We start from the raw sequence: 57,450 nt of genomic DNA, 5'->3' as shown, positions 1-57,450 counted from the left end.
CCACCCAGCGGCTGGGTTCGAGCGCGCCCCTCTGCGAGAGCGTGCCCATCACGATGGAGGCCGCGTCGGCGCCCGAGACGAAGAAGATGCCGACGAGGATCATCACGAGCAGGCTGGTGGCGGTGGCGATGGGGTACTCCTGGAGCACGCCGAAGAGCTGGCCCTCGGGGGTCGAGTCGTCGCCCAGCCGGTTCTGCTCCTGCAGCCGCATCGCGGAGCCGCCGAAGATCGCGAACCAGATCAGGCTGACCGTGCTGGGCACCAGGATGACGCCGCCGATGAACTGACGGATGGTCCGGCCCCGGCTGATGCGGGCGATGAACATGCCGACGAAGGGCGTCCAGGAGATCCACCACGCCCAGTAGAAGACGGTCCAGCTGCCCAGCCAGTCCGCGACGCCCTTGCCGCCGCTGATCTCGGTGCGGCCGGCCATCTGGGGCAGGTCGCCGAGGTAGGCGAAGACGGAGGTCGGCAGCAGGTCGAGGATCAGGATGGTCGGGCCCGCGACGAACACGAAGACGGCGAGCACCAGGGCCAGCACCATGTTGGTGTTGGACAGCCACTGGATGCCCTTCTCGACGCCGGAGATCGCGGAGGCCACGAACGCCACCGTCAGGACCGCGATGATGCCGACGAGCAGCCCGGTGCTGACCTTGTCCATCCAGTCGAGCTTCTCCATGCCGGAGCCGATCTGCAGCGCGCCGAGGCCGAGGGAGGCCGCGGAGCCGAAGATCGTGGCGATGATGGCCAGGATGTCGATGACCCGGCCGCCGGCGCCGTTGGCGTGCTTCTCGCCGATGAGCGGGGTGAACACGGCACTTATGGTCTGCCTGCGGCGCCTGCGGAAGGTGCTGTAGGCGATGCCGAGGCCGACCACGGCGTAGATCGCCCACGGGTGGAGCGTCCAGTGGAAGAGGGTGGTGGCCATGGCCGTCGCCATGCGGTCGCCGGAGTCGGCCGGGCTGGTGCCGGGCGGGGGCGTGGTGTAGTGCGCCAGCGGCTCGCTCACGCCGTAGAACATCAGTCCGATGCCCATGCCCGCGCTGAACATCATGGCGACCCAGGACACGGTGCGGAACTCGGGTTCCTCGCCCTCCGCCCCCAGGTGGATGCGGCCGTAGCGGCTGGCCGCGAGCCAGAGGGCGAAGACCACGAAGCCGGAGGCGGCCAGGGTGAAGGCCCAACCGCCGTTGTGCAGAAGGCCGCCGAGCATGCTGCTGGAGACGTCCTCCAGCGAGTCGGTGGCGGCGGCGCCCCAGATGACGAACGCCAGGGTCAGGGCGGCCGTGACGCCGAAGACGACGCGGTCGGTCCGGGGCTTGTGCTCGTGCCCCGGCAGGCCTGCTTCCGAACCCGGAAGCGTGCCTCTTTCGTGTTCTTCCTTGTCGCTTGGTCGGTCCTGCGTCACAGGCGGCACCTTTCAAGTCGATGAGGCCGAAAATACCCCTCCGCTACGCCATTACCACGTAGGACGCGGAACTCACTCCGTCAGCAGCGGGTATCGGGTTCACCCGCTGCCACGTGGTATGTCGCGCGCTCGTCCAGGAGCAGCGGCACCAGGGCGCGCTGCGACTGGCGCAACGGCACGTAGACGCCCTTCTCCCCGGCCGGGAGCACCTGTACACCGTGCAGGGCGAGTTCGTCCCGGACGTCGATGTACTGGGCAGGTGTCAGCCGGTAGCCGCAGGGCGGGTCCTGGACGACCTCGGAGGCCTCGGCCGGGTCGTTGTCCGCGCCGCCCAGGTACACGGGTCCGGTGTCGGCCAGTCCGGCGCGGCGGGCGGCGCCGGTGGCCGCCTCGACGTGTCCGCGCCGCCGGTCCGCGAAGCGGAACATGCCGTCCAGGGCGGCGAGCTGGGAGTCCACCCGGCGCCGGTGGTTCAGCGCCGGGTCCTCGCGCTCGGCGTCCGTGAGGGCGTCGACACGGCTCTCGATGAGGAGGCCGACCGCGTGTTTGACGCCGGACATGTTGCGCAGGATGCGTTCCTGGCCGTCGCCCGCGGTCTGTCTGACCGGGTCGCCGGTGGCGGGGTCGGTCCAGATGCCGTAGGTGCCGGTGGAGTACCCGGCGCGTTCGGCGGCGGGGCGGACGTACGCGCCGGACAGGGTTCGGGCCTCGTCGTGGACCGCCGGGCGGGTGTTGAGGTTGCGGGGCCAGAGGTCGAAGAGGTCCTTGTCGTAGTACGGGGGCGTGGCGCCGTACTCGTGCAGGTCGTAGATGACGTCGGGGCGGCGGTCGCGGATCACGGCGGCCATGGCGCGGGCCTCGGCCGTTCTCAGGGCGAGGTGGTCGCGGTTGACGTCGACGCCGTCGCTGTTGCCGCGGGTGTCGGCGGCCCGGCCGTCGGGGTTGGCGGTGGGCACGACGAGCACGGCGGTGCGGTCCAGGAAGCGCCGGGTCGCCCGGTCGGTGGCGTGGGCGAGGTCCCGGACGGTGGACAGGCAGGCCTCGCGGCCGGAGGGTTCGTCGCCGTGCTGGCTGCACACGAGGAGCACCTTGTTCGGCGCGGAGGGCCGGCCGAGGGTGACGAGTCGGAGGGGGCGGTGCTGCTTCGTGGTGCCGATGCGGTCGACGGTGACGCGGTCGCTCGCCCGGTCGGCGGCGGCGAGGAGCGCCTGTTCCTCGGGCTGGGTGGTCCAGCGGGCGCCGTGCGTCTTCTCGAAGCCGGTACGAGGCGGGTGGGTCGAGGAGTCGGTGGCGTGGGCGGGCGCGGTGAGCAGGGAGGGGGCGAGGAGGGACGCGGCGAGCGTCGCGGTGGTCGCGGTGAGGATGCGCAGGCGGTTCATCGGGCTCCCTTCGGGACGCGGTGCGTGGGATGCGGCGTGCTCACCACGCCGTCGGCCGGCGTGGATGCCGGGGCGGCGCTTCCCGTACCGGCGGCGGCTCGGGCGGGCGCGGCGGTGCAGCCGGTGAACGGTACGTGGGGCGAGGTGCGGGAGGGGGCCGGCGTGGGCGCCGGCGTGTCGGTGGGAGGGCCGCCGGGGCCCTGGTCGACGCGCCCGGCGGACAGGGGGGCCGGGGCCGCCGTCGCGAGCGGTCTCCGGATCGTGAGGCGCATGCGTTTCGGCATGCGCGGGACGGTACATCGGTCGTCTCCAGCGCATAAGGGGGCCGCGGGCGGCTCATGACGGCCGGATGGCGATCGTGTGACGGGAGTGGCCGTGGACACGACAGTGCGTACCGGGGCTGAATAGGCTCCGAACAGACTTCGTGCCCCTAGGACTTGGAGCTTTCGTGCACCGCAGATTCATCGTGCCGGGCGCACTGGGCGCCGCCTCCCTCATGCTGGCGATCCCGGCGTCGGCGGCGGCCCACTCCCCCGGCGCTCCGGGCATCGGCGACCCCTACTACCCGGCCTACGGCAACGGCGGATACGACGTCTCGCACTACGACCTGCGCCTGAAGTACCAGCCGGCCACGGACCGGCTGGAGGGAACGGCGACGATCCTGGCCCGCACCACCGAGGACCTGTCGCGGTTCAACCTCGACTTCCTGCTGGACGTCGGCGAGGTGCGGGTGAACGGCGCGAAGGCGGCGTTCACGACGTCGGGCGAGCAGGAGCTGGAGATCACCCCGAAGAAGCCGCTGGACAAGGACACGCCCCTGACCGTCGTCGTCCGCTACAGCGGCGTGCCGTCCTCGAAGGAGGCGTTCGGCTTCACCAGCTGGCACCGCACCCCGGACGGCGGGGTGGGCGCGAACGAGCCCGAGGCCGCGGCCTGGTGGTTCCCCAGTAACGACCACCCGCTCGACAAGGCGACCTACGACGTGTCGGTGCAGGTCCCGGACGGCACCCAGGCGATCTCCAACGGCACCCTTCAGTCGACGAGTTCACGGCTCGGCTGGACGCGTTGGAACTGGCGCTCGGACAAGCCGCAGGCCACGTACCTCACCACGCTGGCGATCGGGAAGTTCGACCTCACCACCGGCACCACCGAGAGCGGCATCCCCGTCGTCAACGCCTACAGCGAGGACCTGGGCGCGAACGACGGCGCGGCGCGGGCCAGCGTCGAGCGCACCGGGGAGGTCGCCGACTGGCTGAGCGACTACTTCGGGCCGTATCCGTTCAACGCGCTCGGCGGCTATGTGCCGAACACCACCACCGGGTACGCGCTGGAGACGCAGACCCGGCCGTTCTACAGCCCGCGGCAGTTCGCCAACGGGTCGAACGTGTCCGTCGTCGTCCACGAGCTGGCCCACCAGTGGTACGGCGACCTGGTCTCGGTGCGCGGCTGGAAGGACATCTGGATCAACGAGGGCTTCGCGCGGTACGCCCAGTGGCTGTGGTCCGAGCACGAGGGCGAGGGCACGGCGCAGGAACTGGCCGACTACACGTACGCCTCGCACCCGGCCGACGACGCGTTCTGGACGGTGAAGCCCGGTGACCCCGGTCCGGAGAACCAGTTCGACGGCGCCGTCTACGACCGGGGCGCGCTGGCCGTGCAGGTGCTGCGCAACGAGATCGGGGACGACGCCTTCTTCACCGTGCTGAAGGGCTGGCCCGCGAAGTACGCCCACGGCAACGCGTCCGTCGCCGACTTCCGGCGGTACGCCGAGGAGGTGTCGGGCAAGCCGCTGGCCGCGCTGTTCGACACCTGGCTGTTCCAGCCGTCGAAGCCGGACGCCCCGGCGGCGAGCGCCCGGTCCCTCGCGAAGGCCCCCGCGGCGCCCGTGCAGCCCCGCTCCTGGCGGAAGATCGCCGCGACGAACGACGTGCACGAGCACTGAGCCGGCGGCCGGTCCTCAAGCGGCGTCCCCGTGGTCGTAGACCGTCACGGGGATGCCGCGCCGGGTGAGACGGTCGGATATGAGCGGCTCCACGCGCGACCACGTGCCGCCGGCCAGGCCGCAGCCTATGCGGGGCATGTGCACGGACGCCTCCAGCTCGGCCGCCCGGTCGGCGACGCGGCCGAGCGCGGTGCCGACGGCTTCGTAGCGCACGGGGACGCCCTTGCTGCCGGTCCTCATGCCGCGCTGGCCGATCATGTTCGCCACCCACACGTACGGCTCGACCTGGACGAACTGGACCGCGCCCAGGGCGAAGTCGTTGGAGGCGCGGCCGCGGTGCCAGGCACGGTAGGCCGCCTCGGGCTCGGTCCACCGGCGGGAGACGGCCAGGACGAAGCCCTTGCCCCAGCCCCCGAGGTCGTTGCACACGTGGGCGATCACCTTGACGCCCTTGACCGACGGCGCGGTGGCGTCACCCCGGACATAGCTGATCTCCGACATGTCGCCACCGTAGGGGGTGCCACTGACAGTGGTCCCGGGTCGCTACTCCTTCGGCGCCGACAGCTCCCGCTCGGCCTGTCGCGCCACCCGGCGCCGGACGCCGAACCAGCCGGCCACCAGCATCACCGCGATCACGGGCACCAGCAGCACGGTCTTGCGGCCGACCTCCTCGTCGTTCCACATCAGGCCGATGACCGCCAGCAGGAAGGCGATCGTGACGATCTCCGTGACGGGGCTGCCGGGCAGCCGGAAGCTCGGCCGTTCGACCAGGCCGGCACGCGCCCGGCGGACGAACACCAGGTGGCAGATCATGATGATCACCCACGTGCTGATGATGCCCAGCGAGGCGACGTTCAGCACGATCTCGAAGGCCTTGCTCGGCACCAGGTAGTTCAGCCCGACGCCGAGGACGCAGACCGCGCAGGTCAGCAGGATGCCGCCGTAGGGGACCTGGCTGCGGCTCATCACGCCGGTGAATTTGGGCGCGGAGCCCGCCATCGACATGGAGCGCAGGATGCGGCCGGTGGAGTACAGGCCGGAGTTCAGCGACGACATCGCGGCCGTGAGCACGACGAGGTTCATCACGTCGCCGGCGGCCGGCACACCGATCCCCGACAGCACCGTGACGAAGGGGCTCTCGTCGCCCGAGTAGAGCGAGCTGGGCAGCAGCAGGGCCAGGAGCACGACCGAGCCGACGTAGAACAGCGCCACCCGCCACATGATCGAGTTCACCGCGCGGGGAACGATCTTGTGCGGCTCGGCGGTCTCGCCGGCGGCGACGCCGACCAGTTCCAGCGCCGCGTAGGAGAAGATCACGCCCTGCATGACCAGGACGACGGGCATCACACCGTGCGGGACGAGGCCGCCGTGGTCGGTGATCATGCCCACGCCCGGGGTCTGCCCGCCCACCTCGTGCTGGGTGGCGAGCAGGAAGATGCCGATCAGCATGAAGCCGACGAGGGTGGCGACCTTGACGATCGCGAACCAGAACTCCATCTCGCCGAAGATCTTCACGGAGATGAGGTTCACGGCCAGGACCACGGCCAGGGCGATCAGCGCGAGCACCCACTGGGGGATGCTCGTGAACATGCTCCAGTAGTGCGTGTACAGCGCGATCGCGGTGATGTCGGCGATACCGGTCGTCGACCAGTTCAGGAAGTACATCCAGCCGGCGACGTAGGCGCCCTTCTCACCGAGGAACTCGCGCGCGTACGACACGAATGATCCGGAGGAGGGCCGGTACAGCACCAGCTCGCCCAGTGCCTTGACGACGAAGAAGGCGAAGACGCCGGCGACGAGGTAGGCGATGGCGAGCGCCGGTCCGGCGTCGCGCAGACGCCCGCCGGCGCCGAGGAAGAGGCCGGTGCCGATCGCGCCGCCGATGGCGATCATGTTGACGTGGCGGGCTTTGAGGTCCTTGCTGTAACCGGCGTCGCCCGCGTCCGCGGGGAGGGTTCCGGTCGCCCGGGGGTGGGCGGCCTGGGCCGTGTCGACGGCGTCCTTGCTCACGGGTGGTTCCACTCTCTGGTGCGCTCGGGCGGTGTGCGCCCGAGTCGTCCGTACCTGTGTCTCGGGCCCGCACCACCCTTTGACGCGGCACAGACCAAGACCGCACCTTCCCACGACGCCGCGTGGGCATGCGGTGGGTCATGTCACACAGCGTGACTTCTCACAAGATCCGCCGATGGTCCGCACGGGGTGCGCAAGAGGCGCGCGGGAGGTTTCACCGTGCTGGTTTCACAGTGCTGGTGAGACAGCGATACTGCTGCACATGACGACGACCGACACCGAGGAGCCGACCCTCACGATCGACGAGCTGGCGGCGCGCACGGGCGTCACGGTGCGCACGGTCCGCTTCTACGGCACCAGAGGGCTGCTGCCGCCGCCGGTGCTCGGTCCGCGCCGGGTGGGGCACTACGGCCGGGAGCACCTGGCCCGGCTGGCGCTGATCGAGGAGTTGCAGCACCAGGGCATGACGCTGGCCGCCATCGAGCGGTATCTCAAGCGGCTGCCGGACGATCTGAGCCCCCACGACCTGGCGCTGCACCGTGCGGTGGTGGCCTCCTGGGCGCCGGAGACGGTGGAACGCGTCACGCGCGAGGAGCTGAACCGTCGGGCGGGCCGTCCGCTGACCGACGAGGAGGTGGAGCGTCTGACGGCGATGGACGTCCTCGTCCGGGGGGCGGACGAGGACGTCCAGGGCGGCGACGCCTACCGGGTGGACGCCGGACTGCTCCGGCTCGGCGTCGAACTGCTCGACGTGCCCTTCTCGCCCGAGACGGTCCTCGCCGCCCGTACGGCCCTGCTGGAGCACTCCCGCGCCGCCGCGCGCGACCTCTCGCGGCTGCTGCGGGACGCGGTCGCCGAACGGGACGCGCGGGACGTGCGGTCACTGTCCGCCCACATGCACCCGCTGGTGGTGCAGGCGCTGCTGACCACGTTCCAGCGGTCCCTGCGCGAGGAGCTGCGGGAGTGGCTCGACAAGGAGGCCGGTGAATGATCCGGCGGCTCAGCGGCCGTCCGTGAAGACCTCCCCGTTGTCCGCCTTCTCCACCAGCAGGGCGGGCGGGGTGAAGCGCTCGCCGTAGCGGTCGGCCAGTTCGCGGGCCCGGGCCACGAAGCCGGGCAGGCCGCCCTCGTAGCCGTTGACGTACTGCAGGACGCCGCCGGTCCAGCCCGGGAAGCCGATGCCGAAGATCGAACCGATGTTGGCGTCGGCGACGGACGTCAGCACGCCCTCCTCCAGGAGCCGGACGGTGTCCAGCGCCTCCGCGAAGAGCATCCGCTCCTGCATGTCGGCGAACGGGATCTCGTACCCGGGCTTGGTGAAGTGCTCGCGCAGCCCCGGCCACAGCCCGGCGCGCCTGCCGTCCTCGCCGTACTCGTAGAACCCGGCGCCTCCGGCGCGTCCCGGGCGGCCGAACTCGTCGACCATGCGGTCGATGAGCGCTTCAGCGGGATGCGCGGTCCAGGTGCCGCCCGCCTCCTCCACGGCCCGCTTCGTCTCCTCGCGGATCTTCCGCGGCAGGGTCAGCGTCAGCTCGTCCATCAGGGACAGCACCTTGGCCGGGTAGCCGGCCTGGGCCGCCGCCTGCTCCACCGAGGCGGGCTCGATGCCCTCGCCGACCATCGCGACACCCTCGTTGATGAAGTGGCCGATGACCCGGGAGGTGAAGAAGCCCCGCGAGTCGTTGACCACGATCGGCGTCTTGCTGATCTGCCGGACCAGGTCGAACGCGCGGGCCAGCGCCTCGTCCCCGGTCCGCTCCCCCCTGATGATCTCCACCAGCGGCATCTTGTCCACGGGAGAGAAGAAGTGCAGCCCGATGAAGTCGGCCTGGCGCTCGACGCCCTCGGCCAGCGCCGTGATGGGCAGCGTTGAGGTGTTGGAGCACAGCAGGGCGTCGGGGGCGACGACGTGCTCGATCTCCTGGAACACCTTGTGCTTGAGCGAGGTGTCCTCGAACACCGCCTCGATCACCGCGTCGCAGCCGGCGAGGTCGGCCGCCTCGGCCGTGGGCGTGATCCGGGCGAGGAGCGCGTCGGCCTTCTCCCGGCTGGTACGGCCCTTCCCGACGGCCTTCGCGCACAGCTTCTCGGAGTACGACTTGCCCTTGACCGCCGACTCCAGCGAGACGTCCTTGAGCACGACCTCGATGCCCGCGCGGGCACACGAGTAGGCGATGCCCGCGCCCATCATCCCCGCGCCCAGCACGGCGACCTTGGTGACCTTGCCCGGCTCGACGCCCTTCGGGCGGTTGGCGCCCGAGTTGACCGCCTGGAGATCGAAGAAGAACGCCTGGATCATGTTCTTCGAGGTCTGCCCGGCGGCCAGTTCGACGAAGTAGCGGGCCTCGATGACCTGGGCGGTCTCGAAGTCGACCTGGGAGCCCTCGACGGCTGCGGCCATGATGTTGCGCGGTGCCGGGTAGGGGGCGCCGTTCGTCTGCTTGCGCAGGTTGGCGGGGAAGGCGGGGAGGTTGGCCGCGAACTTCGGGTGGGCGGGGGTGCCGCCGGGGATGCGGTAGCCGGGCCGGTCCCAGGGCTGGGCGGACTCCGGGTGGGCGTCGATGAAGGCGCGGGCCTTGGCGAGCATGTCCTCGCGGCTGTCGGCGACCTCGTCGACCAGGCCGTTCTCCTGGGCGCGGCGCGGGTTGTACTGGGCGCCCTGGAGGAGGACCTTCAGGAGGGCGTCGGTGATGCCGAGCATCCGGACGGTGCGGACGACGCCGCCGCCCCCGGGGAGCAGGCCGAGGGTGACCTCGGGGCAGCCGATCTTGGAGCCGGGCGCGTCGAGGGCGACGCGGTGGTGGCAGGCCAGGGCGATCTCGTAACCGCCGCCCAGGGCCGCGCCGTTCATGGCGGCGACGACGGGCTTGCCGAGGGTCTCGATGCGGCGCAGGTTCCGCTTGATGGCCATGCCGCCGTCGAAGAGGTCCTGGGCGGTCTCCGGCGTGACGCGGATGAGGTCGCGCAGGTCGCCGCCCGCGAAGAACGTCTTCTTGGCGGAGGTGACGATGACGCCGCGGACGGAGTCCTTCTCGGCCTCCAGGCGGTCGGTGACCGCCGCCAGGGAGTCGCGGAACGCCTGGTTCATGGTGTTCGCGGACTGGTCCGGGTCGTCGAGGACGAGGGTGACGACACCGGTGTCGTCCTGTTCCCAGCGGATGGTGGTGGGCTCGGTGCTCATGAGGGTGTGCTCCAGGTGATCCGTCGTGGCCGTCGTGTCGGTCGTGGCCGTCGTATCCGTCGGGAGGGCGTCAGATGCGCTCGACGACGGTGGCGATGCCCATGCCGCCGCCCACGCACAGGGTCGCCAGCCCGTACCGCAGGTCGCGGCGCTCCAGTTCGTCGACGAGGGTGCCGAGGATCATGGCGCCGGTGGCGCCGAGGGGGTGGCCGAGCGCGATGGCGCCGCCGTTGACGTTGACCTTGTCCAGCGACAGGCCCATGTCCTTCACGAAGCGCAGGACGACGGCCGCGAACGCCTCGTTGATCTCGACGAGGTCGATGTCGTCGATGGTCAGCCCGGCCTTGGCGAGGGCCTTGCGGGTGGCCGGTGCGGGGCCGGTGAGCATGATGGTGGGCTCGGAGCCGGAGACGGCCGCGGAGACGATCCGGGCGCGCGGGACCATGCCGTTCCGCTCACCGGCCTCCCGGGAGCCGACCGCGACCAGGGACGCGCCGTCGACGATGCCGGAGGAGTTGCCCGCGTGGTGGACGTGGTCGATCTTCTCCACCCAGTGGTACTTCTGCAGCGCGACCGCGTCGAAGCCGCCCAGCTCGCCGATGTCGGCGAAGGAGGGCTTGAGCCCGCCGAGGGAGTCGGCGGTGGTACCGGGGCGCGGGTGCTCGTCGTGGTCGAGGACGGTGAGCCCCGCGCGGTCCCTCACCGGGACGACGGACCGCTCGAAGCGGCCCTCCTTCCAGGCGGTGGCCGCGCGTTCCTGGGAGAGCGCCGCGTACTCGTCGACGTCGCGGCGCGAGAACCCCTCGATGGTGGCGATCAGGTCGGCGCCGATGCCCTGCGGGACGAAGTTGGTGGCGAGGTTGGTCATCGGGTCGTTGAACCAGGCGCCGCCGTCCGAGGCCATCGGGACGCGCGACATGGACTCGACGCCGCCCGCGAGGACCAGGTCCTCCCAGCCGGAGCGGACCTTGGCGGCTGCCATGTTGACGGCCTCCAGGCCCGACGCGCAGAAGCGGTTCTCCTGCACTCCCGCCACCGTGTCGGGCAGTCCGGCGGCGACGGCGGCGATGCGCGCGATGTCGGATCCCTGGTCACCGACCGGGCCGACCACACCGAGGACGATGTCGTCGACGGCCGCCGGGTCCAGGCCGGGGAAGCGGGCCCGGATCTCGTGGATGAGGCCGACGACCAGATCGATCGGCTTGGTGCCGTGCAGGGCGCCGCTCGCCTTGCCGCGTCCGCGCGGGGTGCGGATCGCGTCGTACACGTACGCTTCGGTGCTCACTGGCAGGCCTTTCACTGAGGGTGGTGCACTGCGGGGTTCGGGAGGGGCGCCGGGGGCGGGCCCGGCTCGCGGGGCAGGCCCCAGTCGCGTGCCACGGACTCGGCGTCGGCGCCGGGCTGTGCGGGCCCGGTGCGTACGGCGGTGGGGGTCGCGGAGAAGCGGGGCGCGGGGGCGGGTTGGGTGATGCCGTCGTGGTCGGTGAAGGTGGAGCGGGCGGCGAGGTGCGGGTGGTGCGGGGCCTCCCGCAACGACAGGACGGGTGCCGTACAGGCGTCGGAGTCGGCGAAGACGGCCGCCCACTCGTCGCGGGTGCGGGACCTGAACCGGGCGGCGACGGCCTCGCGCAGCTCGGGCCAGCGGGCCGGGTCGTCGCGGGCCGGTGCCTGATCGGGGAGGCCGAGGAGCCGCGTGAACTCGGCGTAGAACCGGGGTTCCAGGGCGCCGACCGCCATGTAGCGGCCGTCGGCGGTCTCGTAGGTGCCGTAGAAGGGGCAGCCGCCGTCGAGGAGGTTGGCGCCGCGCCGGTCCTGCCAGGCGCCTGCGGAGAGCATGCCGTGGATCATCGCGGAGAGGTGGGCGGTGCCGTCGACGATGGCGGCGTCCACGACCTGCCCGGTGCCGGTCGCGCGCGCGTGGTGCAGGGCGGCGAGGACGCCGACGACCAGGTAGAGGGAGCCGCCCGCGTAGTCGCCGAGGAGGTTGGCGGGGACGGCCGGCGGGGCGTCGGGGGCGCCGATCATGCCGAGGGTGCCGGTGAGCGCGATGTACCCGATGTCGTGCCCGGCGCGCTGGGCGAGCGGGCCTTCCTGGCCCCAGCCGGTCATGCGGCCGTAGACGAGGCGCGGGTTGCGGGCGTGGCAGTCCCCGGGGCCGACGCCCAGCCGTTCGGCGACGCCGGGGCGGTAGCCCTCGATCAGGACGTCGGCGCGTTCGGCGAGGTCGAGGACGCGGGCCGGGCCGTCCGGCGCCTTGAGGTCGACGAGCACCGAGCGCTTGTTGCGGTGGGTGACGTCGTGGGCTGGGTCGATGCCGAGGCCCGGTCCGCCGGGGCGGTCGACGCGGACGACGTCGGCTCCGAGGTCGGCCAGGAGCATGGCGGCGAAGGGGCCGGGTCCGATGCCGGCCAGTTCGACCACGCGCACGCCGGTGAGCGGCCCCACGCCCGGCGTCGGCGCCGGTGTCTCGGCATTCGGCATCGGGCCCCCAGCTCTGTGACACAACCGATGTAACACCAGTGATGCTAAGAACGTGTTCCACTGGACACAAGACCCGGGCGAGCAAGCGCTTAGCCAATTATGGTGCAGGCACCCTCCGGGGCTTCCCGAGCCTCACGCTAGCCTCAGCCACCGGCGACGGCGCGCGCTGCGGACCCGGGGACCGCCGGCGGATGACGAAGGGATGTCATGAGCGGGCTGAAGACGGCCGACCGGCCGTACGACATCGTGCTGTTCGGGGCGACGGGGTTCGTCGGCGAACTGACGGCGCGGTACCTCGCCGCGCACGCGCCGGACGGGCTGCGCTGGGCGATCGCGGGCCGCGGCGAGGAGAAGCTGCGCCGCCTGCGCGACCGGCTGCCCGCCGCGCGGGACGTCGGCGTGCTGGTCGCGGACGTGTCCGACCCGGCCTCGCTGCGCGCACTCGCCGAGCACGCGCGCGTGGTGGCCACGACGGTCGGTCCCTACGTCCGGTACGGCGACGCGCTGGTCGCCGCCTGCGCGGAGGCGGGCACGGACTGTCTCGACCTCACCGGTGAGCCCGAGTTCGTGGACCTGACGTACGTCCGTCACGACGCCCGCGCGCGGGAGACCGGCGCCCGGCTGGTGCACGCCTGCGGCTTCGACTCCGTCCCGCACGACCTCGGCGTGTACTTCACCGTGCGGCAACTGCCGGAAGGTGTCCCGCTGACCGTGGACGGCTTCGTGAGCGTCGGCGCCGCCTTCTCGGGCGGTACGTTCGCCTCCGCCCTGGGCCAGTTCGCGCGTGGCAGGCAACTGCGTGCGGCCGCGCTGGAACGCCGGCGGCACGAGCCGCGCCTGGTGGGCCGCCGCGCGGCGGCGCCGACGGGCGCTCCGCGCTTCGCCGGGGAGGTGGGCGCCTGGGCGCTGCCGCTGCCGACCATCGACGCGCAGGTCGTGCGGCGTTCGGCGAAGGCCCTGGACCGCTACGGCCCCGACTTCCGCTACCGCCACTACGCGGCCGTGCGGCGACTGCCCGTCGCGGTGGGCGGGGCGGCCGCTGTGGGCGCGCTGGTGGCGGCGGCTCAGGTGCCGGCCGTTCGGCGCTGGCTGTCCGGCCGGCTGGAGCCGGGTTCGGGGCCGAGTGCCGAGCGCCGGGCGAGGAGCTGGTTCTCGGTGCGGTTCGTCGGCGAGGGCGGCGGCCGCACGGTGTTCACCGAGGTCGCGGGCGGCGACCCCGGGTACGAGGAGACCGCCAAGATGTTCGCCGAGGCGGCGCTCTGCCTCGCCCTCGACAGGTTGCCGCCGACGGCCGGGCAGGTCACGACGGCCGTGGCGATGGGTGACGCGCTGACCGGGCGGCTGCGGAGGGCGGGCATCGGCTTCCGCGTGGCCGCGAGCCGCTGACGGGCGTCCGGAGCGGGGTAGGGGGACCCGCCCGGGCGAGCCCCTGCCGGCCCGCCCGGGTGGGTCCCCCTACCCCGTCCAGCCGACGATCGTGTAGATCATGCCGCCGATCCAGGCCAGTCCCGCGCCCACGGCCAGCACCAGCCCTCCCGCCACGGCTCGCCCGACCGGGCGGCCGGAGTGGGCGGGGATTCCGGGTGCGTGGTGTGTCGTCATGCGGTCCAGCATGGCGGCGGCACGGAGGACGGCACATCCGTACGGGTACTCAGATCGTCCGGCACTCGGCTCGTCCGACACTCAGATCGTCCGACACTCGGCTCGTCCGCTTGACCGTGACGCGATCCGACCCGACCGCTCCCCGACGCACTCCCGCGGTGCCGCCGGAGTCAGGACGGGTGGTGGGCGGCCGCCCGCAGGGCCTCGCGGCACAGGGCGTCGGCCCTGCGGGTGGTCTCCGGGAGCCGGTAGGCGGGGGTCAGGGCCAGCGTGTGCGCGCAGGCGTTGTCCAGGCTCACGCGGTGGCCGACGGAGACGAAGACCGGTTTGACGGCGTCGCGGGTGCGCACCGCGCGCCCGACCTCCTCGGCGCCGGCGAGCAGCGGGGACGTACTGCCGCGCGGGAGGTCCGGGGCGTCGTGCGTGAAGGTGAAGGGGTTCTTGGCCACGCCGATCGTGGGCAGTCCGGTGAGGACGCCCAGATGGCTCGCGAGGCCGAAGCGGCGCGGGTGGGCCAGGCCGTACCCGTCGCACACGACCAGCCCGGGCGGACAGGGCAGCGCGTCCAGGGCGGCGAGGACGGTCGGGATCTCCCGGAAGGCGAGCAGACCCGCCACGTAGGGGAAGGAGATCCGCCCGACGGCCGTGGCCTCGGCGACGACGGCGAGGGTGGCGGCGTCCAGCACGACGGCCGCCGCCGCGACGACGTCGCGTTCGTCGTCGTAGGCGACGTCCACGCCGGTCACCCGGCCGGTGCCGGGCGTCGGACCCGGCTCGTCGAGGACGACGCGCGCCCGCAGTCCGTCCTGGACGGCGCGGGCCCGCGCCTCGGTCGTGGGCCAGTCGGCGGGGATCGGCACGGTCACGGTCGTCATGGTGGCCGCAAGCCTACGGGAGCCCCGGAGTAGGCTCGCGCTCATGTTCGTACTGGAACTCTCCTACACCGCCCCGCTCGAAGCCGTCGACGCCGTCCTCGAGGAGCACATGGTCTGGCTCGACGGACTGTACGAGCAGGGCGTCTTCCTGGCCTCCGGGCGCAAGGAGCCCCGCGACGGCGGGGTGATCCTCGCCGTCGCGGCGGACCGGGCGCGGATCGAGGAGATCACCGCGGGCGACCCGTTCGTCCGGGCCGGCGTGTGCGCGTACCGCGTCACCGAGTTCATCGCCACGAAGACGGCACCGGCGCTGGAGGGGTACCGGGAGACGCTCGGCTAGCGGGACGTTCCTCCTACTTGCCCAGCGCGCGCCGCAGCTCGCCCTTGTTCATGCCCGAACGGCCGTGGACGTCGCGGCGCTTGGCCTCCTGGTACAGCTGGTCGTAGGTGGGCCCCTGGGGGCCCTGCCGCTTCCCGGACCGCTGGCCGCCGCGCCTGCTCGGCGACTTGTCCTGCGTCGACGTACGGCTGGCGGTCTTCGACTCGCCGGACTGCGCGCGCTCCTTGTTCACCGTCCGCGCCGCGATCTCCTTGGCGCGGCCGGTGCTCTCGCCACGGTCCTTGGCGCTGTCCTTGATGTGCTCGTACTGCCGCTCCCGTTTGGAGTTCGAGCCGCTGGGCATGTCCGCTCACTTCCTCTCACGTTCAGCGAACGGTTACCCACGTTACGGACAAACACCCCGCCCCGCCCGGCGTCAGCGCTCCAGACGGGCGACGCGGCCCTGCTCGCCCGCGGCCCAACAGCCCCGGTCCGGGGTGCAGTCCACGGTGTCGTAGGACCCGGTGTCGACCGTCCGCCAGGTGTGGCCGCCGTCCGTGGTGAGGTCGGTGCCGGTGGGGCCGACGGCGAGGGCGGCGGTGCGGCTGTGCGGGAGCCAGGCGACGCCGGAGCGGTAGGCGGGCGGCGGGTGGCCCGCGGGGCGCCAGGTACGGCCGGCGTCGGTGGTCCGGGCGGCGGCCCGCGGGAGCCCTGCTCGGGGCGGAAGTCGCCGCCGACGGCGAGTCCGTGGGCGCGGTCGCGGAAGGCGAGGGCGAAGACGCCGCGGGCGGGGTCGCCGGCCGGGACGGGGGCGTCGGTGGCCGTCCAGGTGAGCCCGCGGTCGGCGGAGTGCAGCACACGCGCGCGTGCCGCCCCGCCGGTGGCGAGCCACACGTCCCTCGGCCCGGCGGAGACCAGGCACTGCCCACTGGCCGCGAACCCGGCCTCCCCGTCCTGCGCGGCGGGCATCCCCCGGTCCGGGAGCACCTTCCAGGAGCGGCCGCCGTCGCTGGTCGACAGGATGCGGAACCTGCCGTCCACGGGATCGCTCATGGCGAGGCCGTGGCGGCGGTCGAAGAAGGTGAGGCAGTCGTAGAAGGCCCGCGCGTCGGTGTTGCGGAAGGACTCGGTCCAGGTCGCCCCGCCGTCGTCGGTGCGGTAGACCCGGGAGTCCTCGCCCTCGCCGATGGACAGGGCCACGGCCCGGCGGGCGTCGAAGGCCTCGATGTCCCGGAACTCCAGTTGGTCCGTGCCCGGCGGGGAGACGTCGCGCCAGGTGCCGCCGCCGTCGGTGGTGCGCAGGACGGTGCCCCGGGTGCCGGCCACCCAGGCGGTGTGCCGGTCGACGGCGGCGAGCCCCCGGAACCGGACGTCGAGGACGCCGGTGTCCTTCACGTCCCAGTGCGGCCGCTGGTGTGCCTGGGCGGGCACGGCCGTCAGCGCGGCCAGCGCCGCCGCGCAGGCCGCGCCCGCGAGCACCACCCGCCCCGCGCGCCTGCCGCCGGTCCGAACGGACCCCGTCGTACGTCGCATGCTCCCCAAGCGCCTCATGGCGGGCGAAGCTAGCCCACCGCCCGGGCGCCGTCCAGAGGACCGGGCACGACACACGCGCGTGGCCCTGGAGGACCGGGCACGGCACGCGCGCGTGGCACGCGAGGGGCGCAAGTCCCCCGCGGGGCAGGCGAGGAGAGGCGCGTCACTCCGGTGCATGAACGCGGTGACAGAGGTCACTCGATGGTCGTGTGCACGGATTGGTTGATTCCGTCGTCTCTTCCAGTGCCCGGCCCGCACCACCCCCGAAGCCCGTCCAGCCGTCACGAGGGAGCAAGGCGTTGTCAACCGTCATCGAGCAGCCCGTCGAGGCGCGTCTCGTCGCCGCCGCGCCGCGTATGCCGAGCATTCCCGCGACCCTGCACTACGACCGCGACGACCCGTTCGCGGTCCGCATGACCTTCCCCGCCCCCGCCACCCTGGAGGGCGTGGAGGTCTGCTGGACCTTCTCCCGCGAGCTGCTCATCGCCGGGATGCGGGAGCCGGACGGTCACGGCGACGTCCGCGTGCGCCCGTACGGGTACGACCGCACCGTCCTGGAGTTCCACGCACCCGAGGGCACGGCCGTGGTCCATGTGCGCTCGGGGGAGCTGCGCCGCTTCCTGCAGGCCACCGGCGAGCTGGTGCCGGTGGGCCTGGAGCACCTCCAGCTGGACCTGGACCACGACCTGGCGGAACTGATGCGCGGGAGCCACTGACCCCTCCCCCGCCCCGCACGGGGACGCCGCTCAGCCGCGTGCCGGGGCCATCGCCTGCGCGGTCTCGGCGCTCACCGCGTCCCGGACCTCGCCGACGATCTTCCGCAGCCCGGGTGCCGCGGCCCCGCTGCGCCCGGTCAGTTCCGCGATCCGGTCCCGGCCGCCCGCCCCGTCCCCCGCCGGGACGCCCAGTCCGGCGGCGGCCACCAGCGCGGCCAGGGCCGCGTCCCGTTCGGAGACCTCCGCGGCCGGCAAGGGCCCCTCCAGGACGTACCGCGTCTCCTCGCGGAGCGCCCGGGGCACGGCGGCCCGCGCGAGGGCGTACTCCACGGACGGGAACACGCCGAGGACGCGTTTCTTCTCGGCCCGCAGACACCCCTCGGCCACCAACTGCTCCCGGACGGCGTCGAAGGTGACCCGGGCATGCAGCCGCACCCAGGTCCGCCACCGGTGCGGCAGCGACTCGCGCACCAGTTCCAGCAGCCCGTCGAGGACGGGGTCCCCGGCGCCGGAGTCCAGGTCGACGGGCGTGGCGATGCCGTCGTCGTCCGTGAGCAGGCCGCGCTGGGCCAGTTCGGTGAGCGCGCCGGCGCGCACCAGGTGGTGGACCCGGGCGGTGTCGGCGGCGCCGGGCCGCGCGGGGTCCCAGGCCAGCAGGCAGAGCCGGGCCGGCAGGGAGAGCGGGTCGTGGGGCACGGGGGGCCTCCTGGGGCGTGGGACCGGGACCGCGTAAATGCGTTGACAGCCCATCCGGTCGCTCGTACGGTTCGTAGCGCTTCTGTTGCCGCCGATTGGAGAAGGACGTTGCTCGTCTGAGGTCCTGAGACACCGCGTCACACGTATCTCATCTCACGTGTGCACGCCGCGTGCGACCTCGGCGTTCGAGCCGTCCTTGCGGAGCGGGGCTTTCGTGCCCGGCATTCCCCGGGACCCCTCTCGGGACTTCTCCTCCCTCGTCCGACGGCGGCCGCCCGCTTCCGGTGTCTCGATACGCGTTTGCCCCTGACCGCTTCGAGCAACCGCGGAGACCCCGTATGTCTACTTCCCTCACCTGTACCTCCCTCTCCTTCGCCTGGCCCGACGGCACCACCGTCTTCGAGGGCCTCGACGCCGCCTTCGGACCCGGCAGGACCGGACTCGTCGGCGTCAACGGGGCGGGCAAGTCCACCCTGTTGCAGCTGATCGCCGGGCGGCTCACCCCGGCCGACGGCTCCGTCCGGGTGACCGGCGAGGTGGGCCACCTGCCGCAGAACGTCACGCTCGACACCGCCCTGCGCGTCGACGAGGCTCTCGGCATCGCCGGGCGGCGGGCCGCGCTGCACGCCATCGAGGCGGGTGACGCCAGCGAGGAGCACTTCGAGAACGTCGGCGACGACTGGGACGTCGAGGAACGCGCGCTGGCCGCACTCGGCGAACTGGGGCTGGGCCACGTCGGGCTCGACCGCACCGTCGGCGAGATCTCGGGCGGCGAGTCGGTGCTGCTGCGGCTGGCCGCGCTGCTGCTGCGCCGACCGGACGTCCTGCTCCTGGACGAGCCCACCAACAACCTCGACGTGTACGCCCGCAGACGCCTGTACGCGGCCGTCGAGTCCTGGCCGGGCGTGCTGGTCGTGGTCAGCCACGACCGCGAACTGCTGGAACGGGTCGACCAGATCGCCGACCTGCGGTCCGGCACGATCACCTGGTACGGCGGGAACCTCTCGGCGTACGAGCAGGCGCTGGCCGTGGAGCAGGAGGCGGCCGAGCGGATGGTGCGGGTCGCCGAGTCGGACCTGCGGCGGCAGAAGCGCGAACTGGCCGACGCCCAGGTCGTCCTGGCCCGGCGCAGGCGGTACGGCCAGAAGATGTACGACACCAAGCGCGAGCCCCGGGCGGTGATGAAGCTGCGCGCCCGCACGGCCCAGCAGTCGGCCGGCAAGTACCGCATCATGCACGAGGAGAAGCTGACCGAGGCGAGGGAACGGCTGGACGACGCGGTGGAGGCCGTACGGGACGACGACGAGATCCGCGTCGACCTGCCGTACACGGCCGTGCCGCCGGGCCGGACCGTACTCACCCTGCGGGACCTGGAGTTGGCCCACGGCGCCCGGGTGGCGGGCGGCCTCGACGTGCACGGTCCCGAGCGGATCGCGCTGATCGGACGCAACGGCGCGGGCAAGACCACGCTGCTGCGCACCGTCGCCGGGGAGCTGGAACCGGTGGCGGGCGAGGCGACGGCGCACGTGCCGTCGCGGTTCCTGCCGCAGCGGCTGGACGTCCTCGACGACGAGCTGACCGTCGCCGAGAACACGGCCCGGTTCGCGCCGGGCGCCACCGACAACCGGATCCGGGCGCGGTTGGCGCGCTTCCTGTTCCGGGGCGCCCGGGCCGACCAGCGGGCGGCCACGCTGTCCGGCGGCGAGCGCTTCCGGGCGGCGCTGGCGGCACTGATGCTGGCCGAGCCCGCGCCGCAACTGCTGATGCTGGACGAGCCGACCAACAACCTGGACATGGCGAGCGTGCGGCAGCTCACCAGCGCGCTGGAGGCGTACGAGGGGGCGCTGATCGTGGCCGGACACGACATGCCGTTCCTGAAGTCGCTCGGCATCACCCGCTGGCTGCTGTTCGAGGAGGGAGAACTGAGGGAAATCACGCCGGACGCTGTCGGGTATCCCGCCTAGCGTCCCCGGTATGAGCGAGTTCATCAGCATCACCGGGGCCAGGGAGAACAACCTCCAGAACGTCACGCTCCGCATCCCGAAGGGCCGGCTGACCGTGTTCACCGGCGTCTCGGGGTCGGGGAAGTCGTCGGTCGTGTTCGACACGATCGCGGTGGAGTCGCGGCGCCAGCTGAACGAGACGTTCACCTGGTTCGTGCGCAACCGGCTGCCCAAGTACGAGCGGCCGCACGCGGACGCCATGGAGGACCTCTCCCCCGCGATCGTCGTCGACCAGCGGCCGGTCGGCGGCCACTCCCGCTCCACGGTCGGCACAATGACCGACATCCACTCGGTGCTGCGGGTGCTGTTCTCCCGGCACGGCACTCCCAGCGCCGGAGGGGCGACGGCGTACTCGTTCAACGACCCGTCGGGCATGTGCCCCGGCTGCGACGGCCTGGGCCGCCGGGTGCAGCCCGACTGGGACCGGATCCTCGACCCGGCCAGGTCGCTGTCCGGCGGTGCGGTGCGCTTCCCGCCGTTCGCGGCCGGGACCTGGCAGGGGCAGGCGTACACCAACACGGAGGAGCTGGACACCGACAAGCCGGTCGGTGACCTCACGGACGCCGAGCGGGCGTTCCTGATGCGTGGGCGGCCCGGCAGCAAGGTCACCGTCAACGGCTCCGGCGGGACGTGGAGCACCGAGTACGAGGGACTCGCCGACCGGTTCGAACGGCTGTACCTCAAGCGGGACCTGTCCGGCATGAGCGAGAAGACCCGGGATCTCGTGCGCGGCTTCCTGGTCGAGGCCCGCTGCCCCGACTGCGGCGGGGCCCGGCTGAACGCGGCGGCGCTCGCGACCCGGATCGACGGGCACTCCATCGCCGACTGCTCCCGGATGCAGATCACCGACCTGATCACCGTACTGAAGGAGATCGACGACCCGGTGGCCCTGCCCGTCGCCGGCGCCGCGGTGACCGCGCTGGAGCGGGTGGAGGCGATCGGTCTCGGCTACCTCGCCCTGGACCGGGAGACCGCCACCCTGTCCGGCGGCGAGGGGCAGCGGCTGAAGACCGTGCGGCACCTCGGATCCAGCCTGACCGGGATGACGTACATCTTCGACGAACCCAGCGTCGGACTGCACCCGCGTGACGTCGGACGCCTCGGCGACCTGCTGCTGCGGCTGCGCGACAAGGGCAACACCGTGCTGGTGGTCGAGCACGACCCGGACGTCATCGCGCTGGCGGACCACGTCGTCGACATGGGTCCGCGGGCCGGTGCCGGCGGCGGCCGGGTGGTGTTCGAGGGGACGCCGGACGGGCTGGCCGCGTCGGGCACCCTCACCGGGCGGTGCCTGGGGCGGCGCACGGCGGTCAAGGAGACCGTGCGGGCGGCCACCGGGGAGCTGTGGGTGAAGGGCGCCGACCGCCACAACCTGCGGGAGGTGACGGTGGCGTTCGCGACCGGGGTGCTCACCGCGGTCACCGGGGTCGCCGGGTCGGGCAAGAGCACGCTGGTCGCGGAGCTGACCGCCGCCCACCCGGACGCGGTGGTCGTCGACCAGTCGGCCATCGGCGTCTCGGCGCGCTCCACCCCGGCGACGTACCTCGGGATCATGGACACGGTGCGGAAGGTCTTCGCGCGGGAGACGGGTGCCGAGCCGGGGTTCTTCAGCTTCAACTCGGCCGGGGCGTGCGGCACCTGCGAGGGGCGCGGGGTCATCCACACCGACCTCGCGTTCATGGACCCGGTGACGACCCCCTGCCACGCCTGCGAGGGGCGGCGCTTCCGGGAGGAGGTGCTGCGGCTGACGGTCGACGGCAGATCCGTCGCCGACGTACTGGCGATGACGGCCGGCCAGGCGCTGGACTTCTTCGCCGACGCGGGCGTACGGCGCAGGCTGCGCGCCCTGCGCGACGTCGGCCTCACCTACCTCACTCTCGGGCAACCGCTGTCCACGCTCTCCGGCGGGGAACGGCAGCGCATCAAACTCGCCACCCGCCTGCACCGCACCGGCGCCGTCTACGTCCTGGACGAGCCGACCACCGGGCTGCACATGTCGGACGTCGAGGGGCTGCTCGCCCTGCTGGACCGGCTGGTGGACGGCGGCAACACGGTCGTGGTCGTCGAGCACAACCTGGACGTGGTGGCGCACGCCGACCGGGTGATCGACCTCGGTCCGGACGGAGGGCGGGACGGCGGCCGGGTGATCTTCGAGGGGACCCCGCGGGAACTGCTCGCGGCCCGCGGCTCCAGCACGGCGGAGCATCTCAGGAGGGCTACGACGGGCTGAGGGGGGTGAGGGGGGTTCCGTCCGCGCAGGTCCGCGCCGCATGATGGCGAACCGGCGCCCGCCCCGGGCGCCGGAGAGCCGACGACGCCCCGCGCCCGTACGAAAGGCCCCGCGTGCGAAGCAGGAAAGCCCTCGCCCGTCCGGGACGGCGGACCCACGAGCCAGTGCTCGTGGACATCGGCGAGTCCGAGAAACTCGAAGGCCGTGTGACGTGCCTCTCGGTCCGGCGGCGCCGGCTGTACGCCTGACACCTCGCGCAGGTCACCCGTTCGGCCCTGGACCTGCGCGTCTCGAGGCGTCGCCGCTCCCGCCGAACGGCTGCTGATCAGCGACCTTTACAGTGTGTTTAACCTACGGTCTCGTAACCTACGGTTTCGTAGCCTACGATCCCGTAAGTTTCCGGCACCGCTCGCCGGCCGCTTCGCACTGTCGCACGTCCCCCTGGAGTTCTCCGTGACGATCGTCTCCCCGCACCTCGGCACATCCGCAGAATGGACCGACGCCCGGCTGCTGTACGCGCTGGAAGAAGTGGTCGAGCAGGAACTCGACCGGCACCTGAAGGTCGCGAAGGACTGGATGCCGCACGAGTACGTGCCGTGGACCGACGGCCGGAACTTCCCGGGGGTCTTCGAGGACGGCGAGGCCTGGGAGAAGGGCCAGTCCAAGGTCACCGACATCGGCCGGATCGCCCTCGTGGTGAACCTCCTGACGGAGGACAACCTCCCCAGCTACCACCACGAGATCGCCAGCCTCTTCGGCCGCGACGGCGCCTGGGGCACCTGGGTGCACCGCTGGACCGCCGAGGAGGGCCGGCACGGCATCGTGATGCGCGACTACCTGCTCGCCTCTCGCGCCGTCGACCCGGACCAGCTGGAGCAGTTCCGCATGGCCCACATGAGTGAGGGCTTCGAGTCGGACAACCGGCACTCGATGCTGCACTCGGTGGCGTACGTGGCCTTCCAGGAGCTGGCCACCCGCATCTCCCACCGCAACACGGGCCACCAGTCGGGCGACCCGGTCTGCGACCGCATGCTGGCCCGCATCGCGACCGACGAGAACCTGCACATGGTGTTCTACCGGAACCTGCTCAAGGCGGCCTTCGAACTGGCCCCCGACCTGACGATGCAGGCGGTGCGCGACGTGGTCGTGAACTTCCGGATGCCGGGCCACGGCATGCCCGGCTTCGAGCGGGCCGCCGCGCAGATGGCGATCGGCGAGGTCTACAACCTGCGCATCCACCACGACGACGTGATCCAGCCCGTGCTGCGCTTCCTGAAGATCATGGAGATCGACGGTCTCGGCCCGGAGGGGCAGGCGGCACAGGAGGAACTCGGGCTGTACATGGGCGGTCTGGACGCCGAGGCCGCCAAGTTCGACGAGAAGCTGGCCGCACGCAAGGCCCGGATGGCGGCCCGGGCGGCGGGCTGACCGCCGCCGGGGCGGGAGCGGCCCGGCGCATCACCGGCAGGCGGCGCCGCGCTCAGGGCGCGGCGCGGCGCAGGGCCAGTCGTTCCTTCTCCGAGAGGCCGCCCCAGACGCCGAAGCGCTCGTCGTTGCTCAGCGCGAACTCGAGGCAGGTCGAGCGGATCGGGCACAGGGCACAGATCCGCTTGGCGTCCCGTACGGAGCTGCCGGGCTCGGGGAAGAAGAAGTCGCCCCCGGTCTGCGCGCACAACGCCTGCTCCTGCCAGCTCAGGTCGGGCGTCGCGGTCATCTCGATGTGCATGTACAGGAGGGTGCCGGGGGGCGAAAAACGTCCGATCAACGCGGGATCAATGCGGGATCAACGCCGCGCGCCCCGCGTCCCCGGCCCCTCAGATGGTGCTGCCCCGTGCACGGCGGCGCACGGCGGCGCGCGGAAGCGGTTGTCGGTGGTCGGTGCAAGACTCGTCAGTGAAGGCAACGGGAACCTTCCGAGGAGGGCGATCATGCTCACCACCCGTTTCGTCACCGGCGCTCCGAACTGGCTCGATGTCGGCACCTCCGACCTCGACGGCGCCACGTCCTTCTACGGCGCCCTCTTCGGCTGGCGGTTCCGGTCGGCGGGGCCGGAGGCCGGCGGCTACGGCTTCTTCGAGCTGGACGGCCGGATCGTGGCCGGCGGCATGCGTACGACCGCGGAGCAGGGCCCCCCGTCCTGGACCGTGTACTTCCAGGTGCCGGACGCGCGGTCCGCCGCCGAGGCGTCCGAGCGGGCCCACGGCGGTGTCCTCGTGCAGCCGATGGACGTCATGGACCAGGGCACCATGGCGATCCTCACCGACCGGGCCGGGGTGCCGTTCGGCATCTGGCAGCCGGGGCGCCGGGCCGGTCTGGACGCGGCCGGCGAGACCGGCGCGCTGTGCTGGGTCGAACTGCACACGGCGGACGTCGCGGCCGCCGCCGCGTACTACCGGGCGGTGCTCGGTCTGGAGACCTCCGCCGTCCCCTTCCCCGGCGGCTCGTACACCTGCGTCAATCCGGCCGGCGAGGGCGAGGAGGCCATGTTCGGCGGTGTCGTCCCGCTCGCCGACGACCCGGCGGACAAGGACGCCGGGTGGCTGCCGTACCTCGCGGTCGAGGACGCGGACGCCGTGGTCGCCCGGACCGCCGAGCTGGGCGGCACGGTGCGGGTGCCCGCGACGGACATCGAGGGCGTCGGCCGTATCGCCCGGCTCGCCGACCCCTACGGTGCCGAGTTCGCCGTGCTCAGGCCGAGGCCGCGTCAGGCATAGACGGGAGGGACCGGCCCACCGTCCGGGCCCGCCGTCCGGGCCTGGCTGCCGGGGCGCGGCGCCCCTTCCCGCGTCCGCGCTCGCGGCGTGACGCGGCGGACCCGGGTGGGCGGTGGTGCGGCGGACCCCGGTGGGCAGGGCCGACGCGTGTGTTCGGGGCGAGGTGCCGGGGCCCGGGACGCCCGGACCCGCGCGGCGACGCGTCCGGTGTCGGTGCTCGTGCCCCGCGCGCCGTCCGGGCTCACGCGGTGGCGCGGTGGACCAGGGTCGTCGGCAGGACCAGTGCGGACGGGCCGGTCTCCGGGGCCCCGGGGTCGTCCCCGTCGTCCCGTCGGGCGCCGCCGGCCGGACCGTCCTCCAGGCCGCGCAGCAGCAGACGGGCCATCAGCCGGCCCATTCCCTCGATGTCCTGGCGGACGGTGGTCAGCGGCGGGTCGGTCTGTTCGGCGACGGGCAGCATGTCGTCGAAGCCCACCACGGCCACGTCGTCCGGCACGCGCCGCCCGCGCTCGCGCAGCACCCGCAGGGCGCCCGCCGCGGTGAGGTCGTTGGCCGCGAACACGGCGTCCAGGTCGGGGCGGCGGTCGAGCAGCTCCCGCATCGCCCGCTCCCCGCCCCCCGCGGTGAAGTCCCCGTGCGCGACCAGCCCCGGGTCGGTGTCGGCCCGGACGTCGAGGAAGCCCGCGAGCCGGTCGGCGGCGGAGGTCTGGTCGAGCGGGCCGGTGATGTGCGCGACCCGGGTGCGGCCGAGCCCGGCCAGGTGACGGACCGCCGCTCGGGCCCCGCCGCGGTTGTCGCTGTCCACGTAGACCACGTCGTCCACACCGTCGTCCCAGTCGGGGCGCCCGCCGAAGACGGTCGGCACGCCGGCGCGGCGCACGAGTCCGGGCAGCGGGTCGTGCAGGTGCAGGGAGAAGACGAGGGCGCCGTCGACATGGCCGCCGGCCAGGTAGCGGCCCACGCGGGCGTGGTCCTCGCGGCCCTCGGTGAGCAGCAGGACCAGTTGGTTGTCGTGGGCCGTCAGTTCCTTGCCGATGCCGCGCAGTTGCTGGGCGAAGTAGGGGTCGGAGAAGACCCGCGTCTCCGGTTCGGCGGCGACGACGGCGACGGCCCGGTGCCGTCTGGTCACCAGGGATCGGGCGGCCTGGTTGGGCACGTAGCCCAGCTCCTCCACGGCACGCCGGACCCGCTCGGCCAGTGCCTCCCGCACTCCGTGCGCCCCGTTGACCACGCGGGACACGGTGGCCCGCGAGACCCCGGCGCGCTCGGCCACGGCCTCCAGCGTGGGACGCGGCGCGGTCTGGGTCACGGCACTCCTCCTGGGCGGCTGCGGCTCAGGATAGCGGCATGCCGTCGGGCGGGAGGGGGCGTTCCCGGCGTGGTGAACGCGCTGGTGCGGGCCCGGTGCGGGCCCGGTCGGCCGACGCCGGATCAGTGTTCGTGTTCGTGGGCGGGTGTCTCGCCGGCCGCCTCTCCCGCGCCCTCGGCCGTCGCACCGTGCTCGTGCGGTTCGTACCCGGGGATCGTGCCGTCCGGCTTCTTCACGAGGAAGAGGCCCACCATCCCCATGTCGGAGTGGCTCTGCACGTGGCAGTGGTACATCCACGCCCCGGCGCCCACCCCCTCCCCGGCGATGATCTGGAAGCCGAAGGAGTCGGCCGGGCCGGTGATCTTGTTGTCGATGACCCGGGACGGGTCGTCGGGCCCGGTGAGGATGCCGGTGCGGTTGTCCGCCCAGCGGTGACCGTGCATGTGGAAGGTGTGGTAGTACTCGCCGTGCGTGATCATGACGATCTCGACGCGGTCGCCCACGGTGGCCTCGAAGTCGGGGCCGGTGTGCGGCGCGCGGTTGTTGATGGTCATGTCGTTGAAGACGATCGTGTGCGTGGCGTCCGGGAGCACGTCGCCCTTGCGGCGCACGATCACCGGCCCGTACAGGCCCTTGCGGATGCCGCCGGTGCCGTGTTCGGTGCCGACGACGTGGTCGTGGTAGTGCCAGTAGCCGGCGCTGCCCGGCCGCCAGGTGCCGTCCTCGCGGCGGCCCGGTTTGTGGGTGCGCCAGGTGTAGGTGCGGGTGCCGCCGGGTTCGACGTCGCTCTTGTTCATGGCGGTGCCGTCGCTGGAGATCTCGTAGTCCAGGCCGTGGACGTGCAGGCTGGCCCGAACGTCCATGGTGTTGGTGAACTCGATGTGCAGCGTGTCGCCCTCGTTGACCTCGATCAGCGGGCCGGGGACCGACGCCTTGCCCTTCTCGAAGCCGTAGCCCATCTGCCCGTCGGGCAGCTTCTCGGCGTACATCTTGAGGTGTCTCACCTCGCCCCCGGCCGGTGCGGTCCTCGCGGTGACCTCCTTGGCCGCCGCTGCCGAGCCCGCGGCCTCCGGTGCGATGGACAACGATGTCGCGACGGCCGCGCCACCCAGCAGTACCCGCCGGTTGAAGCCTCGCCTGTCCATGCCGAACTCCCCACGCTGAAACGGATGTTGCCCAGACGCAGTACCGATTGGCTGTGATGAACCTGTGGGACCGTACCGGTTGCCGCCGTGTTTATCCACACTCAGGACAAAGTTCGTCGGATCCCGGTCATACCTATTGGCGAACCGCGCAAAGAGGTCTAGCTTCCTTGGCGCTGCTGCCGTGACCGAGGAGGTGCCCATGCCCTTGAGAGGGTTGAGCGCGAGAAGAAGAGGCTGGGCGGCGTGCGCCACCGCCGCTTTCGTCGCCGCGGGACTGCTGGCTGGCCCTGCCGCCAGCGCACGTCCGGCGCCGGATCCATCCCTGACAACGATGTCGATCAAGTCGCCGCCGGGCGGCTCCAACGTACGTGTGCTGATCTTCTACGGGTCCGCCGCGGCCGGGGACGAGTCCCCGGTCGTGAACGCCGGTATCGCGGCGATCGAGCGGATCGGGCTGTCCGGCCCGGCCAAGGAGCAGTTCAAGGTCGAGGCCACGGACAACGCCAACGTCTTCACCAACGAGAAGAAGCTCGGCCGCTTCAACGCGGTCGTGTTCCTGACCGGTGGCGGTGACGTGCTGACGCCCGCCCAGGAGGCGGGTCTGGAGGCGTACATGGAGGCCGGCGGCGGGTTCGTCGGCGTCCACGACGCGGCCCGCGCCGAGCCGTACTCGGACTGGTTCACCGGTCTGGTCGGCGCGCGCCCGGCCGCGGGCAGTCCGACCGGGGTCCAGCGGGCCACGGTCGAGGTCGGTGACCGGCGTCATCCGGCCACCAAGGACCTGCCGCTGGAGTGGAAGCGCCCCGACGAGTGGCTGAACTGGCAGAAGAACCCGTCCGGTGAGGTCCACACCGTGGCCCGGGTGCGCGAGTCGACGTACGCGCCCGGGGCGAGCGCCAACGGGGCGGACCACCCGGTCAGCTGGTGCCGGGACTACGACGGCGGCCGGTCGTTCTACACCGGCATGGGCGGCACGGTGTCGTCGTACGACGAGACCGACTTCCGCACCCATCTGCGCGGCGCCCTGATGTGGACGACCCGCCTCTCGCAGGCCGACTGCAAGGCGACCATCAACGCCAACTACAAGGCCGAGCGGCTCACCGACCCCAACCAGCCCGGCCAGAACGACCAGATCGGCGAACCGCACGGCCTGGTCACCGCCCCCGACGGCCGCGTCTTCTACATCGGCCGCGGCGGCACGGACTCCTCCCACCCCGTGGTGACCGACTGGAACGACCCGAACGTCGGCAAGGGCACCGGGCAGATCCACGTCTGGGACCCGAAGACCGACAAGGTCACCCTCGCCGGTGAGCTGACCGTCTTCGGCAACAAGGGCGGCGGCGACGAGCTGACCAAGGTCGAGGAGGGCCTGCTCGGCATCGAACTGGACCCGAGGTTCGAGGAGAACGGGTGGGTGTACCTGCACTACACCCCGCACTCCCGGATCAACCGGGACACCCACATGGCCGAGCGGCGGGTCTCCCGCTTCACGCTCGACCGGGCCACGAACAAACTGGACCTGGGCAGCGAGAAGACGCTGCTGAAGTGGCCGGTGCAGATCCACAGCTGCTGCCACGCGGGCGGCGGGATGGCCTGGGACTCCAAGGGGAACCTGTACATCGCCACCGGTGACAACAACTCCAGTGGGTTCAGCGACGGTTACTCCGGCAACAACCCGGAGCCCAACTTCAAGGGCGTGTCCTTCGCCGACGCGCGCCGCACCGCCGGCAACACCAACAACCTCAACGGCAAGATCCTGCGCATCCACCCGGAGTCGGACGGGACGTACACGCTCCCGCAGGGCAACCTCTTCACCGGCGAGGAGACCGCCGAGGGCGGCGGCAAGACGCGCGGCGAGATCTACGTGATGGGCGTGCGCAACCCGGCGCGCATCTCCGTCGACAAGAAGACCGACACCCTGTACGCGGGCTGGGTCGGCCCGGACGCCGGTGCCCCGTCGACGACATGGGGTCCGGCCAAGTACGACACGTTCGCCACCATCACCAAGGCGAGCAACCGCGGTTGGCCGTATTGCATGGGCAACAAGCAGCCGTACCGGGACCGGAACCTGCCGGACCCGTCGAAGCCGCTGGGCTGGTACGACTGCGACCACCCGAAGAACGAGTCGCCGAACAACGACGGCCTGGTGAACCTGCCGCCGGTGACCGGCAACAACATCTGGTACTCGCCGCAGGGTGGCGGCCCCGACTTCCCGCGTGACGAGAACGGCGTCCCGTCGTACGACCAGGACGAGGCGGTCTACCGGCTGCCCTGGCTCAAGGGCGGCGGCCAGGCCGCGATGAACGGCCCGGTCTACCGCTACGACGCCGACAGCGCCAGTGACACCAAGTGGCCGGCGTACTGGGACGGCAAGTGGTTCGTCGGTGACTTCTACGACGCCGACCAGCCGCGCAACGCGGTGCTGATGGACCCGAAGACGCAGGGCGACGGCGGTCTGCCGGTGCACTCGGAGTCCCTGAAGAAGATCGTGCCGGTCGGCAACGACGGCATCAAGAACCTGATGGGCTGGAAGTTCGGCCCGGACGGCGCGCTGTACGTCCTGGACTACGGGCGCGGCTTCTTCACCTCGGACTCCAAGTCGGCCCTGTGGCGGGTCACCTACGAGGGCGGCGGCCCGACGCCGGCCGCCGGACAGCTGGCGAGGGGGACCGAGTGATACGCCAACGAAGAATGTGGGCCGCGCTGCTGGCCGGTCTGCTGATGGTGCTCGGACTGCAGGCGACGTCCGCCTCCGGGCAGCCGGCGGCGGCACCCGCCGCGGCCGCCGCCGACCAGGTGCTGACCTGGACGGCGGGCGACGACATCACCAAGTACGTGTCGGCGCCCGAGACGGCGGTGGCCGGTCCGGCCACGATCGTCTTCGAGAACAGCGAGGCCACCGGCAACACGACCGGCATGCCGCACACGCTGACGTTCATGACCAGCGATCCCGAGTACAACCAGGACGTGCAGCTGAACATCCTGGCCAACCCGTTCGACGCCGAGGGCGGCAAGCACACCGCCGAGGTCACCCTCACCCCCGGCACGTACATGTACCACTGCACGATCCCGGGCCACGGCCAGATGACGGGCGTGCTCGTGGTCACCGAGGGCGGCGGCGAGGACACCACGGCGCCCGCGACCTCGGCCGAGGTGGGCGGCACGCAGAACGCCGACGGCGCGTACGTCGGCTCCGCGACCGTGACGCTCGCGGCCACCGACGAGGGCGGCTCGGGCGTCGAGCGGATCGAGTACGCGATCGGTGCCGACGGCGCCTGGCAGCCGTACACCACGCCGGTCGTCGTCGACCAGGTCGGTGAACACACGGTCCGCTACCGGGCGTTCGACAAGGCGGGCAACGCCGCCGAGGAGAAGAACGTCACGTTCGCCGTGGCCGCGCCGGACACCGACGACACGACGGCGCCGGAGACCTCGGCGACCCTCAGCGGTGAGAAGAACGCGGACGGCGCCTACATCGACATGGCGACGGTGACCGTCACCGCCTCCGACACCGGTTCCGGCGTCAACACCATCGAGTACGCGGTCGGCGACGGCGCCTGGACGGCGTACACGGCGCCGGTCATGGTGCACCAGGTCGGGGAGCACACCGTGCGCTACCGGGCCACCGACAAGGCGGGCAACGTCGCGGCGGAGAAGAGCGTCGCCTTCACCGTGGCCGCGGCTCCCCCGCAGGACACCACCCCGCCGGTGACCGGCGCGACCGTGGACGGCACCAAGAACTCCGACGGCGCCTACGTCGGCAGCGCGAAGGTGACCGTGAACGCCGCGGACGAGGGCGGTTCCGGCGTCGCCGGTGTGGAGTACTCGCTGGACGCCGGGCCCTACCTGGCGTACACCGACCCGGTGGTCGTGGACCGGGTGGGCCGGCACACGGTGGCGTACCGGGCGAGCGACAAGGCGGGCAACACCTCCGAGTCGCTGACCGTGAGCTTCACGGTGGTGGCCGGCGGGGTCCCGGCGCCGCCCTGCCCGGAGTACGACGAGCGGCTGACGGTGATCGTCGGCACGGTCGACTCCGGGGTGCCGAACCGGGTCACCAACAACCGGTGCCGGATCAACGAGATGATCGAGGACGAGAAGGAGTGGACGTCCCAGGCGCTGTTCCTCAAGCACGTCGGGAACGTCATGGACGCGCTGCGGGCCGAGGGCGTCGTCGACAGGCGTGAGGTCAAGGCGATCAACAAGGCCGCCAAGCAGTCGAAGATCGGGCTGCCCGGCCAGACCGAGGGCTACCGCACGATCCTCGACGGCAGCCAGGAGTCCTTCGCCCAGTGGGAGCAGGTGGGCGGCGGTTCGTTCGGGCTGAACCCGGACGGGTCGATCACGTCCAGCACCAGCACGCCCGGCATGGGCATGCTGTGGTTCCCCGAGCGCAAGTACGGCGACTTCTCGCTGAAGCTCCAGTGGCGTGACGACGCGGCGGGCACCGCGAACACCAACGGCGGCGTCTTCGTGCGCTTCCCGCAGGTGCACGACCACCCGGAGGAGTCGCGACCGGAGTGGGTCGCCATCAAGTACGGGCACGAGGTACAGGTGTTCGACAGCCCGACCGGCGACATGTACAAGACGGGTTCCCTCTACGGCTTCGACCGGGTCGGCCTGGCCGGCGCGGGCGTGACGGAGAAGGGGACCTGGAACGACTACGAGATCCGCGTGGTGGACCAGCACTACTCGATCTACCGCAACGGCGTGCTGATCAACGAGTTCGACAACTTCGGCGGCCAGACCTTCTACCCCGAGCGCTCGGACGACCCGGGCACGGACGGGCGGCGGTTCGCCTCCGGCTACATCGGACTGCAGGTGCACAGCACGTCGGACGTGGTCTCGTACCGCGACGTCCGGATCAAGGACCTGTAGGTCCCCGACCGTTGGGGCTCAGTCCGGGCCGGGAGCCTTCTTCCTGGCCCGGCTGGGCTGGACCCGGCTCGGCTCGCCCGGCATCTTCGGATACTCCGGCGGGTACGGGAGATCACCGAGCCCGTGATCGTGCTCGTCCTTCGTCGCCAGCTCCAGCAGCGCGTCGAGGGAGTGTCTCGTGTCGTCCATGCCCGCGTGCACGTCGCCGAGTTCGGCGAAGCGCGCGGGCATGGACGTGATGTCGAAGTCCCGCGGGTGCGCGACGCCCACCTCGTCCCAGGTCAGCGGGGCGGAGACGGGGGCGTTCGGGCGGGGGCGCACGGAGTAGGCGGAGGCGATGGTGCGGTCGCGGGCGGTCTGGTTGTAGTCGATGAAGATGCGCTCGCCGCGCTCCTCCTTCCACCACTTGATGGTGACCCGCTCGGGCATCCGCCGTTCCATCTCCCGGCCCACGGCGATGGCGGCACGCCGCACCTGGGTGAAGGTCCAGCGCGGCTCGATCGGCACGAAGACGTGGATGCCGCGCCCGCCGGAGGTCTTGGGCCAGCCGCGCAGGCCGCCGAACTCGTCGAGTACGGCGCGCAGTTCGTGGGCGGCGCGGGCGGCGTCGTCGTAGTCGGTGCCGGGCTGCGGGTCGAGGTCGATACGCAGTTCGTCGGGGTGGTCGACGTCGTCGCGGCGCACCGGCCAGGGGTGGAAGGTGAGGGTGCCGTACTGGGCGGCCCACACCACGGCGGCCTCCTCGGTGGGGCACATCTCGTCGGCGCTGCGTCCGCTGGGGAAGGTGATGTGCGCGGTCGGGATCCAGTCGGGCATCCCCTTGGGCGCGCGCTTCTGGTAGAACCACTCGCCGGTGATGCCGTCGGGGTAGCGCTGGAGCGTGGTGGGCCTCTCGCGCAGGGCGCGCAGGATGCCGGGGGCGACGGCCTGGTAGTACCGGGCCACGTCGAGCTTGGTGTACCCGCACTCCGGGAAGAACACCTTCCCCGGGCTGGACAGCCGCACGGCCCGCCCGCCCACCTCCAGCTCCACCGCTTCCGCCATGCGAGCCACGGTAGGCGCAGCGCGGAAGCTTCGCATATCAGGCGTCCGGGGGCGGGGGCGTTCAGAATCGGACCATGGATCTCCCCGTCATGCCGCCCGTGAAGCCGATGCTCGCCAAGTCCGTGGCGAGGATTCCGCCGGGGATGCACTACGAGGCGAAGTGGGACGGCTTCCGGGCGATCGTGTACCGCGACGGGGACGAGGTGGAGCTGGGGAGCCGGACGGGCAAGCCGCTGACCAGGTATTTTCCGGAGTTGGTGGCGGCGGTGCGGGAGCGGTTGCCGGGGCGGTGCGTGGTGGACGGGGAGATCGTGATCGCCCGGGAGGGGCATCTGGACTTCGACGCGCTGACCGAGCGGATCCATCCGGCGGACTCCCGGGTGCGGATGCTGGCGGAGCGCACGCCGGCCTCGCTGGTGGCCTTCGATCTGCTGGCGCTGGACGACGCGTCGTTGCTCGACGTGGGGCTGGCCGACCGGCGGGCGCTGCTGGTGCGGGCGCTGGACGGGGTGACGCCGCCGGTGCACGTGGCGCCCGCGACGGACGACATCGAGGTGGCCCGCCGGTGGTTCGAGCAGTACGAGGGGGCGGGGCTGGACGGGGTCGTCGCCAAGCCGCTCGACCTGCGCTACCGGCAGGACGAGCGGGCCATGTTCAAGATCAAGCACGAGCGTACGGCGGACATGGTCGTCGCCGGATACCGCTTCCACAAGAGCGGACCGGTGGTCGGCTCGCTGCTGCTCGGGCTGTACGACGAGCGGGGTGTGCTCCAGCACGTGGGGGTGTGCGCGGCCTTCACCATGAAGCGGCGGGCCGAGCTGGTGGAGGAACTGGACCCGCTGCGCATGGACGACGCCGGGGACCATCCGTGGGCCAGGTGGGCCGAGGAGGCCGCCCACGAGTCGGCGCGGCTGCCCGGCGCCCCCAGCCGCTGGTCGGGCAAGAAGGACCTCTCCTGGGTGCCGCTGCGGCCGGAGCGGGTCGTCGAGGTGGCGTACGACCACATGGAGAACGGGGCTCGCTTGCGGCACACGGCCCGCTTCCGCCGCTGGCGCCCGGACCGGACCCCGGAGAGCTGCACCTTCGCGCAGTTGGAGGAGCCGGTCCGGTACGACCTCGCGGAGATCCTCGGCGGGCCCTGACCCGCGCGGTGGACGCTACGGCTTCATCAGCACCTTGACCGCGCCGTCCTGCTTCTTCTGGAACATCTCGTACCAGTGCGGCGCCTGGGCCAGCGGCACCCGGTGGGTGGCGAAGTCGTCGACGCCGAGCGGGTCGTCGTCGGTCAGGTACGGGACGATCTGGTCGCTCCAGCGGCGTACGTTGGCCTGGCCCATGCGCAGCTGGATCTGCTTGTCGAACATGGTGAGCATCGGCATCGGGTCGGCCATGCCGCCGTACACGCCGGAGAGCGAGATGGTGCCGCCGCGGCGGACCAGGTCGATCGCCGTGTAGAGCGCGGCGAGCCGGTCGACGCTGAACCGCTCCGCCAGGGGGCTGCCGATGGCCCGGGGCATCACCGCGGCGGTCTGCTGCACCAGCTTGGCCACGACGCCGCCGTGCGCCTCGGTGCCGACGGCGTCGATCACGGCGTCGGGGCCGCGACCGCCCGTCCGGTCCTGGATCGCCGAGACGAGTTCCTTCTCGTTGTCGAAGGATCGCAGGTCGAAGGTCTCCACACCCCGTTCGCGGGCCCGCTCCAGCCGCTCCGGCACCAGGTCCACGCCGAACACCTTGTCGACCCCCTTGAGGCGGGCGATCCGGCACGCCATGTCGCCGATCGGGCCGAGGCCCAGCACCGCGAGGCTGCCGCCCTGCGGGACGGCGGCGTACTCGACCGCCTGCCAGGCGGTGGGCAGGACGTCGGAGAGGTAGACGAAGCGGTCGTCGGCCGGGCCCTCGGGCACCTTGATGGGTCCGTACTGCGCCTGCGGCACCCGCAGGTACTCGGCCTGGCCGCCGGGCACCGCACCGTACAGGCGGGTGTAGCCGAACAGCGGGGCGCCCATGCCCTCGCCGGTGACCTGGGTGGTCTCGCACTGGGTCGGCAGACCTGTACCGCACATGTAGCAGTGGCCGCACGCGATCTGGAACGGCACCACCACCCGGTCGCCGGGCTTCAGGCCGGTCACCTCCGGACCGACCTCCTCGACGATGCCCATCGGCTCGTGGCCGAGGATGTCGCCCGGTGTCATGAACGGTGTGAGCACCTCGTAGAGGTGCAGGTCGGAGCCGCACAGCCCGGAGGACGTGACGCGGATGACGGCGTCCGTCGGCTCCTGGATCCTCGGGTCGGGCACCTCCTCCACCCGCACGTCCCGCTTGCCCTGCCACGTCACTGCCTTCATCGCCCCGCGCTCCCTCCGTCGCCGTGCGCGTCGGTTCTGCGTGGCGGCCGGGTACCCCGCGGCTCCCGCGGCCGAACCCGGCGGTCTTCTCGGCCGAACAGCGGATTATCAGCCCCGTTCCGTGTGCCGTATCGGATTCCTCCAGGTATGGCACTAAATCCTCTGAGAAACGCACAATCATGACACGGGACGGATGGACGGATGATCACGATGCGACGAGGGACGCGCACAGGACGGTGTGCCGCACTGCTGACGGCGGCGGTGGCGGTCTCGCTGGCCGCGGCGGGCTGTACCGCGGGGCCCGCCGCGAAGGAGGACAGACGGGCGCCGGAACCGGAGCGGTCGCACAGCGCGGCCCCGGCCGCCGGACCGGTGCTCGCCGTGAAGGTCGACAACGTGCCCGCGGCCCGCCCGCAGACGGGCCTGGAGGACGCGGACGTCGTCTACGCCGAGCCGGTGGAGGCCGGGCTGAGCCGGCTGATGGCGATCTACGCCGGCAAGCTGCCCGAGTCGGTGGGTCCGGTGCGCAGCGCCCGCGAGTCGGACCTGGAGCTGCTCGGCCAGTTCGACCGGCCGGTGCTGGCGTTCTCCGGCGCGCAGAGCAAGCTGCTGCCGCTCATCGACAAGGCCCCCCTGCGCGCGGAGCCGCCGGGCGAGGACTCCGACGCCTACGTCCGCGCCCAGGACCGGCAGGCCCCGCACAACCTCTACCTGCGGCCCGGCAAGCTGCTCGGGAAGCCCTCCGGGAGCGCGGCCCTCACCACCGGGTTCACCTACGGCAAGGCGCCCGCGGGCGGCCGGGCGCAGTCGTCGCACACGGTGCGCTACCCCTCGGCGCGCTTCACCTTCACCTGGTCCGGGACCCGGGACCGGTGGCTGGTCTCCATGGACGGCGCACCGGCCCGCACGGCGGACGGCGGGCGGCTGGCCCCGGCCACGGTCGTCGTACAGCACGTGACCGTGCGCGAGTCGGCGTTCCGCGACTTCCGCGGCAGCAACTCGCCCTACGTCGAGTCGGTGGGATCGGGGCGGGCGGAGGTGCTGCGCGACGGACGCGTGTACGACGCGACCTGGAAGCGGGGAGCGGCCGACGACGGCACGGCCTTCACCACCGAGGGCGGCCGGCCGCTGAACTTCGCCGAGGGCCAGGTGTGGGTGGTCTTCACCGGCGGGTCCTGACCCATAGGGCCCCGGCCCCCGGCCCTCGCTCCGGCCCCGGTCAGCCGGAGGCCGCCGTGGGTTCGGCCGGGTTGCGGAGCCCTTCCGCCGCGTCCGCGACCCGGCGGATCAGGTCGAAGAACACCGTCTGCTCGTCGGGGGCGAGCGGGGCGAGGAGCACCTGGTTCATGCGGGCGATGCGCACGCCCAGCCGGCGGTGGACGCGCAGCCCCTCGTCGGTCGGCCGCAGCAGGGAGCGGCGGCCGTCCTGCGGGTCGCGGACCTTGTCGAGGAGTCCGCGGCGGCCCATGCGGCTCACCACCTCCGCGATGGTGGACCGGTCGAGGCCCACCCGCTCCCCCACGGTGCGCTGGTCCAGGCCCGGCTCGGCGACCAGGGCGTTGAGGACGGCGTACTGCGGCGAGGTGGTCTCCTCGGAGACCATCGTGTTCCACAGCAGGTAGTGCGCCTGTTGCAGCCGCCGCGCCAGATGGCCGGGGTGGGTGGTCAGATCGACCGCTGCCATGCGCACACTCCCGTGGTCACTTTCATCGGTGCACTGACGATACAGGGTGCGGACGACAGTCACCCCCGTCAGCGCATCATCCGTTCTACCTCGCATTTCGTGGGTCTTGACGCCCCAGCCGTCCGGTGGCAGCGTGTGGGAAACCTCGCTGGAATACTCAGTGCCCTGACTATCTGTTCCGGGGCGCGCGCGGAAGAGATGGGGCGTCTCGCATGGACAAGGTGGTGGCCACGGCCGCGGAGGCGGTGGCCGACGTGCCCGACGGCGCCTCGCTCGCGGTGGGCGGTTTCGGACTGAGCGGCGTGCCGAACGCGCTGATCCAGGCGCTGCACGAGCGCGGGACCGGCGGACTGTCGGTGGTCTCCAACAACTGCGGCGCGATGGAGTCCGGGCTGGCCGTCCTGCTGGCCGCCGGGCGCATCGCCCGCGTGACCGGGTCCTACATCGGCGCCAACAAGGAGTTCGCGCGCCAGTACCTCGGCGGGGAGCTGGAGGTGGAGATGATCCCGCAGGGCACCCTGGCCGAGCGGCTGCGGGCCGGCGGCGCCGGCATCCCCGCCTTCTACACCCCCGCCGGGGTCGGCACCCAGGTTGCCGACGGCGGGCTGCCCTGGCGGTACGACGGGTCGGGCGGCGTCGCGCTGGCCTCGCCGCCGAAGGAGGTCCGCGAGTTCGACGGGACGGAGTACGTCCTGGAGCGCGGCATCCGCACCGACTTCGCGCTGGTCCGCGCGGCCAGGGGCGACCGGCACGGCAACCTGGTCTTCGCGAAGTCGTCCCGGAACTTCAACCCGCTGGCCGCGATGGCCGGACGGGTGACCCTCGCCGAGGTGGAGGAGCTGGTCGAGCCGGGCGGGATCGACCCGGACGCGGTGCACCTGCCCGGGATCTTCGTCCAGCGGGTGGTGGCCCTGACGGCCGAGCAGGTCGCCGACAAGAAGATCGAGCGGCGTACGATTTCCGCGCCTCCGGCACGAGGAACGGTGAGTTCCTGATGGCGTGGACGCGTGAACAGATGGCCGCGCGTGCCGCGCTGGAGCTGGCGGACGGCCAGTACGTCAACCTCGGCATCGGCCTGCCGACCCTGATCCCGAACCACCTCCCCGAGGGCGTCGAGGTCACCCTGGAGTCGGAGAACGGCATCCTGGGCACCGGCCGCTACCCCACCGAGGCCGAGGTGGACCCCGACCTGATCAACGCGGGCAAGGAGACGGTCACGGTCCGCCCGGGCGCCGCCTTCTTCGACTCGGCGCTGTCCTTCGGCATGATCCGCGGCGGGCACATCGACGTGGCGGTGCTGGGAGCGATGCAGGTCTCCGCCACGGGTGACCTGGCCAACTGGGCCGTTCCCGGCAAGATGATCACCGGGATCGGCGGTGCGATGGACCTCGTCCACGGCGCGCGCACGGTCATCGTGGTCATGACCCACACCGCCAAGGACGGCTCCCCCAAGATCCTTGAGCAGTGCGCGCTGCCTCTCACCGGCAAAGCATGTGTGAACCGTGTCATCACCGACCTCGGTGTCCTCGACGTCACCGCCGACGGCCTGGTCCTGGTGGAGACCGCCCCGGGTGTGGGCGTCGACGAAGTCGTCGCCAGGACCGACGCCAAGCTCGTCGTCGCGGAGAGTGCGGAGGGACCGAAGTGAGGGGCGTCTACATCGTCGACGCGGTGCGCACCCCGTTCGGCAGGTACAACGGGGGCCTGGCGGGCGTACGCCCGGACGACCTGGCGGCGCACGCGATCCGTGAACTCCTCGGCCGCACGCCCGGCCTGGCCCCGTCCCGGATCGACGACGTGTACGTCGGCAACGCCAACGGCGCAGGTGAGGAGAACCGCAACGTCGCCCGCATGGCCGCGCTCCTGGCCGGCCTGCCCACCACCGTCCCCGGCGTCACGGTGAACCGGCTGTGCGCGTCCGGCCTCGAAGCGGTGATCCAGGCGGCCCGTGCCATCGCCGTCGGCGACGCGTCGGTCGTACTCGCGGGCGGGGTGGAGTCGATGACCCGGGCGCCGTACGTGCTGCCCAAGTCGGACCGGCCCTTCCCCGCAGGGCACACCGAGATGTACTCCACCACCCTGGGCTGGCGCATGGTCAACCCGGCGATGGACCCGCGGTGGACGATCCCGCTCGGCGAGTCGGCGGAGCTGATCGCGGACAAGCACGGGATCACCCGCGAGCAGCAGGACGAGTACGCCCTCGCCTCGCACCACAAGGCCGCCCGCGCCCGGGCCGACGGCCTGTTCGACGCCGAACTGGCCGCCGTCCCGGTGCCGCGCCGCAAGGGCGACCCGGTGGACTTCGCCACCGACGAGTGCGTACGCCCGGACGCGTCCCTGGAGGCGATGGCGAAGCTCAGGCCGTCCTTCCGGACGACCGCCGGCACGGTGACCGCCGGGAACGCCTCCCCGCTCAACGACGGCGCCGCCGCGCTGCTGCTGGTGGACGAGGAGGGCCTGCGGGCCACCGGACGCGAGCCGCTCGCCCGGGTCTCGGCCACCGGCGTCTCGGCGACCGACCCGCAGTACTTCGGTCTCGCCCCCGTCGAGGCCGTGAACCGCGCGCTCGGCAAGGCCGGGCGCGGCTTCGCCGACCTGGACGTGCTCGAACTCAACGAGGCCTTCGCCGCCCAGGTACTGGGCTGCGTCGCCGAGTGGCCCGAGTTCGACCCGGCGATCCTCAACCCGCAGGGCGGCGCGATCGCGCTCGGTCACCCCCTCGGCGCCTCGGGCGCCCGCCTCGCCGGCACCGTCGCCCACCAGCTGGCCCGCAGGGGCGGCGGCACCGGCATCGCCACCCTCTGCATCGGCGTCGGCCAGGGTCTCGCCCTGGTCCTCGACCGCTAGTCACCCAGGGAATCCCCATGACGCTCACCCAGCACGACATCGACGCGGAGATCGCGGCCGAGCACGCCGCCTACGAGAAGCGGGTCGCCGACGGCGGCCCCGTCGAGCACCACCCGCGCCGCGACTACGCCCCGTACCGCTCCTCGGTGCTGCGCCACCCGAAGCAGCCGCCGATCGCCATCGACGTCACCAAGGACCCGGAGCTGGTGGAGCTGTCCTCCCCCGCCTTCGGGGAGCGGGACGTCACCGACATGGACAACGACCTCACCCGGCAGCACACCGGGGAGCCGGTCGGCGAGCGCATCACCGTCTCCGGGCGTCTGCTCGACCGGAACGGCGGGCCGGTGCGCGGGCAGCTCGTGGAGATCTGGCAGGCCAACTCGGCCGGCCGGTACGCGCACCAGCGCGAGCAGCACGACGCGCCGCTGGACCCGAACTTCACCGGCGTGGGCCGCGCCCTCTCCGACGACGACGGCTTCTACCGCTTCACGACGGTGCAGCCCGGCCCGTACCCGTGGCGCAACCACGTCAACGCGTGGCGTCCGGCGCACATCCACTTCTCCGTGTTCGGCTCGGCGTTCACCCAGCGCCTGGTCACGCAGATGTACTTCCCGAACGACCCGCTGTTCCCCTACGACCCGATCCTCCAGTCGGTGACGGACGACGCGGCGCGGCAGCGGCTGGTCGCGACGTACGACCACAGCCTGTCGGTGCCGGAGTTCTCGCTCGGCTACCACTGGGACATCGTGCTCGACGGCCCGCACGCCACCTGGATCGAAGAAGGACGCTGACCCGCCATGACGAAGACCGACACCAGCGGCCCGGAGCAGGTGCCGCCCACCCCGTCGCACACGGTCGGCCCCTTCTACGGGTACGCGCTGCCCTTCCGCGGCGGCGAGGACATCGCGCCCGCCGGGCACCCGGACACGGTCACCGTGCACGGGTACGTGTACGACGGCGAGGGCAACCCGCTGCCGGACGCCCTCCTGGAGCTGTGGGGGCCGGACACCGAGGGCAACGTGCCCACGGCCGACGGCTCGATGCGGCGCGACCCGGCCTCGGGGGGCTTCCTCGGGCGCAACGGCGTGGAGTTCACCGGTTTCGGGCGCCTCCAGACCGACGCGAACGGCCACTGGTACGCGCGGACGCTGCGGCCGGGGTCGCGCGGGCGGAGCGCCCCGTACGTCAGCGTGTGCGTGTTCGCGCGCGGACTGCTCGTGCACCTGTTCACCCGGATCTACCTGCCGGGCGACGAGGCGACGCTGGCCGCCGACCCGCTGCTGGCCCGGGTGCCGGACGGGCGCCGCGACACGCTGGTCGCGGCGGACGAGGGCCACGGGACGTACCGTTTCGACATCCGCCTTCAGGGCGAGGGCGAGACGGTCTTCCTGGAGTTCCAGTGACATCACCAGCCGACCCCGCCGGCACCGGCACCGCTGCCGCCGCCGATGCGGATGCGGATGCGGATGCGGATGCGGACGTGAGTCTGCTCGCCCCCGGGTGGGCGGGCTCGCCGGTCGCGTCGGCGACCGGCGACCGGGCGTATCTGCGGGCCCTGCTCGACGCGGAGGCGGCGTTGACCCGCGCCCAGGCCGCGCTGGGGCTCGCCCCGGCCGAGGCGGCGGACGCGGTGGGCGCGGCCGTCGCCGACCCGGCCGTCTTCGACACGCGCTCCCTCGCGGAGCGTGCCCGGGGCGGCGGGAACCCGGTCATCCCCCTGGTGGCCGACCTGACGAAGGCGGTGGGTGAGCCGTACGGGCCGTATGTGCACCGGGGCGCGACCAGCCAGGACATCATGGACACGGCGTCGATGCTGGTCGCCGCCCGCGCCCTGGACCTGCTGCTGCCCGACCTCGCGCGTACCCAGCGGGCGCTGGCCCGGCTCGCCGCCGAGCACCGGGACACGCCGATGCCGGGCCGGACCCTCACCCAGCACGCCGTGCCGACGACGTTCGGACTGAAGGCGGCCGGCTGGCGCCTGCTGGTGCTGGACGCGCGCGACCGGATCGACGCGGTGCGTGCCGCGCTTCCCGCCCAGCTCGGCGGCGCGGCGGGCACGCTGGCGGCCTTCGGCGCGTACGGCGCCACCGACCCGGTCGAGCTCCCGGCGGCGTACGCCCGTGAACTGGGCCTGGCGGCACCGCTGCTGCCCTGGCACACCCTGCGCACCCCCGTCGCCGACCTGGCCGGCGCGCTCGCCTTCGCCGCTGGGGCGCTCGGGAAGATCGCCGCGGATGTGCTGACGCTCTCCCGCACCGAGATCGGCGAGGTCGCCGAGGGCGGTGGCGGCGGTTCGTCGGCGATGCCGCACAAGGCCAACCCGGTGCGGTCCACGCTGATCGCGGCGGCAGCCCGGCGTGCTCCGCTGCTCGCGGCCACGCTGTACGGCTCGCTGATCGCCGAGGACGAGCGGCCGGCCGGGGCCTGGCACGCCGAGTGGGAGCCGCTGCGGGACCTGCTGCGCCTGACCGGCGGCGCCGCCCGTGACGCCGCCGAGCTGACCGAGGGGCTGCGGGTACGTCCGGACGTGATGCGCGCGCACCTCGGTCTCACGCACGGGCTGATCGTGTCGGAGCGGCTCTCGGCCGAACTGGCCCCGGTGCTCGGGCGGGCCCGCGCCAAGGAGCTGCTCACCGAACTGGCGGCCCGTACGTACGCCGAGGAACGAAGCCTTGGCGAACTGCTAGCCGATGTGCCCGAGTTGCGGGGCACAGATCTGGCCTCCCTTACCGACCCGGCCCGCTGCACGGGTGCCGCTGCCGCCCTCACCGACCGTGCTCTGGAGCGACGTTGACGACTCTCCTCAACCATCTGTCCGAAGGCCCCGCCTCCGCTCCCCCGCTGCTGCTCGGGCCCTCGCTGGGCACCTCGTACGCGCTGTGGGACGCGGTGGCGCCCGAGTTGTCCATCGGGCACCGCGTGATCCGCTGGGACCTGCCGGGGCACGGTGGTTCGGCGGCGGACCTGATCGGCCCCGGCGCCACCGTCGGGGACCTGGCCGAACTGGTACTCGCGCTCGCCGACTCGCTCGGGGTGGAGCGGTTCGCCTACGCCGGTGTCTCGCTGGGCGGTGCGGTGGGCCTGCATCTGGCCGTGCACCGTCCGGAGCGGGTGTCGTCGCTGGCGGCCGTCTGCTCGTCGGCGCACTTCGGCGGTGCGAAACCGTGGGAGGAGCGGGCCGCCCGGGTGCGCGAGGAGGGCCTGGCCCGGCTCGCGGAGAGCGCGGACGCGCGGTGGTTCACCCCCGGGTTCACCGTGCCGCGGCTGGTGCGGGACCACCGGGAGGCCGATCCCGGCGCGTACGCCGCCTGTTGCGACGCGCTGGCCGCCTTCGACCTCCGGGACCGGCTCGGGGAGGTTTCCGCGCCGACGCTGCTGATCGCCGGTCGCGAGGACCCGGCCACACCTCCCGCGCATCTGCGGGAGATCGCCGACGCGGTGCCGGACGCGACGCTGACGGAGATCCCGGGTGCCTCGCACCTGGCGCCGGCCGAGCGGCCGGAGGCGGTGCTGACGGCGCTGCGGGCGCACTTCGACGGCGGCGCCAGGCGGGGCATGGCGGTGCGGCGCGAGGTGCTCGGCGACGCGCACGTGGACCGGGCGCAGGGGCGGCAGTCGCCGTTCACCTCCCGCTTCCAGGACTTCATCTCGCGCTACGCGTGGGGCGAGATCTGGACCGACGAGACCCTCTCGCGCCGCGAGCGCAGCATGGTCACGCTGACGGCGCTGGTCGCGCACGGCCACTACGAGGAACTGGCCATGCACGTGCGGGCGGCGCGGCGCAACGGGCTGACGGCGGACGAGATCGGCGCGGTGCTGCTCCAGACGGCGGTGTACTGCGGTGTCCCGGCCGCCAACTCGGCGTTCGCGACGGCGCAGCGGGTGCTGGCCGAGGAGGCGGACGGCGCCGCGGGGTGACCTCGGGGGCGTGTTCCCCCGGGGTGCCTCAGCCCGTGCGGCCCACCGCCAGGGCCTCGCGGGCCCGGGCCACCAGTCCGTCGGCGCCGCAGGAGTCGGCCAGTGCCAGGCCCCGGTTCAGCTCGGCGGCGGAGCGGGCCGCGATGCCGTACTCCACACGCGCGGCGGCGTGCTCGTACTGGCAGGGCGAGGCCTCCAGGTAGGTGACGGCCTGCGCGGCGAGCCGGACCGCGCGCTGGCCGGTCTCCAGTGCGGCGGCGCAGCGCAGGGCTTCTCCTATCGCCGTGTCGGTGCCGAAGCGCTCGGCCTGGCGGCGGGCGTCGGAGGCCAGCCGGGCGGCGCGGCCGGGGTCCTCGGCGGCCAGCGCCCGGGCCAGTTCGGTGGCCCAGGGCACCACCACCGGGTTGTGCCGGCCCCGCGCGGCCGCCGCCTTCTCGGCCGCCTCCAGTTCGTTGACGCCCTCCTTGGTGCGGCCGGTGGCGAGCAGCAGCCGCCCACGCACCGAGCGGGGGTCGGGCAGCACGATCGTCGACGGGTAGGGCGGTGCGAAACCGTACTGGTCGGCGAGGGTCCGGGCCTCCTCGACGTGGCCGCGGGCGAGCAGGGTGTCGATCAGGTTGCAGATCGCCGACCAGTACAGGGGCAGGCCGCGGCCGACGCGTTCGGCGATGCGCAGTGACTCGCGCAGGGACTGCTCGGCCTCCCTGAGGCGTCCCCTTCTGCGGTGGCCGAGGCCGACGTAGGCGTGCGCGAGGGAGAGGTGGCCGCCGCTCCAGCCGGCGGTCTCGTAGGCGCGCAGAGCCTCGGTGAACAGGGCCTCGGCGCGGTCCAGCCGGTCGGCGTAGGCGTAGGAACTGGCCAGCATCATCGGCAGTTCCAGGCCCCACTCGGTGTCGGTCCAGCCGAGTCCGGGTGCGAGGCGGCCGTTGACGAGGGCGCGGTCGCACAGTTCGACGACCTCCTCGGCGCTCTCGCCGTGGGTCATGGCGTCGAAGCCGCGCAGGATGAGCAGCGCGCGCTCGGCGTTGTCGCGGCCGGTGCAGGTGGCGGCGAGTTCGGCGAGGCGCGCGGAGCGGCGGGGCGAGGAGGTCTCTCCGGCGTGGATGCCCTCCCACATGTACTGGGCGGCCTGGAGTCGCAGCCGCGCGGACGGGTCGGGGGTGCGGGCGGCCTCCGCCTCGACGGTGCGGACGGCCTCCTCCAGCTGGTCGTTGTGGAGCAGGGCCTGGGAGAGCCGGAAGACGGCGTCGACGCGCTGCTCGCCGCCCAGGCCGGGCATGGCGAGCGCGGTGCGCAGGTGGCCGATGGTCGTGGCGGGCGCGGTGAGGAGGGTGGCGCAGCCCAGCTCGAACAGCACGCGGGCGTGGGCGTCGGGCAACGGCGGTTCCTGGAGCGCGCGTTCGAGGCAGCGGCGGGCGGCGTCGGGGGCGCCGACGGCGAGCAGCTCGCGGGCGGCCTCGCGCAGTTGCTCCACGACTTCCTGGTCGTCGTCGGGATACACCTCGAGCAGGTGGCGGGAGGCGGCCGCGGCGCCGAGTCCGGAGTCGGTGACCAGCTGGGCCGCTATGCCGTGCATGGCCGTGCGCAGCGCGTCGGGGATGGAGTTGTAGACGGCGGTGGCGATCAGCGGGTGGACGAACTCCAGGTCGTCGCCCGCGCCCTGGCGGCCGGCGGCGGGGTCGGGCACGGACAGGATCCGGGCGTTGCACAGCAGTTCGGCGCAGCGGGCGGCGTCGGCGCGGTCGAGGGTGGCGAGCGCGGCCACCATGTCGACGGTGATGCCGCCGCCGAGGATGGCGGCGGCCCAGGCGAAGCGGGTGGAGTCGACGCCGAGTTGCTCCAGGCGGGCGACGAGTCCGCCGCCGCGGGCGGAGCGGTTCAGGTCGCGCAGTTCGGCGGCCTCCGCCTCGATCGGTTGCATTTCGCTGTCCTGGACCTTGGCGAGGAGTTCGACGGTCTCGTAGGGGTTGCCGCCGGTGACGGCCCACACCTCGCGGCAGAAGGCGGCGTCGGCGTGGCCGCCGAGGGTGGCGCGGGTGAGCCCGGCGGTCGCGTCGGGGGTGAGGGCGTTCAGCGGGGCGAGGGGCCGGCCCACGGCGGCGGCCGCGTCCAGGTGGCGGGCGCTGTCGCCGCTGACGTCGCCGGGGCGGCGGGCGATCACCACCAGGACGGAGGTCTCGTCGAGGCGTTCGGCGAGCGCGGCGAGCCAGCGCAGGGTCTCGTGGTCGGCCCAGTGGGCGTCGTCGATCAGCAGCACCAGCGGCCACTCCCGGCGGGCGAGCCGGCGTACGGCGGCGACCAGGCCGTCGCACACGCCCTGCGGGTCGGCCTGCCGCTCACCGGGGTCCACTATGCCGAGGGCGGGTCCGGCGATGTCGTACCAGTCGCCGAGGTACTCGCGGGCCTCCTCCGGCAGCATGGACACCAGCGCGGGCTGGAGCAGTTGGCGTACGACGTTGAAGGGGACGGACCTGAGGGTCTCGCCGCCGCGTGCCGACCAGACGGTGCAGCCGCGGGCCTCGGCGATGCGGCGGGTCTCGGCGAGCAGGGTGGTCTTGCCCACCCCGGCCTCGCCGCGGGCCTCCAGCAGGGTGCCGGGGGACGAGCGGTCCGCGCACAGGACGTCCACCGCCCGCGTGATGGTGGCGACTTCCTCGTCGCGCTCCCAGAGGGAGGCCGAGGCGGCGCCCGTCCGCCGTACCTCCGTCATCCCGCTACCTCCCCGAGTCGCCCGAATGACGTACAGGTCCTGGGCCTAGTCCTCCGATCGCGCGCGTGGTGGATGCTCCGCGGACCAGTTGCCGTGACGGGTGACATGCGGTAAAGCGCGGACGACGCGCCGGGCCCGTCATCAGCGGCGGGGTGGTCCGGTCCCCGTCAACTCCCCGTGTTCCGGGCGTCGGCCCGGCCGGGACGGGGCGTGCGGCCGGGCCTCTCATCCGGCTTTCACCGACGCCTCATACGGTGTGTCCATGACGCAGGCGACTCCTCCCGGGTGGTACCCGGACCCCGGACAGCAGAATGACGGTCCCGCCACCGAGCGATGGTGGGACGGCACGGTGTGGACCGACCAGGTCCGCCCCGCGGGTCCGGCCGCGGCGTGGGCTCCTCCCTCGCCTCCTTCCGCCCCGCCCGAGGACCGGGCGCGGGACCAACCGCAGGGCCCGGACGACGCGCCCGGGCCGTATCCGGCGCATCCGGGGTATCCGGTGCACCCCGGGTATCCGGGGATTCCCGTGCAGCCGCCGTCCGCGCGGCGGCGCCGGCTGCGGGCGGGCATAGCCGTCGCGGCGGTCGTGGCCATGCTGACCGGCATCGGGGTCGGGGTGTACGTGCTGGCCGGTGACGGCTCGGGCGACGACAGCGCGGGAAGCTCGCGGCAGGACCGGCGCGGCCCCGGCGGCGAGAACGACCCCTTCGGCGATTCGGGCGGTGGCGGTGGTGACGAGCGGTCGCCTGCGCCGGACGGGTCGGAGCCGCCCACGATCGACAGCGGGTCGGTACCGGACCCGGTCAGCGGGATCAGCCTCCCCGTCCCGGACGGCTGGTCCGGGCAGCAGTTGCAGATCGGCGCGTCGGTGACGTCGGACGACAGCTACAAGTGCCCCGGCGACACCTCGAAGACCTGCACCAAGGGCGGCGCCTACTCGGCTCCGGCGATCGTGCTCGGCACCAAGGGCGGCACCGCCGAGGAGGTCGCGAAGGCCGACATCGCGGCGAACGCCGAGGAGTCCTACGGCGGCGCGTCCTACGGCGAGATCACCTCGCACGACGAGCTGGCCTCCAAGGCGGTCACGGTCGCCGGGCAGAAGGGCTACCTGGTCCGCTGGAAGGCGGTCACCGCGAAGGGTTCCGACGGCTTCGTCGAGTCGCTGGCCTTCCCCTCGCCCGCCGATCCCGAGCGCATCGTCGTCGTCCGCTTCGGTGTCGACGTGGAGGAGCAGCAGAAGGTCATCGACGAGATCACCGAGGGCATCGAGGTGTCCTCCGCCGGCGGCGGCAACGGGCAGGACGTCTGAGGGTCCGGGGAGCGGCCGACCCGGCCCGGTGACGACCGGGCCGGGCCGGCCGGAGAGGATGATCGGCCGGGTGGGGCGCCCTTCCGCTCAAAGGGAGCCCCACCCGGCCGGGGGTGCGCGCCGCCCCCGTCCCCACGGTGCGGCGCGGGCAGGCCACCGTCCAGTCATCCCGTGGACGGCGACCTGAGTCTCAGGGGAGGCCGAGCGCCGGCAGCACGACGGCCTCCACGAACCGGACGAGGTACCGGGCGTCGGCCTGCCGGCCCTCGAGGACGGGCCGCATCCGGATCATGCCGAAGAGCTGTGCGGGCACGTACTCCAGCGCCGGGTGGCCGGGGGGCACCTCGCCGCGTGCCACACCGCGCGTGAGGATCTCCCGGAGCGCGGCGATCTCCGGCTCGACGAGCGCCTCGCGCAGCGCGCACTTGAGTTCCGGGTCCTCCATGACCGCGTGGCCGAGCGCCTGGAGCAGCCCGGTGTCCTTGCCCGCTCCGTGGGCCGCGGCGCGGGCCACCTGGCGCAGGTCCTCGGCCAGCGACCCGGTGTCGATGTCGCTGAAGCGCACCCGGCGCTGTGAGCGCAGGGCGGCGGCCACGAACTGGGGCTTGGTCTTCCACTGCCGGTAGAGCGTGGACTTGCTGCACCGGGTGCTGGCGGCGATGCCCTCCATGGTGACGGCGTCGTAGCCGCAGGAGCGGAGCTGGTCGAGCACGGCGTCGAAGAACTCCTGCTCACGCTCGGGCGTGAGCTTGGAGCGGCGCGAGGCGACGACCGTGTCGGGTCGGTCCGCGTCCTGCGACGTCATCGGCCCTGCTCCTTCTGCTCTCGGCCGGGTCCGGTGTGGGCCGGACCCGCGCTCCAGTGTGTCGTATGTCCACCGGTCTATCGATACGCCAGTGTACCGGTACACCATCGTATCGGTACACTGGCGTATCGGAACGAGGTCGTATCGATGACAACCGTCACACGCCCCGTACCCGATGAGCCACACGCACCACCGTCAGCGAAGGGGCCGGGGGATGAAAGCCCGCAGCGAGCCTGCAGAAGCGGGACCGGACGCGCCCGCGCGTCCACCGCTCGTCCGTGAGCTCCTGCTCGTGGCAGGACTCTTCCTCATCTACAAGTTCGGCCGGCAACTGGCCACGGGTCACACCGCCGAGGCCTTCCGCAACGCCCACCACGTCTGGGACTGGGAACGCGCGCTGCGGCTGCCCGACGAGGGTGCGGTGCAGTCGCTGCTCCTGCACGGCGACACGCTGATCCACGTGGCGAACACCTACTACGCCGCCGTTCACTTCCCCGCCACCCTGGCCTTCCTCGTCTGGCTCTACCTGCGGCGGCCGGCGCACTACGTCTGGGCCCGCCGGGCGCTGGCCGCGGTGACCGGCGCCGCGCTGGCGCTGCACCTCCTCTTCCCGCTCGCCCCGCCCCGGATGCTCGGCGCCACCGGCCTGATCGACACGGCCCGGCTCTTCGGCCCCTCGGTGTACGGCCCACCGCGCACGGACGAGTTGTCGAACCAGTTCGCCGCGATGCCCTCGCTGCACTTCGGCTGGGCCCTGATGCTGGCGATCGGTCTGATCGTCGCGACGCGCTCGCGGTGGCGGTGGCTGTGGTCGCTGCACCCGCTGGTGACGCTGCTGGTCATCGTGGGCACCGCGAACCACTACTGGCTCGACGTGATCGTGGCGGCGGCCCTGCTCGGCCTCGCGCTCACGGTCCTCCGCCTGCCGCACCGGCCGCGGTGCGCCCTGCCGCACCGCAGGGCGCAGTCGCGTCGCCGTTCGTCGGCGGAGCGGCCCGAGCTGGTCGGGGCGGGCCGATGAGCGCCGCCCTGATCGCCGTGCTGCTGTCCCTCGTCTCCGCCTGCGCCTACGCGGCAGCGGCCGTCGCCCAGGAACGGCTGGCCGCGCGCGCCTCCGCCGCCGGTGCGCTGCGGATGCTGGCGTCCAGCGCCTGGTGGTGGGCGGTCGCGCTCAACGCCTCGGCCGCGCTGCTGCACGTCGTGGCGCTCAAGTACGGTCCCCTCACCGTGGTCCAGCCGCTCGGTGCGCTCACCCTGGTCACGGCGGTGCCCCTGGGGGCGCGGCTGGCGGGCCGGCGGGTGAGCGCGGTCGAGTGGCGGGGCACCGGGCTGACGCTGCTGGGTCTCGGCGCGCTGCTGCTCACCGCGTCCGGGCCCGCGCCCGACGACGTGCTGAGCGTGCCCGAGGCGCTGACGGTGTCCGGCGCGACGGCGGCGCTGATCGGCATGCTGTCGTGGCCCGGCGCCCGCCCGGGACTGCGGCACGCGACGGCGTCCGGCATCGCCTCCGGTGTCGCCTCGGCGCTCACCCAGACCGTCACGGTCGCCGTCACCGATCGTTCGGGCCCCCTGCTGAGCGTCCAGGTGATCGGCGTGGCCGTGCTGGTGGCCGCGTTCGCGGCGGGCGGGCTGCTGCTGTCCCAGACCGCGTACCGGGGTGGTCTGGGCGCCCCGCTGGCGGTGGTGACCCTGGCCAATCCGGTGGCCGCCGCGGTGATCGGCCTGTCCCTGCTCGGGGAGCGCCTCAGGGGCGGCGCGGGCGGCGTGCTGCTCGCACTGACCGGCGCGGGGCTGGCCGCCTGGGGCGTACTCCAGCTGAGCCGCGCGACCCCGGCGGTTCCCGAACGCGCCGGTCCGGTGACCGCCGTACCGACCCCGGAGCCACAGCCGGCGCCTGATCCGCAGCCGGATCCGGAGGGACCGAGGCAGGTGGGTCCCGTGCTGGTGCCCCGGCAACCGGGGCCCGGGCACCTCACGCGACTCTGAGGCGGGCGTCCGGTGGCGGTGGTGTGAAAGTCACCGGCACGTGAGGTGTGCCGGGCCCCACGTCCGGGGATGGTCGCGATCATGACAGGCATGCGCACGGACGCGCCCCCCGCCCGACGGCCCGTACGCCAGCTTCTCGCCGCCTCGGTGGGCAACGCCGTGGAGTGGTACGACTGGTACGCCTACACCTTCCTGGCCACCTACATCGCGGACCAGGTCTTCCCCGAGAGCGCGGACAACTCGCTGGTGCCCCTGCTGTCGACGTTCGCCGTGTTCGCGGTGGGCTTCTTCATGCGGCCCGTCGGCGGACTACTGATGGGCGCGATCGCGGACCGGCGGGGGCGGCGCTCCGCGCTGACCGTCACCATCCTGCTGATGGGCGGCAGCAGCCTGCTGGTCGGGCTGACGCCGACGTACACGGCGGCCGGTGTACTGGCCCCGGTGGTGCTGGTGGTCGCGCGGCTACTCCAGGGGCTGTCGGTGGGCGGCGAGTTCGCGGCCTCGACGACCTTCCTCGTGGAGTCGGCGGGACCGGGCCGGCGCGGCCTGTTCTCCAGTTTCCAGTACGTCTCGACCACGGCGGGGCAACTGGTGGCGTCCGGGATCGCCACGCTGCTGGTGGACACGCTGAGCGAGGACCGGATGAACGGCTGGGGGTGGCGGATCCCCTTCGTGTTCGGCGCCGTCCTCAGCCTGGTCGGCTTCTGGATCCGGCAGGGCGCGCGGGAGACCCGCAGCACCGAGCAGCAACGGGCGCCGCGTCCGGCCCTGTTCGAGGCGCTGCGCCGCCATCCGCGCGAGTCCCTGCTGATCTGCGGCATCACGGCGGGCGGCACCATCGCCTACTACACCTGGACGTCGTACCTGCCGACGTACGCCGAACTCAACGCGGGCGTCGCCAAGTCGGACGCGCTGCTCGCGGGGACGATCTCGCTGGCCTTCTTCGGGCTGCTCCAGCCGCTCGGCGGCATGCTCTCCGACCGGTTCGGGCGCCGCCCCCTGCTGCTCTTCTTCGGCGTGGGGTTCGCGCTGCTGAGCGTGCCGATGCTGCACTCCCTGCGCGACTCCTTCGCCGTCCTGCTGCTCGTGCAGTGCGCCGGGATGGTCCTGCTGACCGGCTTCACCTCCATCAGCGCCGCCGTCAACGCCGAAATCTTCCCGCCCCGGGTGCGGGCGGCCGGGATCGGCTTCCCCTACTCGCTCACGGTGGCGCTGTTCGGCGGCACGGCACCGTACGTGGGCACGCTCTTCAAGGACCTGGGCCATTCCGGGCTCTTCCCCTGGTACGTCGCCGTGCTGTGCCTGCTGTCCTCGCTGGTGTACCTGAGGCTGCCGGAGACGGCGCACAAGGAACTGGAGCGCTGAGCCGAGCCCGGCCTTCCCGCCGTGCCTTCGCTGCGGGTGTTCCGGTTCATCCGTGCCAGAGGCCGCGTCCCAGGGCGGCCTCCGTACCGTCGAGGTAGACGGCGGCGGCCAGCCACTGGGCCGCGTAGTGGTCCCGGTCGTCCCCGGACGGGCGGCCGAAGGCGTCGCGGGGGCGCCGGGCGGCGACCGCGCCGAGTGCGGCGAACAGGTCCGCGCCGGTGGTGAACCCGCCGCGGCGCAACGCGGCGGCATGGCCGTCGCGGTCGCTGTCGCGCGCGGGTTCCGCGGCGGCGCGACGTCCGCCGACGACCGCCAGTTCGACCAGGTCGCGCAGGCGCCGGAGCGGAGGGTCGACAGGGCGGGCCCCGGTCCCGGGGGCGGGGGCGGGGGCGGGGGCGGGCAGGCAGCCTCGGGCGGGAAGTGGTCGTCGCGCAGCCGGTCGTAGCCGAGGTCGGCGCGGTCCTGCCACTCCTCGGGCAGGCGCAGGGTCGCCGCCCCGGCACCGGGGGCCGGTCCGACGGCCAAGGGGCGCAGAGTCGTGACCCGGTGGGGGTCGAGGCGGCCGAGGAGGCGCACCCGCAGTCCCGGACGCGCGCCCAGCCGCCGGAGGTTGGCGGTGTGCGCGAGAGCGGGATGCCGGTGCGCCGGTGCCAGCCGGGCGGTCGGTCCGGGCACGTCCTGCGTGAGGACCCGGACGAGCACCTCCTCGCCGTCGACGGCGACGATCTCCACGTCGCAGCCGGTCAGCGGCGCGGCGTGCCCGGTCCGGCCGGACGCGGCGCGGGTCCACGGGCGTCCTGCGGCGAAGGTGGCGCGGACGCCGCGCTCCGCGAGCAGGCGGCCGTCCGGGGCGACGACCGCCCCGGTGACGATCAGTCCGCCCCGGGACAGCCGCTCGTGGTCGCTCAGGAAGGACCGGAGGGCGACGTGGGCGGTACCGGCGCGGCGGGCCCGCTCCACGCCGCCCGGTCCGACGTCGCGGAGCGTGTACCAGCGGTCGTCGTCGTCCACGAGATGGGTGACGACGCCGCCCGCTCCACCGGGTCCGACGACCGGTTCCCGGCAGACGCCGTAGAGGCGCAGGGGACCGTCGGGCCGGTGGTTGTGGCGGACGGCGCCGATCAGCTCCGGGTCGGCGGCGGCCGCCTTCAGGCGGTGCGTGACGAGGAGGAGTTCACGCAGGACGGCCACCGACTCGGCGGGGTGGTGCATCGCGTGGGGGCGGTGGGCGCCGGGGCTGCCGTCCGGGTCGCGCGCGTCGCGCACGTGGCGTACGACGTCGAGGGCGGCGCTCTCCGCACGGTGCAGGCCGGCCAGCCGGGCCGTGTGCGCGGCCCGGAGCAACTCGGCCTGCGGGACCGCGCCCGCGGCGTGGACCCCGGCGGCCAGGACCGTCGCGGCCGCCGTCCACAGGTCCCCGGCGGCACGGATGCGGCCGGCGGACGGGCACCGCTCAGGGGGGACACAAGACGCCGGGCCCCCAGCGGACGCCGGCCTCGCGGGAGGGGTGGACGGTGCGGTGGGCGAGGTGGCGTCCGCGACCGGACCGGCGGCCAGGACCGCGGCGCGGTGCAGGCAGCGCGGGGCGAGGAGGCAGGTGCAGTGTGCCTGGTCGGGGGAGGTGATCGTGCCGGACGGGCCGGGGGTGAGGGTCACCCGCGCGTCCTCGCCGCAGCGGACGCCGTACGTGCCGTCCTCGGGTGTGTCGACGGGCGTGCCGGCGAGCGCCTCCACGGCCGCGTCGAGTCTGCCGCGCAGCCGGGTGGTCAGGCTCTCGACCGCGGCGGCGCACACCTCCGGTGCGACCGGGGGGAGCGAGGGGGCGGTGCCCGCGCGGGTCGGGGTCATCGGGCGGCTCCGCGGACCTGTTCGCCGACCCAGCGGGCGAGCGCGAGCGGGCTGAGGGCGGCCACCGGCATTCCGGCGGCGACGAGTTGCCGGGCGATCGGCACGGAGTAGCAGGGCGTTCCCTCGCCGTCCAGCGCGGCGCAGCCGAGCAGCCGGACACCGGAGGAGACCAGGGCCCTGGTCTCGGCCAGCAGTCCCTCGACGGCGGCCCCTTCCTCGAAGTCGCTGACGACCACCATCAGGGTCCGGTCGGGCACCTTCACCAGGGACCGGGCGTGGGCGAGACCCGCCGCGACGTGCGTACCGCCGCCGACCCTCACCTCCAGCAGCAGGGAGAGGGGGTCGGCGACGAGGCCGGTGAGGTCGGCGACCTGGGTGCTGAAGGTGAGGAAGTGGGTGGAGAGCATGGGTGCGCCGCCCAGGACCGCGGCGGTGAGCGCCGACCACACCACCGAGTTCTCCATGGACGCGGAGACGTCGACGACGAGGATCAGCCGCCAGTCGTTCCGCCGCGCGGTGCGGGTCTTGAACACCGGCCGTTCGGGGACGACCTCGACCCGCCCGTCGACCAGTCGGCGGGTGTGCGCGAGGTTGGCCCGCAGCGTGCGGGGCAGGTCGAGGGGGCCGCCGGGACGCCGGGTGGGACGGGGGCTGGTCAGGCCCGTCGATGTGGGGCGCAGTCGCGTGGCGAGTTCCCGGGTGAGTTCCTCGACCAGTCGCTTCACGAGTGGCCTCAGGCGTGCCACCCGCTGCTCGGGCATCCCCCTGGCCAGCGACAGCACGGTGGAGAGCAGTTCCACGGAGGGGCGCACGGTGGCCGGGTCGAGGAGGTCGAGGGCGTCCGTGCGTCCGGCGGCGACGGCACGGCCCAGGACTTCCTCCCGGATCTCCGCGCCGAAGAGCGCCTGGAGGTCCTCGGCCCAGTGCCGGACGCCGGGGTAGCCCCGGGCCCGGCCGCCGGTCCGGTCGTCGTCGGCGGCGCTGCCGCCTGCGGTGCCGGTCGCGCCGGGGGCGTGGGCGCCGCCGTCCCCGTCGCCCTCGCCGTCCCCGCTGCCTTCACCGCCCTCGCCGGCTTCCGCTCCTTCCCGCCCGAACAGTTCGTCGAGGGCGCGGACGTAGGGCCACAGGGCCGAGGGGAGTCTCGCGGTGTCGCGGCCCAGCAGCAGCCGCCAGCGGTCGGCGGGGCCGAGCCGCGGGGCGGACTCGGCGGACGCGACGGCCTCTGCGGCCTGGCCACTCTCGGCGGACGGGGCGGACGGGGCGGACGGGGCGGACGGGGCGGACGGGGCGGACGGGGCGCCAACGACCGAGGCGACCGACGCGAGGGCGGACCGCTCCGCCGGCGCCGTGGGCCCCGACGCGGCCCCGGCGTGCACCGGCTCCTGAGTGCTCACCAGGCCCGCCAGCCCCCGGTCCCGCAGCAGGGCGAGCCCCTCGGCGTCGGCCGTGGACCACCGCCCGACCAGCTCGGCCGGGGCGGGGAGCCGCAGGTCGGGCCGGTCGCCCAGGCGGTCGGAGACGGCAGCGAGCACCCGGCTCCGGCCCTCCGGCGTGAGCGCCAGGAAGCCGCCGCGCAGCGCGTACAGCCGGTCGAGGAAGGCGCGGTCGCTCATGGTCTCCACGCGCTCGATCAGCGGGTCGAGTGCGGTGGACGCGGACTCGATCAGTGGTCCGGCCGCGACGAGCACCCCGGTGAGCCGGCGTTCCAGTCGGCGTCGGCCGTCCGGTCCCGTCGCCGTGTCCACCCAGCCGGCGAGCCGCGCGCCCAGCAGGTCCGAGCCGTCGAGGTCCAGCAGTACCCGGGCGGCCTGCGCCGCGCCCTGGAGGAGCGGGGAGCCGGTGCGGGAGAGCGCGTACAGCTCCCTGTCCAGCCGCAGGCCGAGCCGGTCCTCGGCGGTGCGGACGGCGAGGGTCACGACGGCGACGGCGTCCTTCGGGTCGTCGCTGCCGGCCAGCCCCGGCAGGACACGGACGGCGGCTTCCGACAGCAGGTCGGCGAGCCGGGCCGCCCGGACGCGGACGCGTGCGGTGGTACCGGGCAGGTGGCCTCGGCGCAGTGCCTCCAACAGGCCCAGGGCGTCGAGCAGTTCGGGCAGGGTGGCGGCGTCCGGCAGGACGCGCCCGGCCTCCGTGAGGCCGTCGTGGAGCAGGTCCGGGAGGGCGCACCGGGCCGCGGCGCCCAGCAGGGCGACGACCCGGGCCGGGGTGAGCAGGCCCGTCTCGGCCGCCCTGCGGTGGTTCTCCCGGAGGGTGCCGTCGGCCGCCTGGGCGGCGGTGACGCCCCGGACGCCCGCGAGGTCGAGGCGGGCGGCGACGGACGGGGTCCAGGCGGCCCGCCAGCGGGTGGTCAGCGCGCTTCCCTCTCCGGCCGCGGTCACCTCGGCCGGCTCCGCGTAGCCCACCCCGCATTCCCCGAGGCGCTGGAGCAGGATCTCGCGGCGGGCGTCGAGGGCGGAGCGCAGCGGCGTGAGCCGCAGGTCCCGGCCGGCCGGGTCGGCGGGTCCGGGCAGCCGCAGCGCGGCCAGTTCGGCCTCCGTCCAGGGGCCGAGGCCGGAGCGGGGCGTGCCGGGCGCGAGGTGGCCGCGGCCGGTACCGACCAGGACGGCGCCCAGTTCCGGGCCGAGGGACCGGCCCTGGCCGAGTACGGACGTCACCGCCTCGACGAGTTCGGCCCGGCCGGGTGCGGGCAGGCCGCGCAGGGTGGCGAGGTCGCAGGCCAGCCGCAGTGCCTCGATGGCCTCGCCGGTGCCCGCCGTGTCGCCGGAGGCGCGGATCTCCCGGCACAGTTCGGTGATGGACCGGGCGGCGGCGTCCCGGATGCGGCCGGGCTCTCCCCCGGCTTCGAGCAGTGCCTGCTGCCAGCGCGGGGCGTGGATGCCGGCCGGGTAGCCGGAGCGGGGGTCCAGCAGGGCGAAGGCGTAGGGCACGAGGGACGTGACGACCGGGGAGCCCGGCCCCGGCGTTCCCCCGTCCCCGGGCGCTCCCTCCTCTCCGGGCGTTTCCTCGTCCCCGGTCTTCGCCGACGTGTCCCCCGCGCCCGCGCCGGCCAGCGCGGGCGCGTGGAAGGCCCCGACCACCGCCGCGGCCCGCCGCCGTCCCACCCCGGCGAGAACGCGCCGCATGTGTGCCTCGCGGGCGAGGTCCCCGGCCGCGATCCCTCCGTGG

The 57,450-nt window shown here is 73.2% G+C and carries 45 protein-coding genes and 2 pseudogenes (2 of these 47 running past the window's edge); 25 read left to right on the top strand and 22 right to left on the bottom strand.

Annotated elements, in window-relative coordinates; genetic code table 11:
* Positions 1-1,408: the 5' portion of a BCCT family transporter gene (locus tag BJ961_RS13295; protein ID WP_271321515.1), read on the bottom strand. It extends 329 nt beyond the left edge of the window; the window shows 1,408 of its 1,737 coding nt (coding positions 1-1,408); the start codon lies at positions 1,406-1,408; its stop codon lies off the left edge, out of view.
* A gap of 80 nt (positions 1,409-1,488) precedes the next feature.
* Positions 1,489-2,787 carry a M14 family metallopeptidase gene (locus BJ961_RS13290; RefSeq protein ID WP_271321514.1) on the bottom strand — a complete coding sequence of 433 codons (1,299 nt, stop codon included), beginning with the start codon at positions 2,785-2,787 and terminating at the stop codon, positions 1,489-1,491.
* A 448-nt stretch (positions 2,788-3,235) separates the two neighbouring features.
* On the opposite strand from BJ961_RS13290, the gene BJ961_RS13285 reads away from it, so the two are divergent.
* Positions 3,236-4,729: a M1 family metallopeptidase gene (locus tag BJ961_RS13285; protein ID WP_271321513.1), complete on the top strand. Its 1,494-nt coding sequence runs from the start codon at positions 3,236-3,238 to the stop codon at positions 4,727-4,729.
* 15 nt (positions 4,730-4,744) lie between these two features.
* On the opposite strand, the gene BJ961_RS13280 is transcribed toward BJ961_RS13285, so the two are convergent.
* Positions 4,745-5,230, bottom strand: coding sequence for a macro domain-containing protein (locus BJ961_RS13280; RefSeq protein ID WP_271321512.1), 486 nt, complete (start codon positions 5,228-5,230; stop codon positions 4,745-4,747).
* Positions 5,231-5,272: 42 nt separating this feature from the next.
* Entirely contained in the window at positions 5,273-6,739 is a 1,467-nt protein-coding gene (locus BJ961_RS13275; protein WP_271321511.1) for an amino acid permease, read from the bottom strand.
* A gap of 262 nt (positions 6,740-7,001) precedes the next feature.
* On the opposite strand from BJ961_RS13275, the gene BJ961_RS13270 reads away from it, so the two are divergent.
* Positions 7,002-7,730 carry a MerR family transcriptional regulator gene (locus BJ961_RS13270; protein ID WP_271321510.1) on the top strand — a complete coding sequence of 243 codons (729 nt, stop codon included), beginning with the start codon at positions 7,002-7,004 and terminating at the stop codon, positions 7,728-7,730.
* 9 nt (positions 7,731-7,739) lie between these two features.
* Here BJ961_RS13270 and BJ961_RS13265 read toward each other — a convergent pair whose 3' ends face one another.
* The 3 genes from BJ961_RS13265 to BJ961_RS13255 all read right to left on the bottom strand — a co-directional run bounded on the left by BJ961_RS13265 (position 7,740) and on the right by BJ961_RS13255 (position 12,401).
* Complete coding sequence (locus BJ961_RS13265) at positions 7,740-9,920, bottom strand: 3-hydroxyacyl-CoA dehydrogenase NAD-binding domain-containing protein (protein ID WP_271321509.1); 2,181 nt, start codon at positions 9,918-9,920, stop codon at positions 7,740-7,742.
* A gap of 70 nt (positions 9,921-9,990) precedes the next feature.
* Entirely contained in the window at positions 9,991-11,205 is a 1,215-nt protein-coding gene (locus BJ961_RS13260) for an acetyl-CoA C-acetyltransferase (protein WP_271321508.1), read from the bottom strand.
* Positions 11,206-11,216: 11 nt separating this feature from the next.
* Entirely contained in the window at positions 11,217-12,401 is a 1,185-nt protein-coding gene (locus BJ961_RS13255) for a CaiB/BaiF CoA transferase family protein (protein ID WP_271321507.1), read from the bottom strand.
* Positions 12,402-12,608: 207 nt separating this feature from the next.
* Between BJ961_RS13255 and BJ961_RS13250 the strand changes: the two genes are divergently transcribed.
* Positions 12,609-13,787, top strand: a complete 1,179-nt coding sequence (locus BJ961_RS13250) for a saccharopine dehydrogenase family protein (RefSeq protein ID WP_271321506.1) — start codon at positions 12,609-12,611, stop codon at positions 13,785-13,787.
* 69 nt (positions 13,788-13,856) lie between these two features.
* On the opposite strand, the gene mmpA is transcribed toward BJ961_RS13250, so the two are convergent.
* Both mmpA and BJ961_RS13240 read right to left on the bottom strand, forming a co-directional pair.
* A complete protein-coding gene (mmpA, locus tag BJ961_RS13245; RefSeq protein ID WP_271321505.1) occupies positions 13,857-14,003 on the bottom strand; it encodes a morphogenic membrane protein MmpA in 147 nt (48 codons plus the stop codon).
* A gap of 170 nt (positions 14,004-14,173) precedes the next feature.
* Positions 14,174-14,878: an endonuclease V gene (locus BJ961_RS13240; RefSeq protein WP_271321504.1), complete on the bottom strand. Its 705-nt coding sequence runs from the start codon at positions 14,876-14,878 to the stop codon at positions 14,174-14,176.
* Positions 14,879-14,921: 43 nt separating this feature from the next.
* Between BJ961_RS13240 and BJ961_RS13235 the strand changes: the two genes are divergently transcribed.
* Positions 14,922-15,218, top strand: coding sequence for a YciI family protein (locus BJ961_RS13235; RefSeq protein WP_271321503.1), 297 nt, complete (start codon positions 14,922-14,924; stop codon positions 15,216-15,218).
* A gap of 13 nt (positions 15,219-15,231) precedes the next feature.
* Here BJ961_RS13235 and BJ961_RS13230 read toward each other — a convergent pair whose 3' ends face one another.
* Positions 15,232-15,561 (bottom strand): plasmid stabilization protein, encoded by a 330-nt coding sequence (locus BJ961_RS13230; RefSeq protein WP_271321502.1) that lies wholly within the window; start codon positions 15,559-15,561, stop codon positions 15,232-15,234.
* A 72-nt stretch (positions 15,562-15,633) separates the two neighbouring features.
* Positions 15,634-16,730, bottom strand: a pseudogene (locus BJ961_RS13225) (WD40/YVTN/BNR-like repeat-containing protein).
* A gap of 299 nt (positions 16,731-17,029) precedes the next feature.
* On the opposite strand from BJ961_RS13225, the gene ssgD reads away from it, so the two are divergent.
* A complete protein-coding gene (gene ssgD / locus BJ961_RS13220) occupies positions 17,030-17,446 on the top strand; it encodes a spore wall synthesis regulator SsgD (RefSeq protein ID WP_271321501.1) in 417 nt (138 codons plus the stop codon).
* A 30-nt stretch (positions 17,447-17,476) separates the two neighbouring features.
* Here the strand turns inward: ssgD and BJ961_RS13215 are convergent, their stop codons facing one another.
* On the bottom strand, positions 17,477-18,142 hold the full coding sequence (locus tag BJ961_RS13215; RefSeq protein WP_271321500.1) for a GOLPH3/VPS74 family protein: 666 nt from the start codon (positions 18,140-18,142) through the stop codon (positions 17,477-17,479).
* 338 nt (positions 18,143-18,480) lie between these two features.
* Between BJ961_RS13215 and BJ961_RS13210 the strand changes: the two genes are divergently transcribed.
* The 4 genes and pseudogenes from BJ961_RS13210 (at position 18,481) to BJ961_RS13195 (ending at position 23,803) form a co-directional block, all read left to right on the top strand.
* Complete coding sequence (locus tag BJ961_RS13210) at positions 18,481-20,106, top strand: ABC-F family ATP-binding cassette domain-containing protein (RefSeq protein ID WP_271321499.1); 1,626 nt, start codon at positions 18,481-18,483, stop codon at positions 20,104-20,106.
* A 10-nt stretch (positions 20,107-20,116) separates the two neighbouring features.
* Positions 20,117-22,375, top strand: coding sequence for an excinuclease ABC subunit UvrA (locus tag BJ961_RS13205; RefSeq protein ID WP_271321498.1), 2,259 nt, complete (start codon positions 20,117-20,119; stop codon positions 22,373-22,375).
* A 155-nt stretch (positions 22,376-22,530) separates the two neighbouring features.
* Positions 22,531-22,623: pseudogene (locus BJ961_RS13200) on the top strand (N(G),N(G)-dimethylarginine dimethylaminohydrolase); the annotation flags it as partial.
* Between the two features lie 205 nt (positions 22,624-22,828).
* On the top strand, positions 22,829-23,803 hold the full coding sequence (locus BJ961_RS13195) for an acyl-ACP desaturase (RefSeq protein ID WP_271321497.1): 975 nt from the start codon (positions 22,829-22,831) through the stop codon (positions 23,801-23,803).
* Between the two features lie 52 nt (positions 23,804-23,855).
* Here the strand turns inward: BJ961_RS13195 and BJ961_RS13190 are convergent, their stop codons facing one another.
* Entirely contained in the window at positions 23,856-24,101 is a 246-nt protein-coding gene (locus tag BJ961_RS13190) for a WhiB family transcriptional regulator (RefSeq protein ID WP_271321496.1), read from the bottom strand.
* Positions 24,102-24,303: 202 nt separating this feature from the next.
* On the opposite strand from BJ961_RS13190, the gene BJ961_RS13185 reads away from it, so the two are divergent.
* Entirely contained in the window at positions 24,304-25,089 is a 786-nt protein-coding gene (locus BJ961_RS13185) for a VOC family protein (protein WP_271321495.1), read from the top strand.
* A 241-nt stretch (positions 25,090-25,330) separates the two neighbouring features.
* Here the strand turns inward: BJ961_RS13185 and BJ961_RS13180 are convergent, their stop codons facing one another.
* Both BJ961_RS13180 and BJ961_RS13175 read right to left on the bottom strand, forming a co-directional pair.
* The gene (locus BJ961_RS13180) at positions 25,331-26,398 is read right to left on the bottom strand and encodes a LacI family DNA-binding transcriptional regulator (protein WP_271321494.1); all 1,068 of its coding nucleotides are present in this window, start codon (positions 26,396-26,398) and stop codon (positions 25,331-25,333) included.
* 122 nt (positions 26,399-26,520) lie between these two features.
* Positions 26,521-27,543: a multicopper oxidase domain-containing protein gene (locus BJ961_RS13175; protein ID WP_271321493.1), complete on the bottom strand. Its 1,023-nt coding sequence runs from the start codon at positions 27,541-27,543 to the stop codon at positions 26,521-26,523.
* A 199-nt stretch (positions 27,544-27,742) separates the two neighbouring features.
* Here BJ961_RS13175 and BJ961_RS13170 point away from each other — a divergent pair, with 199 nt between their 5' ends.
* Entirely contained in the window at positions 27,743-30,220 is a 2,478-nt protein-coding gene (locus BJ961_RS13170; protein WP_381156536.1) for a ThuA domain-containing protein, read from the top strand.
* A 14-nt stretch (positions 30,221-30,234) separates the two neighbouring features.
* Positions 30,235-32,421, top strand: coding sequence for an OmpL47-type beta-barrel domain-containing protein (locus BJ961_RS13165; protein WP_271417034.1), 2,187 nt, complete (start codon positions 30,235-30,237; stop codon positions 32,419-32,421).
* Positions 32,422-32,439: 18 nt separating this feature from the next.
* On the opposite strand, the gene ligD is transcribed toward BJ961_RS13165, so the two are convergent.
* Positions 32,440-33,465 (bottom strand): non-homologous end-joining DNA ligase, encoded by a 1,026-nt coding sequence (gene ligD, locus BJ961_RS13160; RefSeq protein ID WP_271321491.1) that lies wholly within the window; start codon positions 33,463-33,465, stop codon positions 32,440-32,442.
* A gap of 74 nt (positions 33,466-33,539) precedes the next feature.
* Here ligD and BJ961_RS13155 point away from each other — a divergent pair, with 74 nt between their 5' ends.
* Positions 33,540-34,607, top strand: a complete 1,068-nt coding sequence (locus BJ961_RS13155) for an ATP-dependent DNA ligase (protein WP_271321490.1) — start codon at positions 33,540-33,542, stop codon at positions 34,605-34,607.
* A gap of 15 nt (positions 34,608-34,622) precedes the next feature.
* On the opposite strand, the gene BJ961_RS13150 is transcribed toward BJ961_RS13155, so the two are convergent.
* Entirely contained in the window at positions 34,623-35,813 is a 1,191-nt protein-coding gene (locus tag BJ961_RS13150) for a zinc-dependent alcohol dehydrogenase (RefSeq protein ID WP_271321489.1), read from the bottom strand.
* Positions 35,814-36,023: 210 nt separating this feature from the next.
* Here BJ961_RS13150 and BJ961_RS13145 point away from each other — a divergent pair, with 210 nt between their 5' ends.
* Positions 36,024-36,992, top strand: a complete 969-nt coding sequence (locus BJ961_RS13145) for a DUF3048 domain-containing protein (protein ID WP_271417033.1) — start codon at positions 36,024-36,026, stop codon at positions 36,990-36,992.
* Between the two features lie 40 nt (positions 36,993-37,032).
* On the opposite strand, the gene BJ961_RS13140 is transcribed toward BJ961_RS13145, so the two are convergent.
* Positions 37,033-37,497 carry a MarR family winged helix-turn-helix transcriptional regulator gene (locus tag BJ961_RS13140; protein WP_271321488.1) on the bottom strand — a complete coding sequence of 155 codons (465 nt, stop codon included), beginning with the start codon at positions 37,495-37,497 and terminating at the stop codon, positions 37,033-37,035.
* A 212-nt stretch (positions 37,498-37,709) separates the two neighbouring features.
* Between BJ961_RS13140 and BJ961_RS13135 the strand changes: the two genes are divergently transcribed.
* The 7 genes from BJ961_RS13135 (at position 37,710) to pcaDC (ending at position 44,262) form a co-directional block, all read left to right on the top strand.
* Positions 37,710-38,492, top strand: coding sequence for a CoA transferase subunit A (locus BJ961_RS13135; protein WP_271321487.1), 783 nt, complete (start codon positions 37,710-37,712; stop codon positions 38,490-38,492).
* The gene (locus BJ961_RS13130) at positions 38,492-39,145 is read left to right on the top strand and encodes a CoA transferase subunit B (protein ID WP_271321486.1); all 654 of its coding nucleotides are present in this window, start codon (positions 38,492-38,494) and stop codon (positions 39,143-39,145) included. Before BJ961_RS13135 ends, BJ961_RS13130 begins: the two co-directional genes overlap by 1 nt.
* On the top strand, positions 39,142-40,344 hold the full coding sequence (locus tag BJ961_RS13125; protein WP_271321485.1) for a thiolase family protein: 1,203 nt from the start codon (positions 39,142-39,144) through the stop codon (positions 40,342-40,344). Before BJ961_RS13130 ends, BJ961_RS13125 begins: the two co-directional genes overlap by 4 nt.
* Positions 40,345-40,361: 17 nt before the next feature.
* Positions 40,362-41,135, top strand: coding sequence for a protocatechuate 3,4-dioxygenase subunit beta (gene pcaH, locus BJ961_RS13120; protein WP_271321484.1), 774 nt, complete (start codon positions 40,362-40,364; stop codon positions 41,133-41,135).
* A 6-nt stretch (positions 41,136-41,141) separates the two neighbouring features.
* On the top strand, positions 41,142-41,747 hold the full coding sequence (gene pcaG, locus BJ961_RS13115) for a protocatechuate 3,4-dioxygenase subunit alpha (RefSeq protein ID WP_271321483.1): 606 nt from the start codon (positions 41,142-41,144) through the stop codon (positions 41,745-41,747).
* Positions 41,748-41,830: 83 nt separating this feature from the next.
* Complete coding sequence (gene pcaB, locus BJ961_RS13110; protein WP_271417032.1) at positions 41,831-43,138, top strand: 3-carboxy-cis,cis-muconate cycloisomerase; 1,308 nt, start codon at positions 41,831-41,833, stop codon at positions 43,136-43,138.
* Positions 43,135-44,262: a bifunctional 3-oxoadipate enol-lactonase/4-carboxymuconolactone decarboxylase PcaDC gene (gene pcaDC / locus BJ961_RS13105; protein ID WP_271321482.1), complete on the top strand. Its 1,128-nt coding sequence runs from the start codon at positions 43,135-43,137 to the stop codon at positions 44,260-44,262. Before pcaB ends, pcaDC begins: the two co-directional genes overlap by 4 nt.
* Positions 44,263-44,290: 28 nt before the next feature.
* Here the strand turns inward: pcaDC and BJ961_RS13100 are convergent, their stop codons facing one another.
* On the bottom strand, positions 44,291-46,972 hold the full coding sequence (locus BJ961_RS13100) for an ATP-binding protein (protein ID WP_271321481.1): 2,682 nt from the start codon (positions 46,970-46,972) through the stop codon (positions 44,291-44,293).
* Positions 46,973-47,234: 262 nt separating this feature from the next.
* On the opposite strand from BJ961_RS13100, the gene BJ961_RS13095 reads away from it, so the two are divergent.
* Positions 47,235-48,281: a DUF2510 domain-containing protein gene (locus BJ961_RS13095; RefSeq protein WP_271321480.1), complete on the top strand. Its 1,047-nt coding sequence runs from the start codon at positions 47,235-47,237 to the stop codon at positions 48,279-48,281.
* A gap of 190 nt (positions 48,282-48,471) precedes the next feature.
* Here BJ961_RS13095 and BJ961_RS13090 read toward each other — a convergent pair whose 3' ends face one another.
* Positions 48,472-49,086 carry a TetR/AcrR family transcriptional regulator gene (locus BJ961_RS13090; RefSeq protein WP_271321479.1) on the bottom strand — a complete coding sequence of 205 codons (615 nt, stop codon included), beginning with the start codon at positions 49,084-49,086 and terminating at the stop codon, positions 48,472-48,474.
* 214 nt (positions 49,087-49,300) lie between these two features.
* Between BJ961_RS13090 and BJ961_RS13085 the strand changes: the two genes are divergently transcribed.
* The 3 genes from BJ961_RS13085 to BJ961_RS13075 all read left to right on the top strand — a co-directional run bounded on the left by BJ961_RS13085 (position 49,301) and on the right by BJ961_RS13075 (position 52,437).
* Positions 49,301-50,107, top strand: a complete 807-nt coding sequence (locus BJ961_RS13085; protein WP_271321478.1) for a phosphatase PAP2 family protein — start codon at positions 49,301-49,303, stop codon at positions 50,105-50,107.
* Positions 50,104-51,072, top strand: a complete 969-nt coding sequence (locus BJ961_RS13080; protein ID WP_271321477.1) for a DMT family protein — start codon at positions 50,104-50,106, stop codon at positions 51,070-51,072. Before BJ961_RS13085 ends, BJ961_RS13080 begins: the two co-directional genes overlap by 4 nt.
* A gap of 69 nt (positions 51,073-51,141) precedes the next feature.
* Positions 51,142-52,437, top strand: coding sequence for an MFS transporter (locus BJ961_RS13075; RefSeq protein WP_271321476.1), 1,296 nt, complete (start codon positions 51,142-51,144; stop codon positions 52,435-52,437).
* Between the two features lie 46 nt (positions 52,438-52,483).
* Here BJ961_RS13075 and BJ961_RS13070 read toward each other — a convergent pair whose 3' ends face one another.
* Complete coding sequence (locus BJ961_RS13070) at positions 52,484-52,678, bottom strand: hypothetical protein (protein WP_271321475.1); 195 nt, start codon at positions 52,676-52,678, stop codon at positions 52,484-52,486.
* A 1,603-nt stretch (positions 52,679-54,281) separates the two neighbouring features.
* Positions 54,282-57,450, bottom strand: partial view of a DUF5682 family protein gene (locus tag BJ961_RS13060; RefSeq protein ID WP_271321474.1) — the 3' portion only. 533 nt of this gene lie beyond the right edge of the window; 3,169 of the gene's 3,702 nt are visible here — the last part of the coding sequence; its start codon lies beyond the right edge, outside the window — the gene reads right to left on this strand; the stop codon is at positions 54,282-54,284.

The organism is Streptomyces lienomycini (assembly GCF_027947595.1).
In the GTDB taxonomy this organism is placed as follows: domain Bacteria; phylum Actinomycetota; class Actinomycetes; order Streptomycetales; family Streptomycetaceae; genus Streptomyces; species Streptomyces lienomycini.
Note: the sequence above shows the minus strand (reverse complement) of the source record. Positions and strands in the feature narration are given on the sequence as shown.

What these genes read in the sequence shown, in the direction of transcription:
- BJ961_RS13250 (WP_271321506.1), top strand. Translation starts at nt 12,609, where the DNA reads ATGAGCGGGCTGAAGACGGCCGACCGGCCGTACGACATCGTGCTGTTC.
- BJ961_RS13290 (WP_271321514.1), bottom strand. Translation starts at nt 2,787, where the DNA reads ATGAACCGCCTGCGCATCCTCACCGCGACCACCGCGACGCTCGCCGCG.
- BJ961_RS13100 (WP_271321481.1), bottom strand. Translation starts at nt 46,972, where the DNA reads ATGACGGAGGTACGGCGGACGGGCGCCGCCTCGGCCTCCCTCTGGGAG.
- BJ961_RS13255 (WP_271321507.1), bottom strand. Translation starts at nt 12,401, where the DNA reads ATGCCGAATGCCGAGACACCGGCGCCGACGCCGGGCGTGGGGCCGCTC.
- BJ961_RS13210 (WP_271321499.1), top strand. Translation starts at nt 18,481, where the DNA reads ATGTCTACTTCCCTCACCTGTACCTCCCTCTCCTTCGCCTGGCCCGAC.
- BJ961_RS13230 (WP_271321502.1), bottom strand. Translation starts at nt 15,561, where the DNA reads ATGCCCAGCGGCTCGAACTCCAAACGGGAGCGGCAGTACGAGCACATC.
- pcaH (WP_271321484.1), top strand. Translation starts at nt 40,362, where the DNA reads ATGACGCTCACCCAGCACGACATCGACGCGGAGATCGCGGCCGAGCAC.
- BJ961_RS13270 (WP_271321510.1), top strand. Translation starts at nt 7,002, where the DNA reads ATGACGACGACCGACACCGAGGAGCCGACCCTCACGATCGACGAGCTG.
- BJ961_RS13135 (WP_271321487.1), top strand. Translation starts at nt 37,710, where the DNA reads ATGGACAAGGTGGTGGCCACGGCCGCGGAGGCGGTGGCCGACGTGCCC.
- BJ961_RS13085 (WP_271321478.1), top strand. Translation starts at nt 49,301, where the DNA reads ATGAAAGCCCGCAGCGAGCCTGCAGAAGCGGGACCGGACGCGCCCGCG.
- BJ961_RS13130 (WP_271321486.1), top strand. Translation starts at nt 38,492, where the DNA reads ATGGCGTGGACGCGTGAACAGATGGCCGCGCGTGCCGCGCTGGAGCTG.
- BJ961_RS13080 (WP_271321477.1), top strand. Translation starts at nt 50,104, where the DNA reads ATGAGCGCCGCCCTGATCGCCGTGCTGCTGTCCCTCGTCTCCGCCTGC.
- BJ961_RS13090 (WP_271321479.1), bottom strand. Translation starts at nt 49,086, where the DNA reads ATGACGTCGCAGGACGCGGACCGACCCGACACGGTCGTCGCCTCGCGC.
- BJ961_RS13190 (WP_271321496.1), bottom strand. Translation starts at nt 24,101, where the DNA reads ATGCACATCGAGATGACCGCGACGCCCGACCTGAGCTGGCAGGAGCAG.
- BJ961_RS13175 (WP_271321493.1), bottom strand. Translation starts at nt 27,543, where the DNA reads ATGGACAGGCGAGGCTTCAACCGGCGGGTACTGCTGGGTGGCGCGGCC.
- BJ961_RS13075 (WP_271321476.1), top strand. Translation starts at nt 51,142, where the DNA reads ATGGTCGCGATCATGACAGGCATGCGCACGGACGCGCCCCCCGCCCGA.
- BJ961_RS13185 (WP_271321495.1), top strand. Translation starts at nt 24,304, where the DNA reads ATGCTCACCACCCGTTTCGTCACCGGCGCTCCGAACTGGCTCGATGTC.
- BJ961_RS13145 (WP_271417033.1), top strand. Translation starts at nt 36,024, where the DNA reads ATGCGACGAGGGACGCGCACAGGACGGTGTGCCGCACTGCTGACGGCG.
- BJ961_RS13170 (WP_381156536.1), top strand. Translation starts at nt 27,743, where the DNA reads ATGCCCTTGAGAGGGTTGAGCGCGAGAAGAAGAGGCTGGGCGGCGTGC.
- mmpA (WP_271321505.1), bottom strand. Translation starts at nt 14,003, where the DNA reads ATGACGACACACCACGCACCCGGAATCCCCGCCCACTCCGGCCGCCCG.
- BJ961_RS13165 (WP_271417034.1), top strand. Translation starts at nt 30,235, where the DNA reads ATGTGGGCCGCGCTGCTGGCCGGTCTGCTGATGGTGCTCGGACTGCAG.
- BJ961_RS13240 (WP_271321504.1), bottom strand. Translation starts at nt 14,878, where the DNA reads ATGACGACCGTGACCGTGCCGATCCCCGCCGACTGGCCCACGACCGAG.
- BJ961_RS13280 (WP_271321512.1), bottom strand. Translation starts at nt 5,230, where the DNA reads ATGTCGGAGATCAGCTATGTCCGGGGTGACGCCACCGCGCCGTCGGTC.
- pcaG (WP_271321483.1), top strand. Translation starts at nt 41,142, where the DNA reads ATGACGAAGACCGACACCAGCGGCCCGGAGCAGGTGCCGCCCACCCCG.
- BJ961_RS13150 (WP_271321489.1), bottom strand. Translation starts at nt 35,813, where the DNA reads ATGAAGGCAGTGACGTGGCAGGGCAAGCGGGACGTGCGGGTGGAGGAG.
- BJ961_RS13235 (WP_271321503.1), top strand. Translation starts at nt 14,922, where the DNA reads ATGTTCGTACTGGAACTCTCCTACACCGCCCCGCTCGAAGCCGTCGAC.
- BJ961_RS13140 (WP_271321488.1), bottom strand. Translation starts at nt 37,497, where the DNA reads ATGGCAGCGGTCGATCTGACCACCCACCCCGGCCATCTGGCGCGGCGG.
- BJ961_RS13205 (WP_271321498.1), top strand. Translation starts at nt 20,117, where the DNA reads ATGAGCGAGTTCATCAGCATCACCGGGGCCAGGGAGAACAACCTCCAG.
- BJ961_RS13155 (WP_271321490.1), top strand. Translation starts at nt 33,540, where the DNA reads ATGGATCTCCCCGTCATGCCGCCCGTGAAGCCGATGCTCGCCAAGTCC.
- BJ961_RS13095 (WP_271321480.1), top strand. Translation starts at nt 47,235, where the DNA reads ATGACGCAGGCGACTCCTCCCGGGTGGTACCCGGACCCCGGACAGCAG.
- BJ961_RS13265 (WP_271321509.1), bottom strand. Translation starts at nt 9,920, where the DNA reads ATGAGCACCGAGCCCACCACCATCCGCTGGGAACAGGACGACACCGGT.
- ligD (WP_271321491.1), bottom strand. Translation starts at nt 33,465, where the DNA reads ATGGCGGAAGCGGTGGAGCTGGAGGTGGGCGGGCGGGCCGTGCGGCTG.